Genomic DNA, 57,671 nt, shown 5'->3' on the forward strand with positions numbered 1-57,671 from the left:
TGAGAGTGCCTGCAGCGCGGAGCGGCGAACTTCATAGTGGGAGTGGTGAAGCGCTTTGATGATCGCCGTTCGGCCCTGTGCCGTGTTGAGCGAGGCCAGCGCTTGAATCGCGGCTTGGGCGTCGTCTTCGTCGTCGGAGACCGCCCACTCCTCGGCCAGAGCGAAGACATCGTGGCCCTCGGCCGCGGAGATTACCAGAAGAAGCCGTGCTAGACCGCGCGGTCCCTGGGCCATCAAGGTATCCGCTTGGCCCGGCGGAAGTTCGCGGAAACGCTGCAGTAGCGTCGCATCGTCGGCGCCCAGCGTCCGCGCCAAGGCCAGGTGAACGGCGGCAGCGCCGTCGGGGGGACTTGCTGCGAGCACCCGCTGCGCCAGCGCAGCCTTCTTCTTACCGAATTCCAGGTCCGTGATTTCTGAGGCCAGCAGGGCGGCGCGGGTTGGCGTGAGCGTGGGCAAAAGCGCGAGCAGGATCGCCTGAGCCGACGACTTTCCCGAATTATCAGCACCGTCGCCTTCCAGGAAGGACAGGGCACGAACTGCAGCATCCACGGCCTTGGGGCCACCGCTGCTCAGCGCCGCCAAGACGCGACCGCGTGCGAAGGAAAGACGGCGGTCGGCGATAACGCCCAGACCCTCGGCCTGCAGACGATCATCATCTCCGGCCATCGAGAAAAACGCGTCGAGTTCCGCAGGGGTCACCTTCGGCGAGCTGTGACGCATCGTCTCTGCCCACAGGGGCAGAATAAGGTCCGGGCGCGGATGATTCTGAATCCAGCTGTGGCCCTCCTGCCGGCGGCGCGCCTTAACATAGCCCTTCGCGAAGTGTGCGGCGGAGGGTCCCTCATCCTCGACGCGCTCTTGAATAGCCAGCCCTGCCGCAAAATCGAGCTCACCCTGCCAGGCCTGGCGTCGCTCTTCCCTCGAGGCGGTCAAGGCCGCATCAACCGCCGCGTCCATTTCCAGGATCTGATCCCAGACAATGTCGTGTGGGGGATTCCGGCCCGTCATTGCACCCTCGGAGATCGCGTCGGCGCTCATCACGAAGTCTGCGGCCCCGACCACGTGGCGACCCGCAGTGAGGAACGCGTCCGTGAAATCAACCCCAAATGGCTTCAGCCAAGACAGGAATTTATCGGCGTCATAGTCGGTGGACGTCCACGGAAGCTGGTGAGCGATGAACCCTCTGAGGATACGCAGGCCGGGATCAGCGGCCACAATCGCGTCGCGCATGACCTTCGTGATTTTTGGCGGTTGCCAACCAAATCCCGCCCATCCACTCTCCTTGGGTGCGCCGCGTTCGAGCCAGTCGACCAACCGACCAATTGGCGTCGTCGTGGTGAGCTGGCGACTTGCTGCCCGCCAGGCCTTCCGAAAAGCGCCGGAGTTTCCTACAGCGTTGCTGAGGCCGTCGATCAAGAAGCCCTCGAAGGCAATCACGATGTCTTCGTCCAGAAGCACCCCACTCCCTTCGAGCTCGCGGGCTCCGGCGACAAGCCTCTGCAACGCATCCAGCCAGTCTGGCTCCCTCTCGGCTAACGCGACGGCAGCCCGCGTTGCAGCGTTCAGCCCGGTTTCAGCTGCCCGAGGGTATTCGCGAGCCAGGCTTTCCACAGCCTCGATCACCTTGGCGTGGGCCGTGTAAGCGCCGTCACCGTCTTTGGTTAGCTGCGTCTGGGCGAGATGCAGGGCCAAATCGTCCAGGGCGATGTCGTCGTCCTTCGCGGCACGATCGACTTCGCGCCGCAAACGGGCGAGTGCCCCTGGTTGTAGGTTCTGGGAGTAACGTAGCAGTGACCACAGTACGGCGGCCCCGCGAACACCGCGATCACCGAAGGCACCGATCTGATCTCGTACCACTTGTAGGCGGCTGTCGCTGAGTGCCCGGTCTACAAGCCGATTGACATCGGCCTCATCCGGCTTGGAAATGGCCGTCAGTTCTCGCCCAAATGCGATGAGCTCGAAAGGCGACTTGAGTTCGCGGAGTAGGCGCGGCTCGTGCTGATGCACAAGGTCCTGGCGCCACGACACAGCAGTCGCCAGCCCGCCATGCAGGACAGCGCGTCGGGCGTCGTTGTCATAGGCGGCATCATCGATCACGACAGCTCGGTCCGACCAGGTCGGGGCTGGCACTGCACCTAGGGCCGCCCGATAAATTTCGCTCCTCGAGGTGATCACGAATTGCTTGTCGGGCGCCCTTTGCTGGATGAGGGCGGCGATCCGCTTCGACCAGTCCTCAGCTTCGCTCCTTTTCAGGCCGGATTGTCCCCAAGGATCCTCGAGATGAAACAAGACTCGTCCGGGCGCTGCGAAAGCGGCCTCGATCGCGGCCAGTCCGGCCATCTCCCTCACGACCTGGTAGGGAGGGTCGGCCTGCCGCCGATCGTAAGTCAGCTTGTCGGCGGTAAGACTCTTGCCGTAGCCAGACGGTCCAATGAGCAGTACGGCGCCCAGCTTCGTCAGGCTGTTTTCGGCGTCTGCGAGATTGGCGGGTGGCACGTACCGGGCCAATTGCGGATTGGGATGCGGGATGCCGCCGTACTCCTCGGCGACTTTTTCAACATCACGTCTACGGAGCGGATCGGGGACCTCAAGGAAGCGGTCTTCCACCATCCGCTTGAGCCGATCGACGACGGGGTCGAGGCTCTGGATGGGAACGTGCAGATGGGCAGTCAGGATCTCATCGATCTGACGCCGTGCCTCTTGGAGAGTCATGCCCTCAATCAGGGCGAAGCGACCGGCGAGGCTCTGCTTTTCCTTTGCACTCCCCTTGAGGTTGGTGGGGATGAAGGTGGCATTCGAGCGATCTCCCGGACTTTTCACTCGACCTTTTGCCAAGACGGCGTCGACGCTGGTATTTGTGATAAAGACATAGCGACGGTTGGCGTCGCCCAGTAGCAGAGCCTTCGCGCGGGCGCGGGCCTTTGGCCCTTTGGTCCCCTTGGCGGCTTTGTCCTCCACCACGGCGGCAAAGTCCTTTGCACTCCAGAAGCCCGCTCCCTTGAATTTTACTTGCACGTGGAGCTCGCCCGTCGCCGATATCTTCAGGCTTGCTTCGGCCGCTTCGGCGGGCACGGCGAGGTTAGCCTTGACGTCGTCGTGCGAGGCTGGCTCGACGATTATTTCGTCAGCGCTGGCATCAGGACCGAACATCAGTCGAAGCGCGACCCAGACGGTCACAAGCTTCTGGTAGTCGTAGCCCTGATACGACGGGTTAGCCCCGCCAACATCGCTATCCATTTCCGTCCACTCCCTCGGGACAATGTCGTATCGCCCTCGTTACTCTATTCTCACATAAAGGTTCGAGGCAGCCTGATCGCCGGCGACCGTGATCCCGCCGTCGGACTTGATCCGGGAAATCAAGATGACACTTCTGTCATCTTGCTCGTCTCCATGCGGGAGACGATCCCCGTTCACAAAGGCGATCTGACCGTCAGCGCCTATGTCGGCCCACAAACCGTCCGTTGCGACGAGCAAAGGCCGATCGTCCAGTTCGATGAAGCTAAGGTCTGGCGCCGTGAAGTGCTTCGATCGGAAGCTTCGCGTCAGAACATGACGCGCAGGCTCTTTCGCGAGGATATCGATCGGAACGGATGCAAGAGCGTTTGCCAGAGTGTGAGGTTGCATAGCCACGTTGTCTGTCCATTATCAGCACGGCCGACGAGGCAGTCGCCCGCGTGCAGCACGACCACCGGTCGCGTCGCTTCTGCGTACAGAAGCGCATAGCTCGCCGAGTCGCTTCGAAAGTCCTTTGCCAGCGCAGCATGAGCGACGCGAAGCTGTTCGGCCATAGTCTCCGAAGTCGTCTCGTCGGCACTGGCCACGAACCAGTTGACCATCAGTCGCGCGATTTTCTCAGCAAACTGACCGCTTGTTGGTCCCCGAGTGGATCCGTCGAGAACGATCGCCAGAAGTTTATCGCCACGGACGCCAATGCCGGCGTGGTCGCGGTTGTCGGCTGTTCTGGTTCCCTGCTGAGAGTGCCACTCGATTTCAAAAGTCATCTCATTCGGCACTTAACTGGCTCAAGGCCACAAGGCGATCGTAGACAATGTCAGCACGGCCCGCCGGTCCTCGAATGTTCCCCTGCAGGAAATGGTCGAAGTTCTGATCTGCAAGAAGCTCCGCCATTTGCTCGGCGATGTAGGTTCGGAGCTCGGGCTCTGCCTCCGCGATTTCCTCGATGAGCGCCTCTCGGCCGTCGACGAGCAAGAGAATGTCCTCGGCATCTCGGCTCCCTATGAGGTCGCCTTCGCCGCGACCGCGATAGGCCTCCAGCTTGGTTGCGACAAATAGGGGGGCCGTGAGGCGCCGGATCACAAGCGTTTCCTCCAGCTCTGCCGGGACCGCCGTCTCAATACCCTTGCCATACCAACGATTGGTGAAGCCAAGGATCGCCTCGTCGTCCGGCATGAAGTCGACTTTGAGTTCGCCAAGTTTCATCCGGCAAATGACATTGTCGTCCGGCGACTCGGTGAAGCCCCGCTCGCGCAACTGGGCCATCAGCTCCGCCCATTCGGCATACCCGGCGAGATCGACAATCAGGTCGACATCGTCGGTCGCCCTAACACCTTCGAGAGTAACGGGATCGGTTATGTAGAGAGCCGTTGTGCAGCCCCCGACAAAGACCAGGCGCTCCAGCAACTCGTCGCCGAGCGCAACAGCAACTGTCTTCAGCATTTCCTTGAGCTGCCCTTGGATTGTCATCCCAACCTCTCAGTCAACAGCTTCGCCGCCAGGTTGGCCTCCCGTTGGTTGCCCAGGCGGACGGCGTCGACGAGGGCGAGATACTCATAAAGACGCTCATCCTTTTCCGCGGCTTCCGGCACCGTTTTGAAGAGTGGCTCGACGGATTGACCCATTTCCTGGCCGCGAGCGTATGGCCACACGCTGATGAGACTGCCGGCGCTGTGCAACGATTCTCGAAGGACAGGCGCCGCAAAAGCCGTCGGCAGCCCGCGCTGCATGGCACCTGGCGTCGCGGGAAAGACAAATTTCAGGCCGTGAACGATGAATTCGCGTAGCTGGTGTTTGCTCGGCTTGGGTCGGCCGGACTTTCGGTCCTTGATGGCGATGCCCGATGCAATGCTGCGGTTGAGCGAAGCGCTGACCTCGGTTTTGCTGATGCCAAGCGCCGCTTCGAGGCCGCGTACGGAATATGGGTCCTCACCTCCGGCGAGCCCGCGCGGCTGAGGCGACGAACCGGCATTTCGCTCGTTGTCCTCCAGACTTACCAGCTTTAATAGGATGACCACATCTTGGCTTTTCATTGCGTCCTGTCCTTTGTCCGGGGACAGAGGACAACTATTCACAGGACAAGTCGCGCTGTCAACGGGAACGCAGTTGCTCGGCTCCGGCAAACTGCATCACGATGAACTTGGAGAAATGCGCTGAGCCGTCATTTCTCGCAGGTCCGTGATCGAAACGAGTGTGCGCTTGGACCAGGTGTCGAAGGCTGATCGATCGCGGGCACCATGCTCGAAACCCCGATTGTCTTCGGCGAGCCTGGTCAGTTCGCGCACCAGTTTAGCGAGAGCGGGGTCACTCTCGGCGCTAACCTGCACATACGAAGCCAGAACTTCGAGACCCTCCACGGCAACAGGCACGCCATCTGGATTATAATTCTTGGCCACATCCTCAAGCTCGGTGAGGCAGCGACCCCATCCCTCAAGCGCCGCACGCTCCTTGTCGTTTCGGGCAGCCCTATGAACGAGCACATTAGCAAGGGCATGCAAACGCTCGGGCGCCTGGTCCAGCCAACGATCCACGATGGGCATGGCGACTTGCGTTGGGCTTCGGGAATGCGTGCGAGCATCGGCGGCAATAGTGGTGATCCTGCCTGCATCGAAATTGAGATGGCGGCACACCTCAATCTGCAGCGACCGCAGCTCGGCCACGTTGATCGGCCACCATCGCGCAAACTCCTGGGCTCGGTAGAACGCGATTACTTCTACCGAGCTCCGACCGTTTCCAAGGTTCCTGCGCTTGAATTCTACGAGACTGAACGAGGCAAACTCTTCGCCGCTTCCATCGGCGGTAAAGTCGCGAAACGGATCCACCAGAACGGCGAGTGCGCGCGTGCTGGCCTTTTGCTTGAGAAGCTTCTTGATCCGCTCGATCTGATCGATTTTGCCGCCGTAGCGGCGCAGCCGCGTGCCATGGACAAAAGGCATCCGCTGTTCCAGCTTGGATCGGCCGAGTTGCCACCATCCAACCAGTTCGCGCAGCCATTCCTGACGAGCACCCGGTTCAAGCGGCTCGGCCATCGGGTAGTTGTTGGGCAATGGTAACCGGTCCGTCTGGTGGGACGGCAGGTCCAAATGAACGATCAACGTATTGCCCTCGGCCTCCACCCGAGCGACCTCCACCACCCGCTCGTAAACCTCGTCGATGTCGCTGCCTTGAATCGTTGTCGGTCCGTCGGTGAGGTTTTCCGACGCCCAAAGGCGCTTCGTGATGGCCGTAAAGGCCGGCGCATCGACTCCGCCGCGTTGCAGCGGGATAGGTTCAACGCGAATCGATGGAGTGTAGGGCAACCCTTCGAAAGTGAGCAAGCGCACGGCGTCGGTTTCGCGGCCAGCCTCGAAAGTAGCGCCGGAAACGACCAACACGCGTCGGGCGCCGTCACCACCATGGTCATAGATGTGATCGAATTGTGCCGCGTGTTCATGTTTGTGACCGTGAACGACGACGTCGAACGCGCGGTCTCGGAGGAACCCCCTTACCTGCTCAAGATTGGAGAGATCTGCAAATGCCTTGATCTCCTCTCGAAGGCTTGGCGCCCGCAAATGATGGTGGAGCACCGCGATACGCAGCTGCCGCCCATTGTCCGGCAGCAGAGTTGCGTCAACGAACCGTCTCACTTGCTCCAGTTGCTGTTCCGAGACCCTTGCCATGTCGTAGCGGGCGAGCCCGTCGAGCTGCTTTCGTAGCTCGGATTCCATTTCTTCGTCGTCGCCGGCGGCCAGTTGAGGCAATTGCGACCACACGGTTGCCAGTGGTTCAGGAAGAACGGCTGCGGCATGGCACCAGTTGCTCGAGTTGATCGGGAAGATCGCCCAGCGGCCGTCGGTATCAACAAGCGAATGGGGCGCTGCGGGGCCAACGTCATCGACGCCATCGAGCCACGGCACAACGCATCCACGGTCGCGCCATGTCGCGCAAAAGTCCCTGTAACGCTCGGCGGTCCCCGGATCATAGGCGCGATCGACATCGTGATTGCCGGGCGTCGCGACGATCCGCTCGGCCGTGATGCCGAAGGCGGCAAAGTGGTTGAGCAGCAGATCAAACAACAACGCGTGGCCGCCCTGCCTGCCACGGTCCTGCGCATCGCCCGAGAAGATCACCCCATCGAGGGTGCGGTCTTCGCGCTTTAGTCGTTCCGCCAGGCGCTCGAACACCTGTCGAAGGGCTGCCTCACGTGTTTGTGCCGGCAGGCCAACGACCGCGTTCTTACGGTCATCCCGCTCCAATGCCGTTCCCTCGTAGGCGATGTGGGCATCCGTAACGTGCAGGAACGTCGCTGAAGTCGAATCCATTAAATCCCCTCGTGCGGCCAATCGCGGTTGCAGACTATGCTTGGCCACTTCCCATGTGGGAAGAATTCGCTTTCCGATTCACTTGCGTCAATGGTTTGCCTGCGGCAAGATTCTTGGAGGGGGGAATCAATATGGCTGTAGACGGGCGTGCGCTGCTCAGGAGCCAAGGCTCCCTCTTCGGTGATAGAGACCGCCCCATCGGGCTTGATGAGTTCCAGGCCTTCACCACCCGAACCGATCGGAACGACAAGTCCGGCGTCGATGGACTGGGCTTTGTGCTCCTAGGCTTGTTCGGGGAGGTAGGAAGCCTTCTCAGTGCTCTCAAGAAAAAGCAGCGCGACAAGGATGCCTTCGCCGCCTACCACGACGAGGTTATTGAAGAACTGGGCGACGCTCTCTGGTACTTCGCGAACGCCGCACTCCGCGCTGAGCTGCCGCTAAGCCAGATCGCCCGAAGCGTTCCGGCCAGGCTTGAGGATTGGGACTATAAGGGCCGATCAGGAGCCTCGACATTCGAGGACCTGCAGCAGTCCGAAGTGCCCTTCGTGGAAATCCTGGCAGGCGAGGAGGTAGAGCACCGGCTGCTCGCTTTAGCAGGCAAGGTTGGGGTGCTCCTGGCTGATTGGAGCGAAGGGCAGATCAAGGAGAACCGCGATCGTCTGTCGGCCGACCTAGTTGAGATTTTTCGCGCGCTGCTGATGGCGGCCGACGACGCTCATGTGAGCCTCGAACAGGCGGCCCGTAACAATGTGGCCAAGACGCTCGGTCGCTGGCCGGACCAGCGGCACTGGGGCCCTCTCTTCGATGAAGGCTTCCCCGACTATGAGCAATTACCACGGCAGATGCGGGTCGAGTTCATCGAGAGAACGGTGAACGGTCGGACATTTGTCGTTCAGCGATGGAACGGCGTTAATCTCGGCAGCCCGCTGACCGACAATCGCCACGAACAGGACGACTACCGATACCACGACGTCTTTCACCTGGCCTTCGCCGGTATCCTTGGCTGGTCGCCGACAATGCGGGCGCTGCTGCGTCTGAAACGCAAAAGCCGGCCAGAGGTCGATGAGAACGAGGATGGCGCGCGCGCCAACATCATCGAAGAAGGCATCTCGACGTGGATCTTCAATCATGGTCTACGGCAGGCCGAGTTTCGAAACGCTACCTCTCTCGACTACGGCCTGCTTAAGGCTGTCCATGAGCTGGTACGCGGCTACGAGGTTGAGAAGCGCCCGCTCTGGCAGTGGGAGCGAGCGATCCTGGAAGGGTTTCGGGTGTTTCGAGAACTCAAGAAGCATCGCAATGGCGCGGTCGTCATTGACCTAACCAAGCGTACGATCGATTTTGAAGAGCTGCCATGAGTGACTACCCACGGAACGCCGCAGAATTTGTAGAACTCGTTACCGGCCTAAGGTTCGAAGACGCCTTCAACCCATACTCGGACCTGTGCTCGGACTTCGACCGTCCCGACGCCGCTCAGATTCGCCGCCACAACCTGGAGATGGTGCTGGACGCAGCGATCGACCGAGGCGTTGAATCTATTTGGGTGGCCCGTGACCTGGGTTACCGCGGCGGACGCCGGACCGGTTTGGCCCTGACAGACGAAGCACACCTGGCCGCGCACGCTGACCTGCTGGGCACGCCCCCCTTGTCGCGTTCCACCAATGGTCCCATGGTCGCTGAACGTACTGCGACCGTGATCTGGCAGATGCTTATTGCCATCAGGCAGCCTGTCTTCCTTTGGAACGTCTTTCCGCTCCATCCTCATGTCGCCGGGGACCCTATGTCCAATCGCTGCCATACCCGCAGCGAACGACTGGCCAGTAGGCACGTGATGGTCGGGCTTATCCACCTCCTGGCACCGCGACGCGTTCTCGCGATCGGCCGCGATGCTCAGCTGGCACTTGAGGATCTCGGGGTTACCGCAGAGAAGGTCAGGCATCCCAGTTACGGCGGGCAAACCGAGTTCATCGAGGGCGTCAGCGCACACTACGGCCTGGGTCTCATGGACAAGCACGAAACCCTCCCGCTCTTCGCCTAGCGTCCTCCTCTGTCGCGACCCGGAAAACTTACCGCGACGCTGCCGCGCGAGCGTGAGCCTGCCCCCTCAGGCAGCCGTCCTGAGGAGCCGCGCCGCACAATCGTCTACCAAAGAGAGGACGTCGGCTTTGCCCCAGCCTTCAGTGTCGAGGCGGGCCGATGTGGAATTCACGGTCAGCGTGCCGACCTCGAAGCCGGATTCTCGGGCGATGAATTCCAGGAGACGGCCCAGACCCAGCAGGTTGCCCAAAGTCTTTTGGACGTAATAGTGGTTCCGATAGAGCGCGATCATGTGCAGGGAGCCGTTCCGTTCCGGCTTCAACTCGATCATGCTCAGGCATTGCCTGTTTAGCGCTTTGCGCAAATCTCTCGCCGGGTCTGAGATGATGATCTCATAACGGTTCTCATAGAAGCGTCCCTCGCGGGCGTTTTTCAACATCCGGATATTCTCGGCGACCTGGTCGATATGGCCGCCTTTGCGGTCCTGCCAACTGACCATCCGCTCGAAGTAGCGCCCCCATTCGCCCGGAGTGCACATACGGCGCTTATAGACTTCCATGTAGCGCTCTCGCAGAGCATCGATTCCGTCGCCCCGGTCTAGCGCGGAGGGAAAGATTGTGTTGACCACGGTAGAGACGGGGTATGCACCATGTTGCCTGAGAAAGCGGTCCACCGTCATGATCACAGCGTCATCATCATCATCCGCACCAACGGGGTGCTCGATGTGAAGCATAAGGCCGCCGAGAGTAAGGTTGGGCTCGGCCCGGAGGCGGACTGCTGCCTCAACCCACGCGCGCGTGGGCGTGGATGCCGCCGGCATCGGATTGTAGAACATCGCCGTCTCCTTCGCTGATGCTGAATCCGCCGAACAGACGGCGGGCTACATATGTTTCTCTTACCCAAGCATGCCCATCGGCGCCCCAGGCCGGACCCCACGAATTCCGCACCAGGATGAGGTCCTCACTTCCGATTTGGCCATACCCAACGGCGACCACTGCGTGTCCGCGCTGAGGGTCAATCGGTTCGCTGTCATCGGGGAGGATGATCTCGTTTCCTGTTCGGAGCCAAGTTGTCGCTGCAGTGAAAGCGGCCGAAACAAAGATCGCAAGGACCACCGGCTTGCCGCCATCGAGCGCTTGCCGAACTTGTGCAAGGTTTGTGCCGCAGCCATCTGAGCCGCACCGAAAAAGCGGAGAGACCCCGGAAGGAGGGCGCCATGCGGCGCCGTCAATGGGCCGACCATCATAGGGCCAGGACGCCTCGAGTGGTTGGCCGATGTCCTGCAGGACTTGGCGGGTGTCCAGTAGAGTGGTACCCTGACTAGGCCCGGTGCCGGCGCGCTGTGCGGCATGGTGAAACAACCACTCTACGCAGAGGGGATCTACGTCACCACGCGCCTTCTCATGTGCTGCCGAGGCCGCAAACGACAAGCATGTAGGGCGGCGGCCCTGATCGCGTACAGGTCCGAGAACAGGCCGCAGATCTTGTACGACATCCAGCGTCATGAGGCAGCCAAGAGCTCCTCGCGCTGCGGCTCGAACAAACCAGTCTCGTCACTCGTCGCTGTCTTGCAGTACAGTGTCAGGAGCTGCGGATCATCATCAGGGGCCCACGGCCTCACCTCGCGCAACGTCAGCATTCCCGCCAAGGGCCTCTCCGCATGGGCTAGAACGCGTCGCACGGTGGGCGCGCCGATCTGACCCGCGGGAACGGGTTCCCGTCCGTCTCTCAGAATTGCGAAGCCAGCGTCGCGAAGTTCGTCGAATGTCCAGACGTAACCGCTTCCGCTGTCCTCCTTAAGTCGAAGCAGGAAGAGATCGTCGCGGCTCGCTTCAATCACGGCGCCTTGGTCTTGCTCCGTCAGGTGCCACACGTCGACGCGCTGCGCGTTTTTCAACGTGTAGTCGCCCAAGAGCTGTCGTTTCAGGTCGCGTGGCTCTGCGTTTCGGAGTTGTTGGCCCAGGCTGCGACCGATGACGTGTTCCCGTTCGAGCGCGAAGACCGTGGCACGGTAACTCGTACCGAACCGGAGAGACGCCTGATATACGGTTTCGGGCTGCTCGAAGTTCCGGGGATTCCAGCCGCGGAGCTCCATCTGCTCTTTGATGAGATAGGGAGGAAGCAGGAAATACGAAGCGAATGCATCCGCTTCCCGCTCCTCTGGAGGGACAGCGGGCATTCCCGCAGCGTCATTGGCCCAGGGCGCACGACGCAAGATGCCCTCATCATCGGCATGCGGATCATGGCCGAGAAACAGGTGGCCGAGCTCGTGAGCCGCAGTGAACCGCTGCATGCCGAGCGGGCGCCGCGTACTAAGGATTATCCCCGCAGCGCCATTTTCTCGAATGAACGCCCCGAGGAGCGGCTCGAGAGGCTGGAACATCAGCATCGCGCCCATTCGGGCGATGCACCCAAACACATCGACGCGCTGTGCGCGAGACGCGCCAATGTCGAGCCGGAGATCCCGCTGGAGCCGCTTGGCACCGCGGATGCCGCGAAGGATGGATTCGCGCTCGCTACGACCGACCATCACCAGATACCTTCGACCTGGAACGCAGGAACTCTGCAAATCTCTGGAGTTCTTGACGATCGTTATCCGACAGAGCGCTTGCGGTGCGCGCTAGGAACGCAACATCCGCGGGAACGGCCGGTTCTTTTTCTTCGCCGGTGAACCACGTCACTGGACGCTGATAAAGGCGGGCAAGCTTCTTCAACTCGATGGCGCTGACGCCACGGCGTCCATTTTCGATTTCCGACACCGCCGTGCGGGGCAACTCCATGTGTTGTGCGACCTGGTCCTGCTTGAGCCCCACATATTCCCTCGCCTCGCGCAGCTTTGCGCCGAGGACCAAGCTCTCGTCCTCGGCAACGGCGAGGCCGATCCGTTCAGTGGTCATGACACGTGCTCTCCTTCAGGCTGCTCTTCAGTTCGCTGCTCTTCCAGCAACTCTACAACCCGCTGGGTAAAGACAGCCACGCATGTATCCTCGTCATCGAAGCCACCTGGAGGCATTGCCGCCTCAGGTAGCTTAACGTTGAATTCTTCTTCGATCCGGAGAGCGATCGATATCATGACCAGGGAGTCCACTTGGGGCTCCCACCCTGCCTTCGGGGTTGGTCGATCAGCTTGGGCGCTCCGTATCTCGTCACGGATTACGTCTTCTATTGTTGCAATCGACACAGTCATCGATGACCTCATGTCTAGAAATCCGACACAGATATAGCGCATGTCGGAATTTCCGACAATGGCACTTCAAGCGAATGTGTCATTCGGATAAAAGTCGGGCCTCTGGTGCCCTAATATTCCCGCGCGTGGCGGTCGCTATGGCTCCGTGATGCCATTAAGGCAGTCTATTGAGCGGAGAAGGGTGTCCGAAATATGCGACGAGTTTCGGACTCAGACAGGGGCAATCTGGCATTGGATTCGCATAATAGGCGGAATGGAATTACTGGGCCCTCATAGAGCCACTCCTTCCTTTTTGAGAGATGGCTGCTAAGCATGTGGCGGAACAACGAAGCCCCTTTATCGTTGCTCCGCTTATGAGTGAAAAACACAGTCAAGTACCGCAGGCTTCAGGGTTCGACAGCACCTTGTCCTTTCTGCGCGAGGGCTACGACTTCATCAGCAATCGTTGCGATGACCTCGGAACAGATGGTTTCGAGACAAGGGTGATGCTACGATCTGTTCTGTGCCTGCGGGGCGAAAGCGCTGTTAGTCTCTTTTATGGACAGGACCTGTTCACCCGGAAGGGCGCCATGCCGCCCTCAACGCTGCGACTGCTGCAGGACAAAGGTAGCGTTCAATCTCTTGACGGCGAAGCGCATCGGCACCGTAAGCGGATGTTTTCGCAACTTCTGGTTGGTACCCCGCCTGATCGGATGGTCAGTCTTTTTGAGCGGCATTGGCGGAAAGCTGAGGAAATCTGGATAGCAAATGGAGAAACGGAACTTTTCTCAGCGTCCAATCTGGTCTTGACGCATGCGGCCTGGGAGTGGGGCGGATTACCTGCTGACACCATGGACATAGATGATCTGTGCGATCAACTGGTTGGGATGGTAGAAAATGCTGGCCGCATCGGCCCACGAATGTGGCGGGAACTCGCCCGGCGTGCGGCACTAGAACGAAGGCTTGAACGGCTGATCGTTCAACTCCGCAAAGGAGAAATCAAGGCAGCTGACGATGCCCCAGTCAGCTTTATCACGCGTTGGATTGACAGCGATGGAAACGAGCTGTCCGCAAAGGTCGCTGCGGTGGAGCTGATCAACTTGCTACGCCCTATAGTGGCGATCGGTCGCTGGATACTCTTTTCGGCCATGGCACTCCACCGCTACCCGCAATGGCAGATACGAATTGCCGCGGGAGCAGATGAATGGATTGAGCCCTTCGTTGAGGAAGTGCGTCGAACGTATCCGTTCTTTCCGGTCATTGGAGGGCGGGCGCTTCGTCCGTTCTCTTGGGGCGGGAAAAGGTTTGACAGTGGCCAGTGGGTGATGCTCGACCTCTTCAGCACAAACCGAGATGCCAGAATTTACCCGGACCCACTTGCAATCCACCCGGAGCGGGCCCCGAGCTGGCGAGATCAAGATTTTCGTTTCATGCCACAAGGGGCAGGCGACCTTCGGAAGGATCATCGCTGTCCCGGCGAATGGTTGACTGTGTCGATCATGAGCAGTGCCATCCGCCTGCTTACCCGAGATATGCGGTATCAGGTTGATGATCAGAACCTGGACATGCCGATGAATAGATTGCCCACGCGTCCTAAAGGTGGCCTACGGATCCGACTCGCGGATCATACGATACAGTCCGCTGACTAGGCGCCTCGTCGGGTCGTGATGTCTCCTCAGAGAGTTGCCGCTCCTCCTCAGTGCAACAGCTTGGCCAGAGCCATTCGGCGGCGTGAAAGCGTTCACCTCTGGCAGCTCGCAAAGTGTCGAACCAGAAGAATGGACGCCGGAACTAGCGAGTCAAAATCAAGTACGAAGCTCAGGAGCCGTGTAGATGATGCCGGCACTTGCCGCGATTGGCCAGGTTGTCGATGACCTTGCATGTCTCGACACGACCTTGACTGCAGCCGTCGACCATGCGCTTCATTCTGCCGGCAGGGCAGTCAGGCTGGCCATCTTCTCCTTCACCTCGGTACGCCGAGCCTTTGCGACGAGGTGCGCCTCTTCGCAGGACTAGTCAGGTCAATCCTGCAAGTAGAGCAACAAGGTGCGGATCTGGTCGATTTCGAAGCTCAGTTCTCGCGTGGCGGATGAAGGTCAGTCGATAGATGTTATCGCGATCGTAGGTGCGTCGCCCGCTGTCGGTGCGGGGCGGCGTCGGCGGCAGACCGATCTGTTCGTAGTAACTGACGGTCGTTACCTTGGCGCCGCTCGCCTCCGAAACCTTTCCGATCGCGATCCCGTGACTCACGTCCGCTTTCTCCTACAGTCGCCGGAGCATGTAGGGATTGCAAGGAGTCGCTGCCATGGATGCCGATGTGGAGCCCACTGTGGCCCGAGTTCGGTCAATCAGGACCCGTTTGTCCTACCATCCACGGTAGAATCTGAGCAAGTGCGCGGGCGTCACTGCGGCGCGTTGAGGTCGGGACAAATCAAGGCCGAGCACTGCCGGTTCTGCGCATCGAGCAGGGCCTGATCGCCGGCCGTGACCATGCCGGTTTCGATGGCGTTCCAGAGCCTGTTGGTCTCGACGCCCTCGACCCCGCATTGGCAATAAGTGGTGCAGAGACCCGGCGCCGTGCCCCCCGCCTGACATGTCGACTGGCACGAGCGCAGGAAGTCGGCGCTACGCATGGCCAACTGCGGCTGAAAAACCAGGGAGGCCGGATAGACCAGCCCCAGTAGGATGGGCTGGTGCACCAGATAAAGCAACAGACTCCAGCGCCCGAGCCAAGCCAGTAGGCGCGGCAGTCGTCCGGCTGGTGCGATGGCTTCAAGGCGCGGCGCCCAAGCCGAGGATAGCACCAGCCGAGTAGCGACAACGCCCAGCAGCACAACACCTAATCCGGGAAAGACCGGCACCAGATCGTTGGTGGGCGGCGGCACCTGCCAGAAGCCGATCCAGGACCAGGCCTTCTCGTTGAACATGGCATCGGAGTAAAAGAAGGGCAGCACGATGACCACCGCGGCTACCCCCGCCGCCAGCCAGAGCGGGGTTCGCACAAAGGCCAGCCCCATCAGGCTGAACAGGGCGATAGCATGCAGCACGCCGAAATAGACAAAGCTCTGCGGGAAGGCGAACCATGTCGCCACGCTGATGGCTAGCGCACCACCAACAACAAAGACCCAGCGCCTCCAGAAGCTCCGCCAGTGAATGCCGCCGCGCCCGTGGCCCAACACCAGCCCGACCCCGACCAAGAACAGAAAAACCGCAAGTATGCTGCGCGCAAACAATACCCAGGCCGGGTCGTACCCCACATCGGAGGCGATGAAGCGGAAATAGCTCAGATCCCAGAACAGGTGATAGACCACCATGGCAATGAGGGCGACGCCGCGAGTGATATCGACAAGGGCAAAGCGCCGGCGGGGAGTAGCGGCGTTGTCGGTCATAGAAAGCGCCCTCATCCGTCCTGCGGGCGACTTCTCCCACGCGGGGGTTAAATTGATAGGGTGCTGGCGTCAAGAGTGGAGCCTCTGCCACCTCGTTGGCGGGCTCGGCAAGACGGAGGCGGGTGGTGCGGTGCTTCCTACTCGGTGGCGCATTCGCCGAAGTAGGCTCTATGGCCTCACGTTCCCGGCGTCATCGGCCGTTAATGCTGTTATCCGAGCGGCCTCGCGCAGACGCAACGCAGCAGACCCACTTCCGGCGCCTCGCATTCTAATTCAAAATGCAATAGTATCAGGTCATGAACAGGTTCCTGTTGCTCATTGCTGTACTATTTGGATTGGTGGCCGCGGTTCCGGGGCCAACGATGGCAACTGCCTTGGCGAGTGGTAATTTCGGAACCGCAGGAAGCCAGCAGCTTTGCGTTGACGCGGATGCCCTTCAACGCGGCGCGCCAGCTTTCAAGGCCTGTCCAAAGAACATCAGTGGGCACGTGATATCATGCCAGCAGGCAATTGGCGTCTTGCCGTTCGTGGAGGCGTGCAGTGTCTATGCGCAAGCTGCGGTGTTCACAGCGGCGCAGGATAGCGCCCTCACTTCCCTGAGCGATGATGGACGTTTCCGACCTCCGCGAGCCGTCTAGGAACGCTGGCGACAGAAACCGGTCCGAACACCCCGATCCTGCTTCCTTTGAGAGGCAGCCGCGAAGGCTGCTGGATGATATGCATATGACTATGATTTCGCGCCGGCACATGATGCTGGGTGCCACAAGCCTTGCCGCATTTGCTCTGGCCGGCTGCACGACCACCAAGCCCACAGTACCCGTTACGCCTCCCGCACCGGCGATACCACCCGAATACCTCGCCATGTATGCGGCTATACCCGACGAGCGCTTTCCCGTTCCGGCAGCCCGAATCGATCTGATCGACCCAATATACTGGCGCCAGGAAGTCGCCAATATCACCGGCGAGAAACCAGGCGTGGTGGTCGTCGATACCCCGAACCGCTTCCTTTACTGGACGATGGAGAACGGCCGGGCCATGCGCTACGGCGTGGGCATCGGCCGGGAGGGCTTTGCCTGGGAAGGCCGCGGCCACATCGCCTATGGTCGCGAATGGCCGACCTGGACGCCCCCATCCGACATGATCAAACGACAGCCCGAACTTGAACCGTACCGGAACGGCATGGAGCCAGGCCCGGAAAACCCGCTGGGAGCTCGCGCGCTCTACATTCACCAGGGCAATCGGGACACTCTCTATCGCCTGCACGGAAACATGGACCCCGGTTCAATCGGCAAGGCCGTGTCCAGCGGTTGCGTACGGTTGCTCTTCCAGGATGTCATCGACCTTTATGACCGGGTCCGGTGGGGTGCGCCGATCGTGGTCGTTCAATAGCCGAGGCAATGGAGGCCGGTGTCTCATCGGTCTTTCAACTACTGCTATACTGCCTTCGAGCGCTCTTAACACTCTTGAAAAGTGGCTGTTGAGCCAATGCGAAGTGGCTAAGTCGGTATTCAAAGAGCTGCTCGGTGAGCGGCAATCTGATCACCCTCCGTCATCACGACTTTGAAATGATCCAGCGACAAACAGCGTCTGAGGTGAAGGCCAATGTGTTTGTAGGAACCGTGTTTCTGCGGTACTCAAACCCCTCTGCGGCGCCCGGCGCGTGAAACCACCAGCGAAATCAGCAGCCCCGCAAGCAGCGCGATCAGCAGAGGCCAGTGGCGCACCTGGGAGAACACCGTGCCTGCCAGCCTTTGATGGGGACGTACATCCAGCACCGCCATCTGCAGTGGTGCCATCTGCCCCGTGATGCGTCCCAGGGGGTCAGTGGCGAAGGTCAGTCCGGTATTGGCGGCCCGGACCAGGCTCAGGCCTTCCTCAACCGCCCGCACCCGGGCATGATGGGCATGCTGAGCCGGCCCAATCGAGCCGTCGAACCAGGCATCATTGGTGATGTTGAGGATAAATTGCGCGCCGGCCGTATCGCCCAGATCGCCTGAAAACAGGATCTCGTAGCAGATCAGCGCCAGAAACGCCGGCGTGTTGGGCAGGCTCATCAGCCGGCGCCGCGTATCGCCGTGCGTCCAGCCCTCGGCGCCGGGAACGAACTGCTTGATGCCCAGCTTCGAAAAGAACTGGCTGAACGGCAGGAACTCGCCAAACGGAACGAGATGGGATTTGTCGTAGGACGCAATGACCTCGCCATTGGTGTTGATCGCCATCAGCGCATTAAACGGTGGCCCCGAGCTTTGGCTCTGGTCCAACGCGTATTGTTGCCGCGGAATTCCCGCCAACAATGTGGTGGTTTCCGGTAGCATCCGGGCGATCCGCGCCAGCGCATCTGGATAGCTCGACAGAAAAAACGGGAGGCTCGATTCCGGCCACACTAGATGGGTGATGTCGGCCAGCCCCTGGTCAGCCGGGTACATCCGCATTTCGGACAGCATCAGCAACCGGTCGATCAGCGCCACCGGATCAGCATTGCCCCAATCGGCATGCTCATAAACCAGGGGCTGCACCAACCGCATGGCAATGTCCGTGCGTTCGGTGGAAACGGTACCAGCCAAGCGGTTGTAGCCATAGCCAAATTGCGCCGCAATAACCGCCATTGCGACGAAGAAGGGCAGGAGGCGTCCGCTGAGGCTACGCCCGTCAGCGGGCCAGATCAGCGCGGGCGTCATCGCCAACAACGCCGCCACTAGGGTCAGTCCATAGACGCCGATCACCGAGGTGATCTGCATCATCTCGTCGGTCGGGGTCAGCGCATACCCCAGCAAGTCGAAGGGAAAGCCGGTCAACACATGGCCGCGCGCCCATTCGGCGATGGTTACGAAAGTGGCGAGCGTCACGATGCGCCAGGGACCATGGCTCCAGAACAGATGAGCCAAGGCGCTGCCCAGGCCCCAGAAAAACGCGATCAATGCTGCCAGCGTCAGGATCGCAAACGGCATCAAGACCTGCATGATCCCGCCACTCACTAGAAATGCTGTGCCTATCCAATGGAAAGCAACAGTGAAATAGCCCCATCCAAAGGCAAAACCGATGGCGAAAGCGGGGCCGAACAGGCGCCGCCAGCCGGGGCTAAGCTCCGCTCCATCTAGGCACCAGACCCAAAGCGGGAAGCTCACGAAGAGTGCAGGGACAACGAAAAGCGGTGGGACGGACAGACCGGCGACGGCGCCGGCCACCAGCAGCAGCAGGAAACGGCGCCAACCATGGCTCAGCATAGCGGTCTCAGCCAGCCATGTCATAAAGGCTTTGTCCGGGAGTTAAAATGCATGCGACAAACTCCATGGATGAGCCGAGGGTTCAAGGCCGGACACGATTTCACCTTATCGGCGCTAAGGAACGCATCAGCTGAGCCGCCGTCATTGCCGAACGTCATAGCAAAGGAGAGTTGTAGTGGCGAAGGAAACCCCCGGCCAACAACACGATTATCCAGGCTACAAACCTAGCAATCTCCACACCAGATACTCGGTAGCGGATGGCGAATGCAACGAGCAAGACGGAATAGCCAATGTAGATCGGCGGCGTCCTGGCGACCAGCGGTCCAAAATCGCGACAGCGCAATAGGAATTCCAAACCAACACATCGCGGGGCGGCGAGATGCTTACTTGGCGCAAAGATTGCCTCAGTGAGCGACCGCTTGCGAAACATCAACGGCCACACCGAAAATGACACGGAAGGTGAAAGGGGCGCAGGCCGGTGTCACACGAAAAATCGTGATGCCTTGCACGTCATCGGTCGATGGCTACGACTTCACACTGTGGGGTACCCCGGGCGTTGGCCGCCTAGCTGAAGGAGAACGGGGTCGTTATTGCCAACATGCGCATCGATGTCGCAGTGCATTGAGCTGACGTGAAGTTTATGACGATTTGATAAAGGAGCTTCGATGAGCGGATCAACTCTCAATCAAGCCGGTCTGCGGTCACGCAAGCGGCGTTCATTAATTCTTGGGATATTCCTCGCAGTTCTGGTCATAGGCTTTTACGTCTATTCCATTTTTGTGGTGGGTTCCGCCGCCATCGTAAGAGATTTTTAGGTCGCAGGGACATCAACAAACCACGCGGCATTGTTGCCGATGAGCGATCAACTGTTTCACTTGACGGATCAAATGGTGATTGCCACTACGCCGCAGGACGCCCGATGGAGCTCGGCCAACGTCCATCAACAGTCCCACAACCGCTGACTACGCTCAACCCAGGCCGAATCGTGTGAGCGATGTTGGGGAGTCAAGAAGCCAAGGTGAGACACGGGCTTTGGGCCCCGACAGGTCATCCCGCAAGGTCACACGGCGCGCTTGTGCGCGAGCAATGATGGTCTCAATGGGGTTAGGTAGATTATTCGGGCAGCATGCTCACCCGCCAAACTCCGGTTTGAAGGCACAGAGGCGCGAAAATGCGGGGGAATCGATCGCTCTTGAATAGCTATCGGACCAGGCGCAGAGATAACGGAAGTGCGCGCGTGTCCTACGGGACAGCGAACGATCACAAATGCCCAGAGTGGCACTGGTCATACCGGTGTCGGTCTAGATCTTTACCATCAACCTGGTATCGGATGGCTCGCATACAGCGACTGTGGTCGCTCGGCTCTGATAGTGAGGGCTGGCAGCTACACAGGTCATGCGGACGTCGGGTCAGGCACTCTCCAGCAGACCGAGCCAAATGATAGCTAGGTCGGGCCCCGATTATGCCAATGATTGCCATCCCGCTGTTCACGCCGGGTTGATTAAGGTGCCCACTTGCCCCCACATTTGCTCCGTGTAGTGTCCCCACATCAAAACAGGAGCGTTAGTCGTGAAAATTACCCGCCGTGACGCCGTCATACTGGGCGCTGGTGCGTCGGTGCTCAGCTTGTGCGGGCTTGGCGTTGCAAATGCTGCCGAAGGGGACATGATCGATGTCGCGCGGCTGATGGCACCCGCCGGGGGCGTGGTGGATCATGTCCAGGGCAGCGAGCGCGCGCCGGTCACCGTCATCGAATATGCCTCTCCCACTTGCCCGCACTGTGCCACCTTCTCCAACGAAGTGCTGCCAGCCTTAGTCGAGCAGTATGTGGATACCGGCAAGATCAAGCTGATCGTCCGCCCCTTCGTGCGTAATGTGTTGGATGCCGCCGTATTCATGTTGGCCAAGGCTGCCGGCCCGACCAACTTCCATAACGTGCTGGCGACCTATTTCCGAACCCAGACCGACTGGGCTACATCCGAGACGCCCCGCGACGCCATCTTCGAAATTGCGACGCAGTTGGGGTTTACCCAGGCAACGTTTGACGCCGCATTGACGGATCAGGAGTTGTTCACTGGGATGGAAGCGTTGCGCGAACAGGCACTCAACGAATTTGGCCTGTCAGGCACCCCGACATTCTATGTCAATGGTAAGACGCTCACTGGCAACAAAACGATCGATCAGTTCGCCGCCGAGATCGATCCACTGGTGCCTGCCGATTTTGTCAGTACCAGTGCCGGCGCCGCGCCTGCGGCCGAAACCCCTGATGCTACCGTGGAGCCGACCACAGGAGGCGCCCCGCCGACCGGCGGGACAATGACGCCAACAAGCCCGGATGCTGTGGCACCGACTGAACCTGCCACCACGCCGGTTGCGCCTACGCAGTAAATCCGGAAGCTCGATCATACCTCCTCCTACAGGGCAGTGACCGTCTTGTTTGATCCCTAATGCAGGCTCATGCTGTTGGAATGAGAGCCATTCGCTTGGTTTCCCGGCGATTCTAAGGCGCTGATAAACGCCTTGAGCCTCGGTATGACGGGCGGCGACCAGGGCGCCATTAAAACAGGCGAAGCGGGGTGCATGCGTCCGCCGCGATGAAGCTCTTGCCGCCCCATTGCCTGGGCTGTCCGAGTAAGTTGCCCGAGTTAGATCGGCCTGCGAGGGTCAGCGATCGTATCGCCGATGCGGGGCATGGAGGCAAGCAGATCCCGCTTGTGCCGAGGCTGGGAACCATTGGTGCCGGGTGCGCATAATGCGCCTCCGGTGCACGCTTGGCCGCGCTTTGGGAGCAAATCTAACTTTGTCGCCCGGGTTCTGCTGCTACTTAAGTCTGCTGCAAGGGTTGTCTGCTAGAGGTTCGGCAGGAGGGTAGGCATGCTGAACAAGATAAAAACCGACCTTAGTGAGTTGTTGTTCCTCAGCAGGGATGCTCTGCATATCCACATCGGCTTGGGCATCTACGTTGCGGCCATGCTGCTATTCCGGCGTGGTCCCGCCAGCATCGTTCCATGGTTAGTTGTTCTCGTCGCACAATTAGCGAACGAACTGCTAGACGGCATTCATCATGGCGTGCTCGACGTCGATGTCACTGGCGCCCTCCGGGACATCGGCAACACAATGCTCTGGCCCACCGTGGTGCTCCTCGTTGCCCGGCGCTTTGGCGTTAAAATTCAATCACTCGAACCCGAGCGACCGAGGTCAGTTGCTCGCTCATCCTGACAGCCAGAAGCACCACGATAGGCCACGTTATTCCGCTGCGCTGGTTGTTCACTGGCTTAAGTGTTGGGCGGTCGCCCTGTCCTGCGGTACCAGAGCATACCGTCGGACGAGACGACATCGGTGGGAGGTGCCTTCCCCAACACCATGTACTCAAGGCCGTCAATCTGAATGACAGCCGACGAAGATGTAGTTAAGTGCCGCATAGGGTGCACTTGTGCACACCTTGATGTGCCTTCGGGCTCGTCCCCTGCAAAGAACATTACGGCTGCCTTCCCGGATGCTCCTAGCGACGGGCGCGGCCTCACAAGCTTTCGAAGCCTCACTAAGCTGCCGGCGCTAGCAAAAGCATGCTGGCCGCCCGCGGGAAGTATCCAAGCGGACGTCCGATGATGATCGGGAAGACCAGGATATGGGCCAGCTCGGTGACGCCTATCGCAGAGAAGGATAAACAGGCCAAGTAGGTCTCAAATCGCCCTCTGCCTGTCAAGGACCGCACCACCATCAGGAGCATACGCAGCCGAACTTCAGCGCCCGCATCCTGTCCGGGCCAATGTCCGGCTCAACGCAACAGCTAAATCATCCCTTTCGAGCGGCTGCTTTGGAATGAGAGAAAAAGCCGATGGCGCTCTTCGATGAGCTTTAAGCTGCAGTGCGTGAGTTTTCTGCGTCCAATTCGAACAACCAGCGCGCCGCTATATAGACGCCCCCAGAAACGTAAAACAACGGGCACGCGACAATCATTATCAACCCGGCGAGTTCCTGGTCAGCAAGCGTAATGCCCGCGCCATCGTGTATGCCCATGCCGGTTGCGAACAGCGGTCGTCCCGCAAAAATCATGAGAGCTGCAAGAAGACAAAAGAGCTTGGCAGTGACAAGCAAACTGAAAATACCCGCCCATCGCCGGGACGCTGGCAGTGTCAGGATGGCTGCCCAAAACCATAGCGCAACCGCGAACATCGAGACCTGCATGAGTAGGTGCAGGAGGGGCGATGACATAGCGGCGTTCATCATCACCGGCGAGTGCCACATCCAGAAGACGCCGAGTTGTACCGCGGTTGCCCCATGCCAACTGCGCGACAAGCCGCTGGGCAAGTAGCGGAGGGCGACTAGCACGGCAATGGGCGCGGCAACATTCATCAGCACAACGTGCTGAATCATGTTGGCGCTCAAAGGCCCTATGGACCAATCCATTCGTCGACCTTCCTGTTTCGCTTCAAAGTGTAACGTCAGTCTCAAGCTAACAAACCGGCGCTCAGTCGCGCTCAACCTCGGTATGGGACGCGGACGCCGAATTCCCGTAACCTCCGCGAACCCAGTTCGTCGCCTGATCGAAGTCGTTCGCATCGAACCATTGCATCTCGGCCGAGGTCAAATATTGGGCGAGCGCAGCGCCCCACTTTAGCCAACTGCGGTCTCCAACGATCGCGATGCGGCTGAAGTCATTGCGGTGGGCAAGGTCCATCTTCAGATCCTCCACCATTGCTGACATATCTTGGTACCCGGTCCAATCCTTCATATGGACCAGAAGGCCAAGGTTAGGCTTCCCAGCCAGGCGCTCCTGCAAAAGCTCATGCATTTCTCGCAGATCGCTCGTGCTGAGCTCGCGCTCGCACACCAATCCCACTATGGCGTCATCGTGTTGGAGTATTTCACGAAACATCGTTCGTCTCCCCCTCCTGTTGCCGGCCGTGACCATAGAGTTCCATATGCCGATGTGACTGGTCCTCTCGCTCGAACTCAAGCGTTGAGTGCGTGATGTCAAACCTGTCCTTGATTACCTGCTTAATAGCGCTCTTGATCTTATCTAGGCGGTCCCAGGCCTTCTTTTCGACAATCACATGGGTGTCTAGCGCAGATGCATGTTCTTCCATTTGCCAGAGGTGGACGTGGTGGATGTCGACTACGCCCTCAACATCGCGCACGGCGGCGACAACGGCATCGTTGTCGAGGTTAGGCGGACTGCCCAACATCAAAGTGCGGATGGGGTTTCCGATCTCGGTGAAGGCGAGATAAAGTATATAGAGTGCAATGCCGATGGTGATCGCCGGATCGACCCATCGCATATCGTAAAGGAGAATGAGGCTTCCGCCGATGATGACCGCAACCGAGGCGAGAGCATCGGAAAGATTGTGAAGGAAAAGCGCTCGAATGTTTACGCTCCCCTTCTGCATGGAATAGGTCAGCATTGCCGTCAGCGTGTCGACAACCAAGGCCACGGCCCCCAGAATGACAACAGTCCACCCAGCCACCTGGGGCGGATCTAGCATGCGCATGACGCCCTCATAGATGAGGTATAGCCCAATCAGGATGAGGGAAGTGTAGTTGATGAGCGCCGCTACGATCTCTACACGCCCGTAGCCAAAGGTCATCCGGGCATCAGCGGGGCGCCTGGCGATTTTGCGCGCACCGAAAGCGATGACCAGCGAGGCCATGTCAGAAAAATTGTGCAAGGCATCGGCAATGAGCGCAATGCTCCCTGACAGGATACCGCCAATGATCTGCGCAGCTGTCAGCAATCCGTTCGCCCAAATGGCTATCGCGACGCGCTTGTCCCCACTCTCGGGATCGATATGCGTATGGCCGTGGTCATGATCGTGCGGCATGGGTGGACCCTAACTGTTCTCGGTCTGCTGAACTTGACTGGGGCTGGTCGATGACTGCTCCAGATTCCTTTCGGTTCCCAAGGCCGTCGCCAATCCGGCCGAAACAAGCGCAAAAAGTGTAAACCCAGCTACGAATGCGATGGCAGATGTCCGTGAGTCCGCCTTGGCGTCGTGCGCCTCCTTCAGCATTTCCTCGACGGCGGCGACGGACAAGAGGCCCGCGATGGCGCTCAGTGTTACATACTTTATCTCCTCCGGTGCGTTTTGGAGAAGGAACCAGGCGACGAGCGCCATGCCCAGGCAATAGAGCGGGAAAGATATGGAAACGGCTATGCGGAGCCTTCGCGGCACATTCTTTTCACGCAGATTGGCCACCACCGAATACCCCTCAGGGAAATCGGCCAGAACCTGACCTGCAGCTAGTACAACTGCAAGGGATGTAGCAACGGCGGACCCCGAGCCTATCATCAGACCATCGCCGGAGAGGTCAACAGCGACCGCGACGTAGATCATCCACATGGCACTGCTTCCGCGACCCTTCCCAACCGTCATTCGGTCGATCATGGCTTCAGCGCCTACGTACAGTAACCCTCCCGAAGCAAAGGCGAGGGCAATCCACCAGCCTGCGATATTGTTCAACGCCTCTGGAATGAGCTCGATCGCTACGACACCGATCACGATTCCCGAGGCAGCGTGTAAGGCCAAGTTGAGAAGCCGTGGGGTTGTGCGTCCGAACTCCGCAACCATTCCGCCGGCTAAATTTCCGAAACCGGGAAGCAGCGCAAGCCCGGCGACGATCCAAAATTCATTCATGTATTCACCTCGCCGGCGGTGAGTTCGCAATCGTGGAAACTGTACCCCTAGGAGGGGTCTATGGGACGAACCCACTCAACGGTGGTTCAGTTCCGACAAGTGCGGCGGGTGGACAGTCATCAAGTCCATTTATGCGTCTGACGCCTTCGCGGAAGTCAGTGATCAAGGTCCAGGGTCAAGATCGCCATTTTCCATCGAAGGTTGGTGCCGTTGGTTTCATGCAGCAATCACATCATCACAACGATGCGAGAGGCAGGTAACCGCCTCAGCTACGAGACAAATAGGCGCACTATGGTGGTCTCAATCGCCCAGTTCAGCGCAACTGTTCGCAAGCGGGCAGCAGGACTGCGGCCAGCGTGAAATAGAGCATGGCAAGGGCCGAGAGAGTGCCCAACCCACGCATGGCGCCGAGGATGAAGTCGCGTTGATCGGGCGGCGGTGGCCTGCCGACCAGCAGGTTGAACAGGGGAAGCGGGCTGACGATCGCGACGATGTCGGCCAGGATAAGCACCACGGATGTGGCGATCACTAGCCACCCGACGACACCCTGGGGAAGGGCCTCAAAGGCACAAAGCGAAGATTGTCCGCCGTAGATCGCGGTGAGATCGGCGGCCCACAAGATCGGCCCGGTCAAGATGAACACCAGGGTTCCGATCATCTGCTGGGAAGAGTTTCGGTCGTCCATGCCGATCACCCAAGAAGCCGTGGAAAGCCGTGCACCAGCAACAGTCCGAAGAGGCCCTGCGCTGCGGCGTAGTAGTAAAGCAGCGCGGCATTGTCGAAGGTGACGCGACGCCGGTTGTCGAGTTGTGCAGTCGCCAGCCGGGCGCCAGCGAACAGGCACATGATCAGCACGACGAAGGCGATCTGCCCCTGCAGAACCGAGGCCATGTAGACCATGGCGGCATAGGAGGACGAAGCCGGGTTGAGGCCGGTCTCCTGGTGCCCCCATAGCTCGATGACAATCGAGGCTACCATGGCGAACGCGGCCAATGCGAGCAGGCCGGTGCCGGCCAAACTACGATGACCGGGCCGGGGCAGCCGCTTGCCTGCGACTACCATCAGGACGGTGCCGACGATCAGCAGGGCGGCGGAGGCAGCGGGATAAGCTAGTATGGGCAGGGCAGGCGAGCCCGCCGGAGCCCACACGTCTGGCGAAACCGTCCAGAGATAGAGGTAGGAGAAGATGAAGGACAGGTAGAGCGATCCAGCCACCAGCATCAGCACGATCATGGCCCACCAGCTGTGGGAGAGCGGGCCGGTCATGTAGGTGGGCAGGCGCAGGTTGCGGGCGACCTGGACTTCGCCCTGGTCGGGTCGGTCGAGCTGCCAGGTCCACACCAGGCAGGCGGCAATGGCAAGAACGCCGCAGGCAACGGCGATGTTCACCTGCTTGATGGTGAGCAGCAGGAAAAATGCCGCTGTGCCCGCGGCGGCGATCAGGTGAGTCCAACTGGGACCCGGCATCTGCAGGACATATTGCGGCTTGGCCTCGATCGCGGAAGTGATCAGCGTCTCGCGCCCGCCGGTCGGCGCGTTGGGCAGGTAGTGAAGACCCTGCTCGACCTGCTCGGCCAAGCCGGCCTGGTCCCATAGCGGTTCACGGCTGGTGACGTGCGGAATCGAGCGGGTGGAATAGACGCCGTTGGGCAGGAACTCGAGGGTGCCGGCATTCCACGGATTCTGCGGGCCGCCTTCACCGACCCGGAAATTGCGGATGAGGTCGATGATAAAAACCAGGACGCCCGTGGCCATGATGAAGGCGCCTACAGTGGAAATCGAGTTGAGAATGTCCCAGCTCATGTTGGACGGATACGTCCATACCCGACGCGGCATGCCGGACAGGCCAGTGATGTGCATGGGAAAGAAGGCGGTGTTGAAGCCGATGAACATCAGCCAGAAGGCCCACTTGCCCAGCCGCTCGGATAGCATGCGGCTGCTCACCATAGGAGCCCAGTAGTAGAAGGTAGCAAAGAGCGGAAACACCATGCCGCCCACCAGCACATAGTGCAGATGCGCGACGATGAAGTAGCTGTCATGCGCCTGGAAATCGAAAGGCACGACCGCCACCATGACGCCGGTGAGCCCGCCCAGCACGAAGATGAACAGAAAGCCGAGAATGAACAGCGATGGCACTGTTATGCGGAACTTCTGGCGCCCGGCCGCCATGGTTGCGATCCACGAAAACACCTGGATGCCGGAGGGGATCGACACTGCCATGCTAGCCGCCGAGAAGAAGGCAAGGCTCAACCCCGGTATGCCGGTCGTGAACATGTGGTGGACCCAGAGGCCGAAGCTGAAGAATCCGGTAGCGATCAAAGCGATGACGATCAGCCGGTAGCCGACCAGCGGAGTCTGCGCCATGGTCGGGATCATCATCGAAACCAGCCCGGCAGCGGGCAGGAAGATGATGTAGACCTCGGGGTGGCCGAAGAACCAGAACAGGTGCTGCCAGAGCAAAGCGTCGCCGCCCTGCGCAGCCGTGAAGAAGGGCCAGCCGAAAGTGCGCTCGATTTCAAGGAGCATAGTGGCCAGGATCACCGCTGGGAAGGCGAAGACGATCATCGCCGCAAAGATCAGCATGGCCCAAGCAAAGATGGGCATTCTGGCCAGCGTCATGCCGGGCGGTCGCGTGCGCAGTACGCCCACGATGATCTCGATGGCGCCGGCAATGGCCGAGATTTCGATGAAGCCGATGCCTAGCAGCCAGAAGTCGGCATTGTCCCCCGGCGAATATTCCTTGAGCGTCAGCGGCGGGTACATGAACCAGCCGCCCTTGGGCGCCATGTCGTAGAAAATGGTGGAGAAGAACACCAGCCCGCCGATGATGTAGGCCCAGATTGCGAATGCCGACAGGCGGGGGAAGGGCAGGTCACGCGCTGCCAGCATCTGCGGCAGCAGCAGGACCCCCAACGCTTCCACGGCCGGCACGGCGAAGAGGAACATCATGGTCGTGCCGTGGGTGGTGAAGATCTGATTGTAGAGATCCTGGGAGAGGAACTGGTTGTCGCCCACGGCCAGCTGCGTTCGCATCAACAGTGCCAGGATGCCTGCCAGGATGAAGAACAGGAAGGCAGCGCCGATATAGAGCGTGCCCACCACCGTGTTGTTGACGGCGGTGAACAGGCGGAAGCCCCTGGGTGTCGCCCAGATTCGCTTGAGCTCCTCAAGCTCCGCCTCAGGGCGCGGACCATCATTGGGGAGGTCGGTATTGGTCGGTTCGCTCATGCCTTCACCGCAGGAAGAAGAGGACGACGAGGCCGACCGCATAGCAGATCAGCACCGCCAGGGAATCGAGTCCCATTCGGAACACAGTTTTGTCTCGGCGTTCGGCCATGCCGATGACGAACAGCGTGGTGACCGCAATGCCCAACAAGGCGCCGAACGCACCGAACGTGCCTGCCTGTGACAGCACGGGCTCACCCTGCGCCACCGCGTCGACCACAAAAATCAGTCCGATATTAATGAGGTTTGTGCCCAAAATGTCGGAGACGGCAAGGGTGTAGAGCCCGGCCTTGGCGGCGGTTATCGAGGTGCTGAGTTCGGGAAGCGAAGTGGCGAAAGCCAGCAGCACAAAACCCACGGCACTGCCGCCCAAGCCAGTCTGCTGCGACAGCGCATCGCCTGTGCGGGACAGCAGATAACCGGCAACCAGGATGACCAGGGCCAGCCCGACGGTCCAGGCGATGATGGTGCGCATGGACATGTCGGCATGTTCCTTGTTCGCCTTCTTCTGCGCTACCGCCTGCTGCTCGTCGAGCTTGGTGTCCTGCTTGCCCGCTGTCGCAGCCAGCCATGACTTGCGCCCCTCCGATTGCGAGAGCAAATAGATGCTGAAGCCATAGGCTATCGCACTGGCCCAGGCCCAGGCGCCAATGCCCAGGATGGCGACATCACCGACCGTGATGCCGGCAGTCGCTATGCTGATCAGCAGGATGTTGAGCCCGCCCTGCAGCATCACCATCGGATCGGGAATTTCGGAGGTGAGCGCCCTCTTGCCGATCACGAGATCGACGATCGCGAGGATGACCACCTGCGCCGCTATGGAGCCGAAAAGGTTGTTGACCGCAAGCAACGAAGCGCCGGTGGCCGCACCCGTCACTGTGGCGCCGATTTCGGGCAGGGAGGTGATGCCGCCCAGCAGCAACATGCCGATCGCTGCCTGGCCGATGCCGGTCTTGGCGCTGATCGCGTTGGCATAGCCGGTGATGCGCGATCCGGCCATCCACACCACCACCGCCGCAGCGGCGAAGATGGCGATGTTCATCCAGAGCGGAGCATTGGCAAAATCGAACATGGTTAGCGCAGGCTCTCGAGATAGGCGGAAAGGTCCCGCAACTGCGTTTCGGAGAACATCGCGTAGGTCGGCATCTTGTTCTCCGGCTTGATGTGCTGGTTGTTGGCGATGAAGTCGGCGATGGCTTCGGCTGTGTTGGGCAGAGTGGCTGCCGCTAACGACCGGCGGCTGCCCACATGGGTAAGGTCGGGGCCGATAGAGCCGGTGGCAGCGGTGCCGCGGACGGCGTGGCAACCACCGCAACCGGTGCCAAGAAAAAGGTCCTTGCCACGGGTCAGGACAGCATCGGCTGGCTCGATGGCGGGGGAGGCTTCTTCAGCCAGCCAAGTGGTGAAATCTTCCGGCGACTGAGCGACCACATGGAACGACATGAAGGCATGGGCGCCGCCACAATATTCGGCGCACTGGCCCCGTGTCACGCCGGGCACCTTTGCTGTCACGGTCAGTTCGTTGGTGCGTCCGGGGATCATGTCTAACTTGCCGGCCAGGTTCGGCGCCCAGAAGCTGTGGATCACGTCGGCGGTGGTGAGTTCCAACGTAACCGGCTGGCCCACTGGCAGGTGAATCTCGTTGGCGGTCTCGATGCGGTTCCCGTCTGCGTCGGTATAGGTGACGCGCCACCACCAGAGTTCGCCACTAACGGCAATACGCAGGTTCTCCGCGCCATCCTGCGTGCTCGTGGCGCCGGCGCGCAGTACCAGAAAGCCATAGGTCAGGAGGACGCTGAGGACGACAACGGGAAAGGCGATGCCAAGCCACTTGATCAGGTTTTCGCCAGCCAGCCGCTGGCGCCACTGGCTGCCACCAAAGATCGCGATAGCCGCGAGGATGCAGACGAGGAGCAGGATCAGGCCGCCGCCGATAGTCATCACCCAGAATAGGGTGTTGATCCGTTCCGCCTGTTCGCCAGTGGGCGATAGGGCAGATTGCGAGGTCGAACACGCGCCAAGCGAGATGCCCGTTGCGCCGATCATCGATGTGCGGAGCAACAGGTTCACTGCGGGACACCTCGCACAGGTGGGAGGCTGGCATACCAAGCACTCACGGCCCGAGCGTCGTCTTGGGTCATCCGCTTACCGATATTGGCCATCAGAGAACCATAGGGTAGGGTGTCTCGATAGCTGGTCTCGCGCCAGAGGTTGAGCTGGTTATCCAGGTAGCGGGCCGATTGGTTCTCGAGTCGCGGTATCTGCGGATCGGTACCATTGTGGCAACTGCTACACCTTGGAAGATCCTGCTCCGGAATGCCCTGTTCGGCGATCTCTCGCCCGCGCTCCAGCAACGCTGGCGAGGCTGCTGCAGGCGACTGCACGCTCGGAAGGTCCGCATAGTATCGAGTCAAACGCTCGATTTCAGCGTCCGTCATCTCATAAGCTATCGGCTCCATGATGCCGCTAGATCGCGTGCCGGCTCGGTACTCCTCGAGGGCACGCACGAGGTATGGCAATGACAGGTTTTGCAGTTGGGGGACCAGCGCGCTCACCGTGCCGGTCTTACCGTCTCCGTGACAACGTACACAATTTTCAAGCGGCAACGTGCCTAACCCTGCAATGTCTTTTCCCACCGGCAGGGTTGGTTCCTGACGAGGCTCGTTGTCCGGCCCGAGCTCATGCAGTTTCGCCAGATGGGCAACGACGGACCAGACTTCATCACTGCGGCCCTCGCCCGGCCAGGCCGGCATGCCGGTATATTTGAGACCGTTGTTGACGATCCAAAACAGTTCGCGGGCGCTGTAATCGCTGAATGCGCCGGATAGGTCGGGCGGCTGGGGCAACATGTTCCGATAAACTGGATTGAGCTGCCGGCCCGGTACGCCATGGCAGGTGTTGCACCCGCCATCATAGAGCTGGGCACCCAGGAGATAGAGGTCGGAATCATTAAGGTTGGGCACCTCGACCCCGTTTGATGCCACGGAGATCGAGCGGTCTCGCAAGATGGTGATAATAAAATTGGTAGCCGACCAATGCTCGCGCGCCGCGCCTATATTGTAGATGCCGGACAGAATGAAGACGATGCCGCCTAGGAAAAGCGCACCGGCGACGAAAAGGCTTGCCACTCCAATACGCTGCCAGCGGGTGAGCTGCCGGACCTTGACGACGTCACTTTTCGGCATCGGACCCCTGCACTGCTGCTTTGCGGCGTAGGACCGATCGGCCGGCGGGAATGATATGGGGTTCGATGCCGTTTGTTTGGAATATGGCCGACCTCCGCATGTTTTTCGTCCTCCGGTCTCCGAGGTCTGCAACGGAGGAGATGGCGTGGTTGAAAATGGAGGGCGCTAGCAAAGTTGGCGAACAAGGAGGAAGGAACGACCCACAGAGGAACCGCCAAGCATACGTGATCGAGGGCGACCAGGTTCGTCCGTTCCTCAAAGAGCACACCTCCTCAGAAAATGTGCTGATGCATGTGGTTCAGCCCAGCTCGAAAGTGAGCCAAGGTCGCACTCTAGCAACAACAAGCGGAGAACTCGACAAACGTCCAAGGGTTGCACTCCGACGCGTGGCCTTAACTCTGGCATTCCACCGATGTTCCCGAGAATGGCCGAATGCAGTAGCGGCAACGACAATGACATGACTGACTGCTGATGGCGCTGCCCAATCAGCTGGACGCATCATTGGTACTTGTTGGCTGCTGTTACTTAGGAACTAAGCGGCGGGGGATCGTCCGGGTAAGGGATTATCGTCGGTGCCATCCGCTTCAGTAATCTAAACTGAAGACCAATGGACCATCTCCATCGCTACCGGGCAGAAAAGCCAAGGTGGCAAACAGGTTCACCGAGCGCGAAGTTCAATGGCGCCGAGCTCAGAAGTCGTATCGAGCAAATCAGTCTCAACCCACTGCTGCTTTCCAATGCGTCAGAAGGGATCGGCGTGCCGCACAAAAGCGTTCAGAGTGGTAAAACAGGAGTCAGCAAATGGATGAGAGAGAGGTCGTCATCGTCACCGGCAGCGCCGGTTTCATCGGCAGTTCGGTCGTAGAGATGCTGGCGAAGTCATACCGAGTTATCGGCTTTGACCGTGACATGCCTCCCCACCCACCCGCACAGGCAGAGTGTATCTGCATCGATTTGACCTCCAACGCCAGCGTGCATGCTGCCTTCGAGAGAGTGAAGCTCGCTTACGGAACAAAGATCGCATCGGTGGTCCACCTTGCTGCCTATTTTGACTTGAGTGGCGAAACCGACCCGAAATATGACACCGTCACCGTGGAAGGCACCGAGCGACTGCTGAAGGCATTCAAGGATTTCCAGCTCGAGCAGTTCATTTTTGTCAGCACAATGCTGGTGCACGAGCCGGGGCGCCGTGGTGAGCCCATCACCGAAAACTGGCCGCTCGACCCCAAATTGCCTTATCGGGCCTCAAAGGTGCGCACCGAAGCCGCCATCGCGGAGCAACGCGGCTCGATACCCGCCGTGATGCTCCGACCCGCCGGTGTCTATGACGATATGTGTCATTCGGCCTTCCTGTCGCGGCAGATCGCGCGCATCTACGAGCGGCAACTTGTGGGCCATGTCTATCCCGGTGATCCCGATACGGGACAGCCCTATCTTCATCTCAAGGACCTCACCCGCGCCATTGCTGCTACAATCGAGCGTCGGGCCACTCTGCCGCCAGAGGCGCCTATCCTGTTGGGCGAAACCACAACATTTACGTTTGCTCAATTGCAGGAACAGATTGCCCGTCTCGTTCATGGTGATGATTGGAACACCGTGTCGCTGCCCAAGCCGCTGGTGCAAACCGGGCTTTGGATAGAAAACAACATCTTGGAGGAAGACGACTTCATCCAGCCCTGGATGGTTGACACCTCCGATGATCACTACGAGCTCGATATCTCGCGCGCCAAGGATTTGCTGGGGTGGCGTCCAAGGCAACGTGTGGACAAGACGCTGCCGAAGATGGTTGAGGCGCTCAAGCGCGATCCGGTGGGCTGGTACCATGCGAATGGTCTGAACGCCGCTCGCATCACCGAAAAGGCAATCGAAGCCAAACCCGAAGAACCATCGCAAGAACCGGCTGCCCAGCATGAAATGATGCATGCGCACCAGGTCAGCATGGCGAACATTCATTTCGACATGCTTTGGGTGCACTTCCTCAATATGCTGCTCGGACTGTGGCTTTTGACCAGTCCCTTTGTCTTCGGTGGATTTGGTCAGTCCGATTTCTCTGAAGCGGTGCTCGCTGTTACGCGGGAACGGAACTTGTGGGATCCGGCATTGCGCAGTTCCATGATGGCTTGGAGCGATCTTGCCAGCGGCGCGCTGATCATGCTGTTCGCAGGGCTTTCACTATCCCGACAGTTTCGCTGGGCACCATGGGCGACAACCGCGGTGGGCATTTGGCTGTTGTTCGCGCCGTTGTTGTTCTGGGCGCCGAGTGCCGCAAGCTACGCCAATGACACCTTGATCGGTGCTCTGGCAATTACGTTTGCCATTCTGGTGCCGATGATGCCTGGCATGAGCATGGCTGCAATGATGGACGACAGCGACATGCCCGCTGGTTGGAGCTATTCTCCTTCGACCTACCTTCAGCGGTTACCGATTATTGCGCTGGGAGCGATCGGTTTTGTCTTGTCCAGAATTCTGGCTGCCTACCAGATGGGGCATATCGAAGCCGTATGGGAGCCGTTCTTCAGCGGAATGAATGATCTGAATGGCACCGAGCAGATCATCACTTCCGATGTCTCCAAGGCATGGCCGGTCGCTGATGGCGGTTTGGGGGCGACAACCTACATGTTCGAGGTCTTGATGCGGTTGAGATGTTCAATGCGACGCTCTGCCGCTTCTTTCGCACCCTACTCCAGCGGCTGCGACCAAATTGCCACTATGTCGGCATGGGTGTTTTTCGGGTAGCATCGCCGCCGCCACGCACTACATGATATTGCAGGCAGTTGTAGCGGCAAAGTAGCGACCCATGAAGCCTAAGACTGTTGGAACGCTGGGAACGCGCGTTGAAGAGCGCACCGCGGTGCAACCGCTTCCTAGTGGGTCGGACAATGGTCCACCAGCGGCCCTCTGCACCCAGCTAAAAAGAAGAAAGTTCAACCGATTGTATCCAAAGCCCCCAGCTCTCATGGCCCAGCGCGACGCGATCACGGAGCCAGCGGATGACTTTGATGAACTGGAAAGAGAAGGATCATGGCAGGGATCACGGCCATGCCGATGATTAGAAGAATTGCGATGGTGACGTTCTGCCAAGTCAACACGATGAACTCCCCTTCCTCCCAAACTTTCAGTTAGGCCGAAAGAGCCCTGTTAGAAGACAAAATGGGAGGCAATGGGGCTAACCGCCGATGTTCACTAAAACGTGGAGTACTATCACATCCCGATCTCATTGGAGCGGGACCTGAGATCCACCGATAGGCAGTAGCAGAATACCAATTCGGGCTGTATTTCGAATTGTCCTCAATTCGCTTGTACCACCGGCTAAACGAACGTCGCTCGTGTTTCTGAAGGAAGGTTTTCAGCAATGGCAAATAGCAGATTCCCAACGCCGTTTCTTGCCGCGGCGGTCGTCGTGCTGTGCATGGCTGGCGCAGCGATCGCTTGGTTTGTGCTCGATCCTGGATTTCGGACGACCGAAGTTGAAGCCGCTGTTGTAAGCACCAAGCCATCAGATGATTTTGAATCCAGAGTCCGCGATTACCTTCTGGCAAATCCCGAAGTGATTATGGAAGCCGCGCAGCGTTTCGAGGAGAAACAGCGTCTGGCCCAACTGGCTGAGAACAAAGATACCTTGTCCAGTCGCGGGGAGGAGCTTTTCCGCGATCCACAGACTCCGGTTGGCGGCAACCGCTTGGGCGATGTCACACTGGTAGAGTTCTTTGATTACAACTGCCCCTATTGTCGGGACGTCGCGTCCGTTATGGCGGAGGCGGAGGCCGCCGATCCCGGTCTCAGGATCGTCTATAAGGAGTTCCCTATTCTAGGACCAAACTCCGTCTTTGCTGCCAAAGCGGCCTTGGCTTCAGAGCGACAGGGTAAGTACAGCGAATTTCATCAGCTCATGATGCAGAGCAGCGGGCCGGCCGATGAAGCCTCTGTCATTGCGGCTGCTGAGACTGCGGGACTAGATATCGAGCAACTGCGGATTGACATGAAGGGTGCTGATATTCAGGCACAAATCAGTCGCAATATCGATCTGGCGCTTGCGCTCCGCATCAACGGCACTCCGGGGTTTGTCATCGGTGAAGAAATACTCCGAGGCGCGGCCGATCTAGCAACGATTCAAAGCCTGATCGACAAAGCCCGGAATACAGCCATCGAGTGACGACAACATTTCACGGCTGTGCCACACCGACCGTGGTGTCGGCGCTTCCGGCGACTAGGATGGGACGCTCGTCTAGTAGATTAACCCACTTGCCGGCGTCTGCCTGGGACTGACGCTTCAAATATTGATATGGCGTCTTTGACCAAAGCAGGATTTCGCCGGCGAGATTGTCAAGCACAAGGTCGCCACGATCTGTCCGAGCCATCAACACGGCATGTCCTGCCCCGTTGGTCTGCTTGACCACGGCAATCAACAAGGTGCTGGCGGGCCATCCAGCGTCCAAAAGTGCGCGGCGTTTGACTAGAACATAATCCTCGCAGTCACCAGCACCGTTCGGATAAGTCCAATACTCCGGGACGCGGTAAAGGTCATCGTCGGAGACGGGTTGAACCTCGGCGTTGAACCGGGCGTTGATCGTCAACAGTTCAGTCCACAGAGCCTGATCTAGGGCAACGGCGGGTACAAGCGCCTCGTTACGTCCACACTCGAGCGGACGAGACCGACAAAATTCCACGTGCCCGACTGGAATGCTGGTCGTCGCGCCAGAGGGAGCAAACGCCGCGTTGGATAGATCGATGGAGAGCGCGGCGACCGAAGACACCACAAAGATAATCGGGACCAAAAAAAAGGCGATTGCTTGGCGGGCCATTGTCTCGTTTCCTGTACAGAAGCGAGGCTAAGCGGTCCAAATTGGCGGGACACGAAAAACGGCGACGAGTTTTGAATCGAATTTGCGCTAAGTTCTTAAGCTACCGTTAGGCACTCAAATGGCGGAGTTTCGCGGATTGGAGCGCCAACTGTGGGCGACAACTGCAGGGGAGCAGCATCAACAGATCCAACAGCAACCAGCGCCTGCTTCCCGCCCCGCATTTCAGAGAAAGCGTCCATTAAAGGTGGCTCGAGCATTGCAAGAACGGACTACGATACGCATGACCCCGGAAATGATCTCACGTATCGATACGTGGATATCAACCCAGCCTGGCTATGTCAGTCGTCAGGACGCAATCCGGCGATGTGTCGATTTGGTGCTCGGTTGCAACGAGCATGATTGCGCCTATTCTCGGCGTGTCGGGTCAAACAGCGCTTCATCGGTCGCAGAGAACTCCGCCGCCGCGGCCGTGGATCGTGCCCCTTGGCGTGGTGTAACTGAGGCGAGGCCTCCACGCATATCCCGGTTTGGCCGGGCTGGTCAGCGCGCGGGAACTGCCGGCAGGCTGACGAGGGGATCATCGCTTAATGGCGCAACAGATTCTAGTGTCATGTATCTGGCGCGCTGAACCGCCCACTCATCATTTTGCTCGAGCAGGATCGCGCCCACGAGCCGGGTGATGGCGTCCTCGTTGGGGAAGATGCCGACGACCTCGGTCCGGCGCTTCACCTCGCCATTGACCCGTTCTATCGGGTTGTTCGAGTGAAGCTTGGCCCGATGCTCCTTGGGGAAGCTCATGTAGGCGAGGACGTCGTGCTCGGCCTCATCCATGATGGTGGCGAGCTTGGGCACCCGGGGGCGGATCTGATCGGCGACGGCCCGCCACTGGGTGCTGGCGGCCTCCGGAGTCTCCTGAGCGAAGGCCGTGGCGATGAAGGCGCTGGCCACCCGGCGGCCGCTTTTGCCGGCATGAGCAAGCACATTGCGCATGAAGTGGACTCGGCAGCGCTGCCAGGTGGCGCACAGCACCTTTGTGACGGCGGCCTTGATGCCCTCATGGGCATCGGAGATGACCAACTTCACGCCTCGTAAGCCACGGCGCGTCAGCTTGCGCAGGAACTCGGTCCAGATTGCCTCTGCTTCGGACGTGCCGATCTGCATGCCCAGAACCTCGCGCCGGCCGTCGGCATTGACCCCGACAGCCATGATGGCGGCCACCGATACGATCCGACCACCCTGGCGCACCTTGAGGTAAGTGGCGTCGATCCACAGATAGGGCCAATCGCCCTCGATTGGGCGATCGAGGAAGGCTTTTACCTTGCCGTCGATCTCCTCGCACAGGCGGCTCACCTAGCTTTTGGAGATGCCGCTCATGCCCATGGCCTTGACCAGGTCGTCCACCGACCGGGTGGAGATGCCCTGGATGTAAGCCTCCTGGATCACCGCGGTCAGAGCCTTCTCGGCCAGTCGCCGCGGCTCAAGGAACCCGGGGAAGTAGCTGCCTTTGCGCAGCTTGGGAATGCGCAGCTCGACGGTGCCGGCCCGGGTCTCCCAGTCCCGATCACGGTAGCCATTGCGCTGCGCCAGGCGCTCGGCGCTCTTCTCGCCATAGCCGGCGCCGGTGGCCGCGCCGACTTCCAGCTCCATCAGGCGTTCCGCGGCAAAGCCGATCATCTCACGCAGAATATCGGCGTCAGGGGTCTTCTCTACCAGCGTGCGCAGGTTCATCATCGAGTCGGTCATCGGTGGTCCTTCCAGTATCAGGTTGTGTGTGCAACCCGACCTTACCGGAAATCCGTCGATGACCACCCAGCCGCTCGCTCACTACGGCGCTCGTGATGGCGCGCTCGCGAGCGGCTTGACCACCTCAGTTACACCACGTCCCGGGACACGACCGCCGTGACCGACGCGCCAGACAGTTGACCCTTGGGCGCAACCCCCGCGCCCGCAGAGTTCGCAATCGTGGGATTGTGACTGCACCAGCGATGGTAAAAGCTTGAAACGTCGTCTGTCGCTCACCCATCGAACGGCTGTAATCGCTTCCCCGCCGCAAGATAGGGTGCGGGATCGATAGCGCCGTTTTGATCGCGCAGCTCAAAATGCAAATGTGGCCCCGTGGATCTCCCGGTCGAGCCCACTAGCGCAATCTCCATATCGGCTTCTACCCGATCACCCTCTTTGACCAATGCTTTTGACAGATGCGGATACCGCGAAATGAGACCTGACAGATGCGTGATCTCGACCACGTTGCCATAATCCCCCCTCCACCCCACGAATGTGACAACACCCCTGCCAGCGCTCCTCACCTGCGTCCCGCTGGGTGCGGGAAAGTCGATCCCCGAGTGAAAGGCCGACTGGCCAGTAAAGGGGTCTTTCCGGGGCCCAAAGTTTGAGCTGATCCGAGAAGTATCGAGTGGTAGGTGAATGGGCACATCGTCCATCGCCCGGCGGGCTTCTCGAAGGCGATCCAGGGCAGCGACGGCCTCACGAACCGCGAGGGACTCGGCACCGACGCCAACCTCCGGCCAAGGCATCAACGGGCCGCCGCGGGCCAGTTCGGCATCCTCCGGCGACTGGCCAACACGGTCCAACTCGGCAATTATCATATTGGTGGAACTGTCGGCGACCGCAGAGAGCATCGCGACCGCTGCTACGATTTCTTGTTCCATTGCCCGCAGCTCGGCCTCAATGACGTCGAGTTGCCCCGCCGGCCCGGTGCCCCGGGCCACAGTCGACACTGCCTGATCTCCCACTGTTGGAAGTTGCACAACACCTAAATTGGCGGCCGTCGTCACCAGACTTTGCAAGGTAACAAGCCGCTCCGAAACTTGCATTTGCAACTCAACAACCTCCTGGAGCTTAAGCGTTGCGGCGCTCCGATTGGTGAAATCTCTGAGCCGAAGCAGATCGACACTGCCGCTAAGCTGGGCGATCCTCAGCTCATAGGCCGCCAAGATATCGGAACGCTTTTGCCAAATCCCAACGATGTCGCTATTGAACAGCAATCCCGCCAATGTCAGGACATTCGTAACGAGCAGGCAACCCAGCAGATACCAACGATTGAACTTGAATTGGCGGAAAAAGCTGAGCACTCGACCCCTCCAGATGGGACGTCCCACTATTGACAGTTATGGTTAAGGAACTCGAAAAGCGGAAATGCAATTCCGCCCTTCATCCATTGAGGCAGGTGGAAACTTGAGTGCACGGGCGGGCGGTCCCCGCCGGCATTGATGCAAGATCGAAAAGGCAGCCGAACACGTGACAAAAACAATGGAGACTGTCACCGACTATCGTCAGCGGAAAACCTTGTGGATCGTACTGCTTTTGAACGTGGCAATTTCGGCGGCGTTCTTTGCGAGCGGCGCCGTCGGCGATTCAAGCGCTCTAATGGCAAACGGCTTGGATAACGCCTCTGACAGCCTGGTTTATGCCATTAGCCTGTTTGCCCTGTCACGCACGAGCAAGTGGAAGCGAATAGCTGCCAACGTGTCGGGAGGTCTGCTGTTGATTTTTGCCATTGGCATTTTATTGGATGCGCTACGCCGGTACTATGTAGGCTCCGAGCCACTGGGCCCACTTATGACTGTTATGGCTCTCGTCGCAGCGCTCGTGAATGGCGCCTGCATATGGCTGCTTGCGCGCCTCGAGGCGCCTGACGTGAATGTCCGGGCGGCGAATACCTTCAGCTTGAACGACTTCATTTCGAATGGTGGGATATTGGTCGCGGGCGGCCTTGTCTGGTGGTTGGGAAGTAGCTGGCCGGATCTTCTTGTTGGTGTTGCCGTTGCGGGTCTAGCTGCTTGGGGCGGAATTAGCATTCTGCGCGATGCACATAATGAGCATCACAAAGCGGTGCATGGAGGCGACCAGAACGAATAGGAATGATCCGGCAGGATCATCCAGTCGATCACGTGGCGGATCCTCGGGCTTCCGCCTCTCTGGCTTAAAAAAGCGCGTGCAGTACGACGGGCGGTTGGTGGTGTGGATCGATGTCACAGTGCTCTTCGCGAGCATCCGGTTTATAGGTGTTCGCATTCGACTGCTCGATGGCTTCCGCGCAACGTATTTTCATCAAGCAAGACGCTGCGCCAGGCCGATAGGCCCATGGGGCATCGTGACCTGAACTACAGGAAATTGGCTGATGTCTATCGAACTGGGGCATTTCGCGTTGATCCTCGCCTTCGCGATCGCAGTCGTTTCGACCATTGGTGGCTATGTGTATTGGCGCAGCGGAGAACGACTCGCGTCCTTCCTCCGGCATGGAGCTGTACTGCAGTTCGTCCTGGTAGCTGTGGCCTTCACTGCACTCGTCCAGGCTTTCGTCAGTTCCGATTTTTCTCTGAAATTGGCAGTGGAGAACTCCCATTCGCTAAAACCCCTATTATTCAAAATTTCAGGCGTTTGGGGAAACCACGAGGGCTCAATGCTCCTTTGGATACTCATTCTTGTGGCCTTTGGCGCCATGGTGGCGGCGTTCGGGCGCAAGCTGCCGACTGACCTTCTTGCGCTCGTGCTGGCCACGCAGAGTCTTCTAGTCGCAGGGTTTTGCGGCTTTACCATCTTTACCTCCAACCCATTCCTGCGGATGTTCCCGCCCCCGCTGGAAGGCAATGACCTCAACCCGGTTTTGCAGGATATCGGCCTCGCCATTCACCCCCCGCTGCTCTACACCGGCTATGTCGGCTTCTCTATTTGCTTCTCGTTTGCCGTAGCGGCACTGATTTCCGGCCGCATCGACCAGGCTTGGGCCCGCTGGGTACGCCCATGGACCATGCTGAGTTGGACCTTCCTGACTCTGGGCGTCACAATGGGCTCCTATTGGGCGTATTATGAGCTGGGATGGGGCGGCTGGTGGTTCTGGGACCCCGTGGAAAACGCCAGTTTCATGCCTTGGCTGGCGGGCACCGCGCTGCTCCATTCTGCGCTCGTCATGGAAAAGCGCAACGCGCTCAAGGTCTGGACTATTTTTCTCTCCATCATCACTTTTAGTTTGTCGCTCCTGGGCACTTTTTTGGTCCGATCAGGCATCCTGACATCGGTCCACACTTTTGCCAGCGATCCTGCGCGCGGCATGGTCATCCTAGGGCTGATGGCACTGATTGTCGGCGGGGCGTTCGCGCTGTTTGTTATGCGCGCTTCTTCACTGCGCAGCGGAGGACTGTTTGCACCCGTCAGCCGCGAGGGCGCGCTCATCTTGAATAATCTATTTCTTGCGACCGCAACCGGGGCGGTGCTAGTCGGCACCCTTTATCCTTTGGCGCTGGATGCCCTGACAGGCACAACAATCTCGGTTGGCGCACCCTTTTTCAATCTAACTTTTGGGGCGCTAATGGCGCCACTGTTGCTGGTGCTTCCATTTGGGCCACTGCTCGCCTGGAAGCGCGCAGATGTGGTGGGGGCCGCACAACGGCTGTTGGGCGCCGCAGCCCTGGCAGTCTTCCTTACCATCCTGATTTCTTCGCTGGGTGGCGTTTCAATTTCGTTGGCACCGCTTGGGTTGCTGCTTGGTTTTTGGGTGTCATTTGGCGCTGTTGCTGATTTGATCGACCGCAGCAGGATCGGGCGCATTCCGTTGCGCGAAAGCTGGCGCCGCCTCGTGGGCCTGCCGCGTTCCGCGTGGTCGACAGCCCTTGCTCATTTCGGCATCGGCGTTACGGTGCTGGGGATCGTGTCGACCTCTGCCTGGGAAACTGAGCTCGTGACAACGCTCAATCCAGGCGAAAGCACTGAACTCTCCGGTTATGTCATTGCCTTCGATAGGTTCGGTCAAATGGCAGGGCCGAACTATGTTGCGGACGAGGGCCATTTTACCATCACTGCGCCAAACGGCAGCGTTCGGCAGCCTGTTGCCGAACGGCGAACATACGTTGCCAGCGGCATGCCGACAACAGAAGCGGCAATTGAAACCTTTGGTTTCTCGCAGCTCTACCTGCAGCTCGGCGAACGCCTGGATACAAATCACGTCATCCGCGTTTGGCACAAGCCCTACATCACGCTGATCTGGCTTGGCGCCATTCTAATGTCGATTGCCGGCGTCCTGTCGCTCACGGATCGCCGCCTGCGCATCGGTGTACCAACGCGGAGGGTGCACCGGGTCATTCCGGACGCCGCGGAGTAACACTGTGAGCGCACGTTTCAGCGTGGATTGTTATGCACAAGATATTCCGGCATCAAACTGCTCGCGGCGATTAGGATTCAGGCCTCTTGGCAGGCTCGTTGCTCGACTTCACCACCTCTAACCAATCTGCCTGAAAATAGGGAAGTTCTGTAGAAGCCAGAACGCGAACAACGACAGTTGCCCGGTAACCATGGCCACGCCCATTGCTATCATGACACCCCCCGCAATGACCTGCAGCCATCGCCCTGCACCGCGCATCACCTTTAGCCGCTCGGCCAGGCCCTGCATGAACAGGGCGGAGAGCACGAAAGGTAGTCCAAGCCCAGCTGAGTATACCGCTAGTAGCAAAACGCCGCTCGACGCAGTGGTGGATACCGCGCTAACTGTCAGTATGGCTCCCAGCACAGGGCCAATACAGGGGGTCCATCCGAATCCGAATGCCAGTCCTAGGAGGTATGCGCCAGCGGGGCGCCCACCCTGGATTGCACCGTGAAAGCGTATGTCCCGGTCCATCCAGGCAAACCTGATCAACCCGGTCGTAAATATCCCAAACGCAATGACCAAAGTACCGCCGATCAGATTGGCTTCGGATCGGTAGGATAGCAAAAGCTGACTGACAAGCGTGGCGCTTGCGCCAAGCGCGATAAAGATCGTCGAAAAACCCAAGACAAAGCATAGACTTAGCAAAAGAGCGACAATACCGCTCCGGTCGATGGCCGAAGACCGGTCTGCCGCTGAATTTCCGGCAATGTAGGAGACGTAGCCGGGAACCAGGGGCAGCACGCATGGGGACAAAAATGACACCGCCCCTGCGAGGAAGGCCGTCAGAACACCGATATTGGAAATTTCCACTAGTTGACCGTAGGTGATTGAAACTGAGAGGTACTTCCGTTCTCCAGATAGAGACGGATCGCATTTGCGGTGCGCGGCAGGTCCCATTCCACAGGACCGACCCAGCGATAGACTTCAATTCCCTCCCTGCTGATGAGAAGAGTCGTTGGAAGACCAACCACACCGGCGGCCTCCATGACGTTCATGGAGGGATCGAGATAGATACCCAAGCTCTTCACGTTGATCTCATCGAAGAATGGCTGAACGGCCTCGTTCCCCGTGCGATCGATGGAGAGGGCCACGACCTTGATCTGGTCACTACCGACTGCCTGTTGCAAACGGTCGAGTGCCGGCATCTCCTCGCGACAAGGGGCACACCATGTCGCCCAGACGTTTAGCAGTGTCACCCTGCCGCGGAACTCCGCTAAGCTTATCGCTTCGCCCTGCGCGTTGGTGAAGGCGAGGTCCGAGAGGGACGTGGCGCGCATCGATGCAGGGATAGACTTTTCATCTGGCGCTTGCAGAACGAACATTCCGATTGCAAGCGACAAGAGCGCAAGCAGCCCAATCGGCACACACCACCACAGTACCCTCATCAACGGAATCTTGGCGTGAGTTGCCTGCCGAGGTATAGAAGCCCTGAACAAATCATCATCCGTACCGGCCGTACCTCGCCAACGCCTGTTCGATACCAACGGGTGACTTCGACGCTCGATCGATAAGCCATAGGGGCACCTTGCATCCCTGGGTCAACAGCCTGTGACATGAACAGCTTTGTCCTGAGCATTATGCGGTTCCTAGTTGATCGCCAGATTGCCCTCTCCTTCGTATTCGCGCCATCCACGTAGCTGTGACTAAACCGCGCGCTCGCTTGATCCGCGAAGCGCTCCCGCCCCGTTGCGGGCAACTGAACGCTGTGGTCTTGCCGTGGATCCGAGCGCGGACACACGCGTCGTTATAAAGCAGGGACCGTAGCTTGTCTTCGAGCTTGCCAGAAGTTCATTCTCATGCTTATTGCAAATGACTTGCAAATGCACCAAGGCTGGTAATGGACGCGCGTGTACCAAAAACATTTTCAGGTTGGAAGCAAGGCAACCGCGATGCGTCGCTCTCCGACGTCCACCGCTCAATCCCGGTAAAATCCCAATCCTCGGTTTGGCGTCGCGCGGCGGCGTTCGTCGGTCCGGGCTATTTGGTGGCGGTCGGCTACATGGACCCAGGCAACTGGGCAACCTCGCTGGCGGGCGGCTCCAAGTTCGGTTACGCGCTCCTCGTCGTCGCTCTGGTTTCGAACATCATGGCGATCGTGCTGCAGTCGCTGTGCGCCCGGCTCGCCATCGCGTCTGGCCGAGACCTGGCGCAGGCATGCCGGGACGCGTTTCCAAAGCCTGTCGCTTACCTGCTGTGGTTCCTGGCCGAGATCGCAATTATTGCGACCGATATCGCCGAGGTCATCGGCACGGCTATCGGCCTCAACCTTATCTTCGGCATCCCGCTCGAGATCGGCGTACTTATCACCGCGCTCGACGTCTTCCTCATCCTCTACCTGCAGAAACTAGGGTTCCGGTGGGTGGAGGCGCTGATAGTTGCCTTGCTTGCCGTGGTCGCCGCCTGTTTTGTGGTCCAGATCGCATTGGCCGACCCGAATTGGGGCGACGTGATCCGCGGCTTCGCGCCAACGACGGAAATCGTGACCAATCCCGAAATGCTCTACCTCGCCCTCGGAATCCTCGGGGCGACGGTGATGCCCCACAACCTTTATCTCCATTCGGGCATCGTTCAGACCCGCGATTACGGCGACAGCGTGCCAGAGAGAAAGGAGGCGCTGAAATTCGCCACCATCGACTCTACCGTCGCGCTCATGTTCGCTCTGTGCATCAACGCATCGATCCTGATCCTTGCTGCAGCCACCTTCAACGTCGCCGGACAAACCGAAGTCGCGGAGCTTGGGGAGGTCCACAACCTTCTCGCGCCGATGCTGGGGCTGGCGATCGCGCCCACGCTATTCGGCATCGCCCTACTGTGCTGCGGCATCAACTCCACCGTCACCGCTACCCTTGCGGGTCAGATCGTCATGGAGGGGTTCCTCAACATCCAACTCCCCCCATGGCTCCGTCGACTGATCACCCGGGCGATCGCCATCATCCCGGCGGCGAGCGTGACCATATGGTTCGGCCAGTCGGGGACCGCTCAGCTTCTTATCCTCACTCAAGTGGTGCTGAGCCTTCAACTGTCCTTTGCCGTCTTCCCGCTGGTCATGTTCACAGCGGACAAAACCAAGATGGGTGAACTCGTCGCGCCCAATTGGCTCATCGCCTTCGCGGTGTTCATAGCGGTAGTTATCGCCGGGCTGAACGCTAAGCTCTTGGTAGATTTCGTGTTCTGAGATGGCGGACACAACCGACATTGACACGCTCCTACAGGAATGCCGCGCTCATGGGCTGAAAGCCACGGAAAATCTTAGAGCCGTCCTGGCCGCCTTGGCTGAAGGCGTGCGAGCTGAAGGGATGCGGCATCCGGACGTCGAAGAACTGCGCCGGGCGGTAGAGGCGAGAGGGCACCGCATCGCCTTGGCCAGCGTGTACCGTATCGTCGCCCAACTCACCCGGGTCGGCATTGTTGAGACCCACCATTTCGAGACTGGCAAGTCGAGGTACGAGCTCGCAAAGGGCCAAACGCACGACCACCTGGTCGATATCGATACCGGTGACATCCTGGATTTCCATGATGCGGCAATGGATGAGATCGAGGAGCGTGTGGCCGCCAGACTTGGGTATCGGATCGTTCGACGACGCGTCGAACTCTATGCGGTACGAATGGAACCGCGCGCGACGCTTCCGATCACCGTCGACGGTGGGGAAGGTGAGGCGAATTGAGCGCGCAAGCCGACATTTACTTGCCTTGTTTGCTACGAGGTTTGCTTAGTGGTTCGCCAGACCTGCGCACTCCCGGTAAGGGGGCGAGGAGACCCAGGAAGCCCAGTCGGCTCATCACAACAATTGCAAACGGCCAGATGAGGGCGGACAGGAAGCTGTTCAGTGCCAAGCGGCCCTGGCTCACCTCCCCGGTCAGCCCGGACCATAGCAGGACTATCTCGGCCGCGATGACGCAGAAAAGCGGCAACGCGGTAGATCCGAAACCCCGGAACGCGACCAAGGTGGTGAAGAACACGAGAAGGCCGGCATGCATGTGATTGGCAAGATTTTCAAAGGCCCAGCCTACAACAAGCAGGCATACCTCGAACTGCTCGGCATGCAGTTCGCCATGTACAAGCTCGTGCAGGCCAAGGGCATCCTTGCCCTTGAGCAACACGTGGAAAACCCCAAAGAGTCCACGCTGTTCAACGCCTTTCCCACCTTTGCGAAGAACCACCATGCCGTTGAATTCGTGTGCGACTACATGCGCATGGTAACCCTCGGATCGAACAACGTGCACGAGATGGAAGCTCTCATGGACGAGGAGCTCGAGACCCATCACCAGGAACAGGAACGTATGGTGGGCGCGCTGCAGTCGCTCGCCGACGGCACCCCCGCCTTGGGCATCGTGGCCGCCGTTTTGGGCGTCATCAAGACGATGGGGTCGATTAGCGAGCCACCGGAAGTCCTGGGTCACATGATCGGCGGCGCTCTGGTCGGCACGTTCTTCGGTGTGTTCATCGCCTACGGGCTGTTCGGACCCATGGCGCAATCGCTGCGCGGAACCTACGAATCGGAGTCCAAGTACTTTCTATCCCTCAAGACCGGCCTTCTTGCACACATCTCCGGTCAAGTGCCGGTGATGGCCGTCGAGTTCGCCCGTAAGGCGCTGATGTCCGAAGTGAGGCCGACCTTTGAGGAAGTCGATCTGGCAACACAGAATTTGCCCGCCACAACCTGATCGTAGGTGTTCCCAATCCTGGCACACAGCTGGTCGGGCTTGCCAGCTTGCCTGCGGGGTATCTGCAATTAGCGGCTAGGTTTCGAAGGTAACCTTGCCGGCCATATCGAATTCGTAGACGTCGTCGCGGAAACTAACGACACCTTGGCGGTTAGCCCATGCCGATATGTAGGTGGTGTGGATTTCGACAGGATTTCGGACATCGACGTCCTTCCGCTCGCCCGTAGAGAACACGTTCGCGATTTCCCCAGAGCCCCAGTCGCCGTTGTCGCGCAGAACCCAGCCGACAAAATCTTGTACCTGGTCAACCCGCACGCAGCCCGACGAATAGAACCGAGCGTTCTCGCCGAAAAGCCCCTTTGTCGGCGTGTCGTGCAGGTAGACGGCATGAGGGTTGTGGAAGTTGATCTTCACGTTACCCATGGAGTTCTGCGGCCCAGGGTCTTGCCGGAAGCTATAGTTGACCGCCTCCTCGGTCTGCCAGTTGATGTCGGTGGGCTGCAACTCGGCGCCGCTGCTATCGTAGATCCGGATCTGCTGCTCGGTCAGGTAGTTTGGGTTCTCGTTCATGTATTTGATAAGATCCCGCCGGATGATCGACACCGGCACGTTCCAAAACGGATTGAAATTGATCTGGTGAATGCGGCTCTTCAGGATCGGCGTTTGCCGGTCAATGCGACCGACCACGGCTGTGTGCCTGCGCACGACCGTGCCACCCTCCACAGTCTCAACAAACGCCGCGGGAATGTTGACCACGACATAGCGGTCGGCCAATGACGATGCCATGGCCTGGACGCGGAGGAGGTTGAGGCGCAGCTGATGGAGGCGAGTCTCTGCCGGAACGTTCAACGCGTACCAAGTTGCCTCGTCAACTTGACCGCTGACCTGTAGACCGTGTCGCGCCTGGAACCGCCTCAGGGCGGCGTCGGTGGTGGCATCGGCAACATTGTCGATATTTTCGGCCATTGGCATGTCGGCGGACGACAGCAGTCGACGTTTTAGCTGGATAACACCTTCTCGTGCCACTCCAAGTGTCACGCCATAGGTCTCCTGCGGCACCTGCTCCCAGCCACCACGCGCCACGAACGGCTCGTATTGAGCAATGGCCATTAAAAGATTGTTGGCAGTATCGTAGGAAAGGATTGGCTCGATTGTATCGATCGCCTGCAGCGCTGCGGCGCTATTGGCCTCGCGTTCGGCGTCCGTCAATGTGCGGCTCTGGTTCATCATGTCCCAAAGCGACTGAGCCCGGGCTGGGCCGGGGGCAAACACGGCGGCACCGGCCGCTGCCGAAACCAACCCTACGAAATCACGCCTTCTCATTGATCTCTGCCTATCCTGAATGTGTGGGCCTAGCATATCGGCAAAGCCCTACCTCGAAAATGCAACCAGACGGCCGATCACAGCGGTTTGAACATTTCGACTTAACGGGTCGATTGTGAGTCATGAACCGCAATCGGGTGCTCGGGAACCGCCAACTGAGCGTATAGTATCGCCCCGATGACCAAAATCACTGCGGCAGCGACAACTATCAGCACAAGAGTTCGACGTCGAAACAAAGCCGAGGACCTCTTACAAGCATTGTGTTTCCTTAGCTCTCTCATGAAGCGAATTTGTGGTCGCAGAATGCAAGAGAAGTCCTAGGGCGCCTGCTTCAAGCGAGCGCTTCGGCCTGCTGCGATTTCATCTGCATGTTCGATCATAACGCCGAGAGCCCTTTCGACGTGCTTGTCATTAAGTTGGTAAAATACATGCTTTCCTGACCGACGGCCGCTCACTATCCGCCCCGCCCGCAGCAGCCTCAAATGTTGACTGACCAGCGATGGATCTAGCTTCAGTTCGGCGGCGAGCCCGCCGACCGCCACGCGTCCGTTTCCGCAGTGCAGCAGAATTCGTAGCCGCGTGGGATCGCCAAGAAGCCTGAAGGTCGCGGCCAACGCCATTGTCACCCGATGATTGTCAGGCCCTACGCTCAGAGCATCACACCCTTTCCAAAGCCGCTGGTGATGAGGTCTTGGCCGCCAGCGGCGCTAGCCACTTCATAAGTGGACGCTCGATACCGATATGCAGAAGCCAGCCTGCAAGCGTGGCACACCCGATGCCCAGGACTGCTATGGGTAGATACATACCCGAGTAGCCAAAGCTGGCGTATGCCACTGCCGATAGCGCCCCAATGACATAGATGTGGGACAGATACGTCGAATAGGATGCGTCGCCTATCTGCTCGAGAAGCCGAATTGGACGAATGCGTTCATTCAGCTCAATCGCCAAGAAAACCGTGCAACTCGCAAAGGCCAGGGCGCACAGAAATGCCGCCCAGTCCTCGACCACGGTCGACGGCCAAAGCATCCCGAGCACCAGCCCGCCCAAGGCGACCAGTCCGGCGCCCCACAGAGCGACTGGCGGCGCGGAGGTTGTCTTGCGGTTGGCCATCACCCCAAGCACCATGCCTGCACAAAAAGCGAGCGGCATATAGCCGGTATAGAAGATAGCAAGATCGCCTTCTGGACGCCCCACCAATCCTGATAGCGCAAGGCCACTGAACCATATCGTCAAGATTACCACTCGTGGGATGGACCGGAGAAAGCAGAGTAAGGCGAAGCAAAGGTAGAAATAGACCTCGTAGTTGAGGGTCCAGCCTAGCTTGTAGATCGGATGGATGCCCCCGCTGGTCTCGTTGTAGAACGGGATGAACAGCAGCGATCGCCAGAGCTGCGACCAGTCGAAGGTCATGCTTTTGAACAGTTGTGGGGCCAACAAAGACAGCCCTGCGGTAAACAGGGTGGCGGCCCAATACATGGGGATGACACGCACAGCCCTGCGGCGGAGGAACAACCACCCTTCGAACGCTTCCTCGCCGGTGACGACCACCATGATAAAACCGGAGATGACGAAGAACAGGATGACACCTAACCAACCCCACCGACCGTAAAGCATCGGCTCGTCGATCAGGGGATAGAGGAAGGCATGCGACGCGACGACGAGAGCGGCCGCCAATCCGCGCAGATATTGAATGGAGCCAAATCGCCTCGTCATGAGCCCCCCTGCTCCGCTCGGATCGCTGAGACGAGGTCATCGAGTGAGGTACGGTCGAGTGGACCGACATGTCGTAGCAGCACCACGCCGTCCCCATTGACGAGGAAGGTCTCGGGCACGCCGTAGACACCCCAATCGATGGACGCTCGTCCGTTTCGATCCGCTCCGATTGCGTCGTACGGATTGCCGAGCTCATCGAGGAAAGCGATGGCATTCGCCTGCTCATCCTTGAGGTTGATGCCGAGGAGCTTGACGCCGGTCCGGGTCTTAAGTTCGACGAGTAATGGATGCTCGTCCCGACATGGGATGCACCAGCTCGCGAAGACGTTGACCACGCTGACCTGTCCGATCAGATCGGTCCGCCCCAGACCCGGGACGCCTGATTGCTCAAGAGGAGGTAGTAAAAATTCCGGCGCAGGCTTGTTGACCAGTACCGAAGGTAGATCGGTCGACGGGTTTCTAAGGGTGACAGCGAAAACTCCGACCAGACCGAGCAACGCAACGAGTGGCAGTGCAGCGAGCAGCATCCTGCGCGACAACCTGAGCGGTGCTTTTTCGGGGCTCAAGGGATCACCAGCGGTGGGGCTGGCTCTTGGACCGGCACTAAGGATTCTGCCGGCGTGCTCGTTGATGAATTTTGGACTGTTTGATTTGGCGCCCCCGTGGGTTGGGGCGCGGTGAACCTGAGGAAGATCGGAATAAGGAAAAACCATGCCACGACGAAGAGCATGGTCGTCCACAGTGCATAGTGGAATAACCGCATAGGAAGCGGCGCCTTATAGGCCACGGTCTGTCTCCGCTATTCGAGTGCCACATTTTGTCATGATGGGTGATTCCCGCGCACGGGCACAGTTTTACGAAGTTCCAGAAGTGCTCCGCCAAACAGGATCACCACACCCACGGTGATCCAAATGTCGGCCAGGTTGTTGGTGAACAGTGGCGCGTCTAGGCCACCGAAGGACAGAAAGTCTGTGACTGCCCCGTTGATCAACCTGTCGATCAGATTCGAACTCGCCCCGGCTAGTATGCTGCCGATAGCGACATATTCCCTTTCCAACCGGGAGCGGGCGAACCAGACCATGAGTGCGATGGTCATAGCGGCCGTTACTAGAGTGACAGGCCATGGCGACCCGGCGAAAAGCCCGAAGGACACGCCCGGATTGGAGACGAGACGCAAGGATAGGCCGGGCGCGAGCGGCACTGCCTCAGCAATTCCGCCGAGATTCTGTATAGCCCAGAACTTCGCCCCCAGATCGACTGCAATGAGGATTGGGACCAGGTAGAGACCTGCCGTGAACTTCCTCACGTCTTGCCCCCCAGCCCCTTCCAACCGAGGAGACGCATGGCGTTGGCCGTGACCAGCACAGTCGCGCCGGTATCCGCGAGAATGGCGGGCCAGAGGCCGGTGACACCGATGACGGTCGTCACCAGGAAGAATGCCTTGAGCCCGAGTGAGATCGTGATGTTTTGGGTTATGTTAGACATGGTGGCCCGCGACAGCAGGATCATGTTGGCGACGTCGACGACCCGCCCGTGCAGCACCGCGGCATCGGCGGTTTCGAGCGCAACGTCGGTACCGCCACCCATGGCAATGCCGATGTCGGCTGCTGCCAGTGCAGGAGCGTCGTTGATTCCGTCGCCGACTTTAGCAACGATCTTGCCGCTGGCCTTGAGCTCGCCGACGATGCGCTGCTTGTCCTCCGGCAACAGTTCGGCGCGCGGTTCGATGCCCAGCGTCTTTCCGATTGCAGCGGCGGTGCGCTTGTTGTCGCCTGTTAGCATGACGATGTCGGCGCCGAGATTCTTGAGTGCCTTAAGTCCCTCGACCGCGTCCGGACGGGGCTCGTCGCGCATAGCGATCAGACCCGCGACCACGCCGTTCGCCAAGAGGACCGACACCGTCTTTCCCTGGTCGTTCAAGGCGACGATATGGGCATCAAGGTCGGCGCCGAGGGCGACCTTCTCGGCGGCTGCCTTGGGCGAACCGAGGAACAACTCAACTCCATTGACCGTGCCAACAACACCCTTGCCGCCGACCGCGCCTGCCTTGGTAGCCTGTGCAGGCTCGATGCCATCGGCCTTCGCCTTGGCCAGGATCGCGCTGGCGAGCGGATGGCTGGAACCGACCTCGAGTGCCGCCGCCAGTTCCAGCGTTTCGCGCTCCGACTTCGACCCGGCCATGATATCGGTGACTTGAGGCTTGCCGGCTGTCAGCGTGCCGGTCTTGTCGAGGGCAACCATGTTGATCTTGCCAAGGGACTCGAGCACGGCTCCGCCCTTCATCAGCAGGCCGCGGCGAGCGCCGGCGGACAGTGCTGCAGCGATAGCGGCTGGGGTGGAGATAACCAAGGCGCACGGGCATCCGATAAGCAAAACGGCGAGGCCCTTATAGATCCACTCGTCCCATGGCTCACCGGTCAAGAGCGGCGGCAGGATGGCGATCAACGCGGCAACCACCATCACGCCGGGGGTGTAATAGCGCGAGAACCGATCGATGAAGCGCTCGGTCGGCGCCTTGGATTCTTGTGCCTCCTCGACCAGTGCAATGATGCGGGAAATCGTATTGTCGGCTGCGGCAGCGGTCACCCGGATGCGCAGTGCGCCTTCCTGATTGATGGTGCCGGCGAACACCTGGTCATCGACTTGTTTGCGCTTCGGCACGGATTCCCCGGTAACAGGCGCCTCGTCGATCGCGCTTTCGCCTGAGACGATGACGCCGTCAGCCGGGACGCGGTCACCAGGACGCACCAGGATGATGTCGTCGATGGCTAGAGACTCGGCCGGGACTTCCTCGGTCTTTCCGCCGACCTCACGGAATGCTGTCTTCGGTACCAGGGTAGCGAGAGCCTTGATACTGGCCCTGGCACGTCCAGTCGCAACGCCCTCCAGCAGTTCGCCGACCAGGAACAGCAGAACCACGATCGCGGCCTCTTCGGCGGCATTGATGAAAACGGCGCCGACAGCGGCAACCGTCATCAGGGTTTCAATGGAGAAAGGACTGCCGTTGACGGCGCCGACATAGGCGCGACGGGCGATAGGCAGCAGGCCAACGAACATGGCTGCGACGAAAACCCACTGCTCGATCTGCGGGAAGATTTGTCCGGCCGCGAATGCCACTGCGACAGCGATGCCGGCGACAATGGTCAGCCGAGCCTTCGTTGTCTTCCACCATGGCCCCTCTTCCAAGGAGTGGTCGTGACCGTGCAGTCCCTCGAGTTTATCGTCGTCGCGTTTTTTCGCAGCGCTCGACCTGTCGGATTTGCGATCCGAGCCATGCAGTTGTGCGTGCACGCTATGGTCGTGCGCGGCATGCCGGTGTCCATCGTGGTCGTGATCCGAGGGATCGTGCCCCTCGTGATCGTGGTCGTCGATATCGTTCACAGAACCTTGCACTGCGGCCTCGGACGCCTGGCGCGTTGGGAGTTCGATAGCCTTGTAGCCGAGGCTCGTGACCTTCTTCGCTACCGCGCTCACATCCGTGCTGGCGTCGTGCCGTACGGTCATGGTCCCGGAAACAACAGAGACTGAGACGTCCTCAACGCCACCGATCCTCCTGACTGCGGTGTCGATCTTGGACGCACAACTGGCGCAATCCATGCCCTCCACACGAAACCGTGTGGTATCCAGTTCAGCGGTCATCGCTCAAGCTCCTTGCAATCCATGCGGTCCCCATACATCCTCTAGCCACTATAGGAGCAAGCGTAAAATGCATCACGGTATCGCTATCGGGAAGGTTTCAGAAGCAGCTGGCGTTAAAATCCCCACCATCCGCTACTATGAGCAAATCGGGCTTTTGGCTCCGGATAGAACGGACGGAAATCGGCGCACCTATGCGAACGAGGACATCGAGCGTCTAACCTTCATCAGGCATTCGCGCGAATTAGGCTTCGATATCGACGAGATCCGCACCTTGCTGTCACTGCAGGACCATCCGCACCAATCTTGCCACGAGGCGGACACGATCGCCAAGGTCCGATTGGTCGAGGTGAAGCGCAAGATCGCCAGCCTGATTGCACTCAAGGCCGAATTGGAGCGCATGGTCGAGGGCTGCTCTCATGGTCGCGTTGAAACCTGCAGGGTCATCGAGATTCTCGCGGATCACGGCAAGTGCGTGTTCCACGATTCGGTGGCAGCCGCGTGAGTCCGATGTGCCTCGATCTTTGGGCTCGGTAGCGACGATTTGTCCCGGGGACCCCGAAATCGTAACAAATCCTGCGCGGGGCGTGCTTGCTGATCTTGCCGCTCACGACCACGTGATCGTATCTGGTCTGGCAAGCCTTAAAATTGCCCATGTAAACCTTCTGTCCGATGCCGACGATCAGGCATTCGTAGAGGGAATATGGGCGAGCGGGGAGCACTTCGGTTAGGGCAACGTCCGAGCCACCGCTACATGCATCTGCAGGGCTTCGTGGACGAGCCGGCACTGACAGTTCTGTCGGCTGAAGGAGCCGAGCCTGGTGGAAGGGAGGTCAGCATGGGATGGCTGGCGGGCACCGTCCTGACCGGCCTGACCTCGGTCCTGCTGATGGGTGCCGCCCTCTACGTATCGTTCGCCGGCGTCGACAGCTTCTCCACCGCCTACAAGGCACTCGATCTCGCCCCTTCGGAAACCATGAGCGCGGCAGTCGCCGAAGGCAAGACGGACCGGATGCGCCCGATCCTGACCACCAAATCAACGCGGGACGAGATCGAGGCCAGCGTGATGGAGGCAGCCGGTGGTAGCAACGTCATCCGCAACGCCACGTTCGTTCGGGTGAACGCTACCTTGGCGACGTCTGAAACGGTACTGACCGACGACGTCGCTGCCTACCGGCCGCAGGATTATATTGACGCAGTGGAAGACGAGATCGCCTCAACCTCGCTGGTGAGCCTCGACGTCATAGGGGAGCCCGTGGATGCCGAGGTCGCCGTCACAACATCAATATTGCCACTCGAGTTCGTGCCAGGCCGTTATATCGACGATGCAGCTGCCGCATCCTTCGCCGCCATCGGAATTTCCGAGGGCGCGCAGGACTACGCGATGGCCTACGCCGCTATGCCAGGCGCTTCGTACAACGTGGCGTCCCAGTCGATGGGCGTTGCCGAGAATGTCACGGTCGTGCCCAAAAACACAGTGGTTGGCGACGGCCTGCGGGTCACCGAGCGGATCGTGAAGCTGGAGGAGACGGCGTACCTCGCCGATGCCTTGCTTAAGCATGGATTCACCACGGCAGCCGCTGAATTGGTCATGGCGACCGTGCGCAACGTCGTCCCGGTGACGACGCTGGCCGCGCGGTCGCGGCTTCGCATTTTGCTCGGCCCTTCGCGGTCGGGCCCTGGGCTGATCCCGTATCGGCTCAGCATTTATAGTCATGACGACGCTACCAATTCCGATGCCCACGTTGCGACCGTCGCCCTTACAGATGCCGGCCAATACGTCTTGGGCCTCGCGCCATCCGAGATGGCCTTCGCCGAAGACAGCACCGAGCGCATCAGCGTGGCGAACCTGCCCACAATCTACAAGGCGATCTGGGAGACCGGGAGACGGAACGAACTGGACGACACCACCATCTCGAGGGTCATCGCCCTAGTGGCCTATGACGTCGACTTGACCAGAAAGGTCCAACCTGGCGACTCGATCGAGCTGCTGCAGGCGGCAGCAGCGGACGCGCTGCCCGCCCAACTGCTGTATGTCAGTCTGACGCTTGGCGGCTCTGAACGGAGTTTCTATCGCTTCCGCACCGACGATGGCGCCGTCGCCTATTTCGACGAGAGCGGCGAGAGCGGTAAGCGCTTCCTGCTGCGCCGACCGCTCGATGGCGGCGGTCGCCTGACCTCGGCAATGGGATCCCGCGTTGACCCGTTCAATGGCGGCAACGCCAATCACGAAGGCACCGACTTTGCGGCGCCGCGCGGAACGCCGATATTCGCCGCGGCCGACGGCACCGTGGAGATGGCACAGTGGTACTCGGGCTATGGCCGCTATGTGCGGCTATCACACGCTAATGGCTACCAGACCGCCTATGCACACATGAACCAGATCGCCGATGGCCTTGCGCCTGGGGATACAGTCCGACAGGGCCAGGTCATCGGCTATGTCGGTTCCACCGGCCGTTCGACGGGCAACCACCTGCACTTCGAACTGGAGATCAACGGGCGCATCGCGGATCCGTTGGAGGTGAAGCTGCCAAGGGCACGCACGCTACCGCCTCAATACGAGCGTGACCTGCAGCAAACAATTGAACAGGTGCGCTCCATCATGGAGACTGCGGACGGAGAAAGTGACGCAACGGCATGATCGGTGCCCAACAAGCTCGAGGTGGAAAGACGCCATGTCGGTGTGATCGCGCTCCTGCTCTATCAAAGGCCTGTGCACATTCGGGAATTAACCAACCGACTTGGCGAGCCGACCCGGTCGTAGCAACAGCAACCTTCCATTAATCTTTGGGGACGGAAATGGCATCATGACCTATCGCCGTCTCAGATCTTGGTACCGAGCCATTGCGCTGATTCCGCTGCTTCTGGCAACGATGGTGCTCCTGGGATTGCCGACATCCAATGCGTCCCCCTACTCCACTGCGAACCGAGTCAAAATCCTTCAGTCAGTGGACGGGCATGGCCACCCCCGGGGGG

General features: G+C 59.4%; 48 protein-coding genes and 1 pseudogene. 16 read left to right on the forward strand and 33 right to left on the reverse strand.

Going from position 1 to position 57,671, the window contains the following annotated elements; translation table 11 throughout:
* The 5 genes from IE127_RS18985 to IE127_RS19005 form a co-directional block, all read right to left on the reverse strand.
* The coding region (locus IE127_RS18985) for an nSTAND3 domain-containing NTPase (protein WP_189427378.1) at positions 1–3,072 on the reverse strand (3,072 nt) is incomplete at its 3' end.
* A 470-nt stretch (positions 3,073–3,542) separates the two neighbouring features.
* Entirely contained in the window at positions 3,543–4,001 is a 459-nt protein-coding gene (locus tag IE127_RS18990) for a hypothetical protein (RefSeq protein WP_189427379.1), read from the reverse strand.
* Between the two features lies 1 nt (position 4,002).
* Positions 4,003–4,704, reverse strand: a complete 702-nt coding sequence (locus tag IE127_RS18995; RefSeq protein WP_189427380.1) for a hypothetical protein — start codon at positions 4,702–4,704, stop codon at positions 4,003–4,005.
* Positions 4,701–5,267: a hypothetical protein gene (locus tag IE127_RS19000; RefSeq protein WP_189427381.1), complete on the reverse strand. Its 567-nt coding sequence runs from the start codon at positions 5,265–5,267 to the stop codon at positions 4,701–4,703. The genes IE127_RS18995 and IE127_RS19000 overlap by 4 nt, the downstream gene beginning before the upstream one ends.
* A 96-nt stretch (positions 5,268–5,363) precedes the next feature.
* Positions 5,364–7,535 carry a metallophosphoesterase gene (locus tag IE127_RS19005; protein ID WP_189427382.1) on the reverse strand — a complete coding sequence of 724 codons (2,172 nt, stop codon included), beginning with the start codon at positions 7,533–7,535 and terminating at the stop codon, positions 5,364–5,366.
* Between the two features lie 131 nt (positions 7,536–7,666).
* Between IE127_RS19005 and IE127_RS19010 the strand changes: the two genes are divergently transcribed.
* Together IE127_RS19010 and IE127_RS19015 are read left to right on the forward strand one after the other, a co-directional pair.
* Positions 7,667–8,893, forward strand: a complete 1,227-nt coding sequence (locus IE127_RS19010) for a nucleoside triphosphate pyrophosphohydrolase family protein (protein ID WP_189427383.1) — start codon at positions 7,667–7,669, stop codon at positions 8,891–8,893.
* Complete coding sequence (locus IE127_RS19015; protein ID WP_189427384.1) at positions 8,890–9,573, forward strand: uracil-DNA glycosylase; 684 nt, start codon at positions 8,890–8,892, stop codon at positions 9,571–9,573. Before IE127_RS19010 ends, IE127_RS19015 begins: the two co-directional genes overlap by 4 nt.
* 66 nt (positions 9,574–9,639) lie before the next feature.
* Here IE127_RS19015 and IE127_RS19020 read toward each other — a convergent pair whose 3' ends face one another.
* Genes IE127_RS19020 through IE127_RS19040 form a run of 5 tightly spaced genes read right to left on the reverse strand, consistent with a single transcriptional unit; the run spans position 9,640 to position 12,759 of the window.
* Positions 9,640–10,407 carry a thymidylate synthase family protein gene (locus IE127_RS19020; protein ID WP_189427385.1) on the reverse strand — a complete coding sequence of 256 codons (768 nt, stop codon included), beginning with the start codon at positions 10,405–10,407 and terminating at the stop codon, positions 9,640–9,642.
* Positions 10,355–11,077, reverse strand: a complete 723-nt coding sequence (locus IE127_RS19940; RefSeq protein ID WP_373297341.1) for a C1 family peptidase — start codon at positions 11,075–11,077, stop codon at positions 10,355–10,357. The genes IE127_RS19020 and IE127_RS19940 overlap by 53 nt, the downstream gene beginning before the upstream one ends.
* Positions 11,074–12,102, reverse strand: a complete 1,029-nt coding sequence (locus tag IE127_RS19030; protein WP_189427387.1) for an ImmA/IrrE family metallo-endopeptidase — start codon at positions 12,100–12,102, stop codon at positions 11,074–11,076. Before IE127_RS19030 ends, IE127_RS19940 begins: the two co-directional genes overlap by 4 nt.
* Complete coding sequence (locus IE127_RS19035) at positions 12,089–12,469, reverse strand: helix-turn-helix domain-containing protein (protein ID WP_189427388.1); 381 nt, start codon at positions 12,467–12,469, stop codon at positions 12,089–12,091. The genes IE127_RS19030 and IE127_RS19035 overlap by 14 nt, the downstream gene beginning before the upstream one ends.
* On the reverse strand, positions 12,466–12,759 hold the full coding sequence (locus tag IE127_RS19040) for a hypothetical protein (protein ID WP_189427389.1): 294 nt from the start codon (positions 12,757–12,759) through the stop codon (positions 12,466–12,468). Before IE127_RS19040 ends, IE127_RS19035 begins: the two co-directional genes overlap by 4 nt.
* 299 nt (positions 12,760–13,058) lie before the next feature.
* On the opposite strand from IE127_RS19040, the gene IE127_RS19045 reads away from it, so the two are divergent.
* Together IE127_RS19045 and IE127_RS19945 are read left to right on the forward strand one after the other, a co-directional pair.
* A complete protein-coding gene (locus IE127_RS19045; protein ID WP_210310556.1) occupies positions 13,059–14,387 on the forward strand; it encodes a cytochrome P450 family protein in 1,329 nt (442 codons plus the stop codon).
* Between the two features lie 184 nt (positions 14,388–14,571).
* A complete protein-coding gene (locus IE127_RS19945; RefSeq protein WP_373297342.1) occupies positions 14,572–14,754 on the forward strand; it encodes a hypothetical protein in 183 nt (60 codons plus the stop codon).
* Here the strand turns inward: IE127_RS19945 and IE127_RS19950 are convergent, their stop codons facing one another.
* The gene (locus tag IE127_RS19950; RefSeq protein ID WP_373297343.1) at positions 14,755–14,988 is read right to left on the reverse strand and encodes a MerR family transcriptional regulator; all 234 of its coding nucleotides are present in this window, start codon (positions 14,986–14,988) and stop codon (positions 14,755–14,757) included.
* A 152-nt stretch (positions 14,989–15,140) separates the two neighbouring features.
* Entirely contained in the window at positions 15,141–16,127 is a 987-nt protein-coding gene (locus IE127_RS19055) for a heparan-alpha-glucosaminide N-acetyltransferase (RefSeq protein WP_189427391.1), read from the reverse strand.
* Positions 16,128–16,844: 717 nt separating this feature from the next.
* Here IE127_RS19055 and IE127_RS19060 point away from each other — a divergent pair.
* Positions 16,845–17,516 (forward strand): L,D-transpeptidase, encoded by a 672-nt coding sequence (locus IE127_RS19060; RefSeq protein ID WP_189427392.1) that lies wholly within the window; start codon positions 16,845–16,847, stop codon positions 17,514–17,516.
* A 245-nt stretch (positions 17,517–17,761) separates the two neighbouring features.
* Here the strand turns inward: IE127_RS19060 and lnt are convergent, their stop codons facing one another.
* Complete coding sequence (gene lnt, locus IE127_RS19065) at positions 17,762–19,375, reverse strand: apolipoprotein N-acyltransferase (protein WP_189427393.1); 1,614 nt, start codon at positions 19,373–19,375, stop codon at positions 17,762–17,764.
* 1,641 nt (positions 19,376–21,016) lie between these two features.
* On the opposite strand from lnt, the gene IE127_RS19070 reads away from it, so the two are divergent.
* Together IE127_RS19070 and IE127_RS19075 are read left to right on the forward strand one after the other, a co-directional pair.
* Positions 21,017–21,739, forward strand: coding sequence for a DsbA family protein (locus tag IE127_RS19070; RefSeq protein ID WP_189427394.1), 723 nt, complete (start codon positions 21,017–21,019; stop codon positions 21,737–21,739).
* 486 nt (positions 21,740–22,225) lie between these two features.
* Positions 22,226–22,570, forward strand: coding sequence for a hypothetical protein (locus IE127_RS19075; protein ID WP_189427395.1), 345 nt, complete (start codon positions 22,226–22,228; stop codon positions 22,568–22,570).
* 639 nt (positions 22,571–23,209) lie between these two features.
* Here the strand turns inward: IE127_RS19075 and IE127_RS19080 are convergent.
* From IE127_RS19080 to IE127_RS19120, 9 genes are all read right to left on the reverse strand, one after another.
* Positions 23,210–23,740 (reverse strand): cytochrome c oxidase assembly protein, encoded by a 531-nt coding sequence (locus IE127_RS19080; RefSeq protein ID WP_189427396.1) that lies wholly within the window; start codon positions 23,738–23,740, stop codon positions 23,210–23,212.
* 82 nt (positions 23,741–23,822) lie between these two features.
* Positions 23,823–24,230, reverse strand: a complete 408-nt coding sequence (locus tag IE127_RS19085; RefSeq protein ID WP_189427397.1) for a SpoIIAA family protein — start codon at positions 24,228–24,230, stop codon at positions 23,823–23,825.
* Complete coding sequence (locus IE127_RS19090) at positions 24,220–25,173, reverse strand: cation diffusion facilitator family transporter (RefSeq protein WP_189427398.1); 954 nt, start codon at positions 25,171–25,173, stop codon at positions 24,220–24,222. Before IE127_RS19090 ends, IE127_RS19085 begins: the two co-directional genes overlap by 11 nt.
* A 9-nt stretch (positions 25,174–25,182) precedes the next feature.
* Entirely contained in the window at positions 25,183–25,986 is an 804-nt protein-coding gene (locus IE127_RS19095) for a ZIP family metal transporter (RefSeq protein WP_210310557.1), read from the reverse strand.
* A 313-nt stretch (positions 25,987–26,299) separates the two neighbouring features.
* Positions 26,300–26,671, reverse strand: coding sequence for a hypothetical protein (locus tag IE127_RS19100; RefSeq protein WP_189427399.1), 372 nt, complete (start codon positions 26,669–26,671; stop codon positions 26,300–26,302).
* Between the two features lie 5 nt (positions 26,672–26,676).
* Positions 26,677–29,214 carry a cytochrome c oxidase subunit I gene (gene ctaD / locus IE127_RS19105; RefSeq protein WP_189427400.1) on the reverse strand — a complete coding sequence of 846 codons (2,538 nt, stop codon included), beginning with the start codon at positions 29,212–29,214 and terminating at the stop codon, positions 26,677–26,679.
* A gap of 4 nt (positions 29,215–29,218) precedes the next feature.
* Positions 29,219–30,283: a sodium:calcium antiporter gene (locus IE127_RS19110; protein ID WP_189427401.1), complete on the reverse strand. Its 1,065-nt coding sequence runs from the start codon at positions 30,281–30,283 to the stop codon at positions 29,219–29,221.
* Positions 30,284–30,285: 2 nt separating this feature from the next.
* The gene (coxB, locus tag IE127_RS19115; RefSeq protein ID WP_189427440.1) at positions 30,286–31,257 is read right to left on the reverse strand and encodes a cytochrome c oxidase subunit II; all 972 of its coding nucleotides are present in this window, start codon (positions 31,255–31,257) and stop codon (positions 30,286–30,288) included.
* 20 nt (positions 31,258–31,277) lie between these two features.
* Positions 31,278–32,396 carry a c-type cytochrome gene (locus tag IE127_RS19120; RefSeq protein ID WP_189427402.1) on the reverse strand — a complete coding sequence of 373 codons (1,119 nt, stop codon included), beginning with the start codon at positions 32,394–32,396 and terminating at the stop codon, positions 31,278–31,280.
* Positions 32,397–33,197: 801 nt separating this feature from the next.
* Here IE127_RS19120 and IE127_RS19125 point away from each other — a divergent pair.
* On the forward strand, positions 33,198–35,132 hold the full coding sequence (locus IE127_RS19125; RefSeq protein WP_189427403.1) for an NAD-dependent epimerase/dehydratase family protein: 1,935 nt from the start codon (positions 33,198–33,200) through the stop codon (positions 35,130–35,132).
* Positions 35,133–35,748: 616 nt separating this feature from the next.
* Positions 35,749–36,549, forward strand: a complete 801-nt coding sequence (locus IE127_RS19130; RefSeq protein WP_244640366.1) for a DsbA family protein — start codon at positions 35,749–35,751, stop codon at positions 36,547–36,549.
* Positions 36,550–36,559: 10 nt separating this feature from the next.
* On the opposite strand, the gene IE127_RS19135 is transcribed toward IE127_RS19130, so the two are convergent.
* The 3 genes and pseudogenes from IE127_RS19135 to IE127_RS19145 form a co-directional block, all read right to left on the reverse strand.
* On the reverse strand, positions 36,560–37,198 hold the full coding sequence (locus IE127_RS19135) for a transglutaminase-like cysteine peptidase (RefSeq protein WP_189427404.1): 639 nt from the start codon (positions 37,196–37,198) through the stop codon (positions 36,560–36,562).
* A 540-nt stretch (positions 37,199–37,738) separates the two neighbouring features.
* Positions 37,739–38,941 (reverse strand): annotated as a pseudogene (locus IE127_RS19140) (IS256 family transposase).
* A 272-nt stretch (positions 38,942–39,213) separates the two neighbouring features.
* Entirely contained in the window at positions 39,214–40,290 is a 1,077-nt protein-coding gene (locus IE127_RS19145; RefSeq protein WP_189427405.1) for a M23 family metallopeptidase, read from the reverse strand.
* Between the two features lie 178 nt (positions 40,291–40,468).
* Between IE127_RS19145 and IE127_RS19150 the strand changes: the two genes are divergently transcribed.
* Together IE127_RS19150 and IE127_RS19155 are read left to right on the forward strand one after the other, a co-directional pair.
* A complete protein-coding gene (locus IE127_RS19150; protein WP_189427406.1) occupies positions 40,469–41,077 on the forward strand; it encodes a cation efflux transmembrane domain-containing protein in 609 nt (202 codons plus the stop codon).
* 262 nt (positions 41,078–41,339) lie between these two features.
* Positions 41,340–43,316, forward strand: a complete 1,977-nt coding sequence (locus IE127_RS19155) for a heme lyase CcmF/NrfE family subunit (protein WP_189427407.1) — start codon at positions 41,340–41,342, stop codon at positions 43,314–43,316.
* A 117-nt stretch (positions 43,317–43,433) separates the two neighbouring features.
* Here the strand turns inward: IE127_RS19155 and IE127_RS19160 are convergent, their stop codons facing one another.
* Together IE127_RS19160 and IE127_RS19165 are read right to left on the reverse strand one after the other, a co-directional pair.
* Positions 43,434–44,168 carry a cytochrome c biogenesis CcdA family protein gene (locus IE127_RS19160; protein WP_244640367.1) on the reverse strand — a complete coding sequence of 245 codons (735 nt, stop codon included), beginning with the start codon at positions 44,166–44,168 and terminating at the stop codon, positions 43,434–43,436.
* Positions 44,168–44,743 carry a TlpA family protein disulfide reductase gene (locus IE127_RS19165; RefSeq protein WP_189427409.1) on the reverse strand — a complete coding sequence of 192 codons (576 nt, stop codon included), beginning with the start codon at positions 44,741–44,743 and terminating at the stop codon, positions 44,168–44,170. Before IE127_RS19165 ends, IE127_RS19160 begins: the two co-directional genes overlap by 1 nt.
* Before the next feature lie 452 nt (positions 44,744–45,195).
* Between IE127_RS19165 and IE127_RS19170 the strand changes: the two genes are divergently transcribed.
* The 3 genes from IE127_RS19170 (at position 45,196) to IE127_RS19180 (ending at position 48,023) form a co-directional block, all read left to right on the forward strand.
* Positions 45,196–46,533, forward strand: a complete 1,338-nt coding sequence (locus tag IE127_RS19170; protein WP_189427410.1) for an Nramp family divalent metal transporter — start codon at positions 45,196–45,198, stop codon at positions 46,531–46,533.
* A gap of 1 nt (position 46,534) precedes the next feature.
* On the forward strand, positions 46,535–47,023 hold the full coding sequence (locus tag IE127_RS19175; protein WP_189427411.1) for a Fur family transcriptional regulator: 489 nt from the start codon (positions 46,535–46,537) through the stop codon (positions 47,021–47,023).
* A 307-nt stretch (positions 47,024–47,330) separates the two neighbouring features.
* A complete protein-coding gene (locus IE127_RS19180; protein ID WP_189427412.1) occupies positions 47,331–48,023 on the forward strand; it encodes a MotA/TolQ/ExbB proton channel family protein in 693 nt (230 codons plus the stop codon).
* A 75-nt stretch (positions 48,024–48,098) separates the two neighbouring features.
* On the opposite strand, the gene IE127_RS19185 is transcribed toward IE127_RS19180, so the two are convergent.
* From IE127_RS19185 to IE127_RS19210, 6 genes are all read right to left on the reverse strand, one after another.
* Positions 48,099–49,346 (reverse strand): L,D-transpeptidase family protein, encoded by a 1,248-nt coding sequence (locus IE127_RS19185; RefSeq protein WP_189427413.1) that lies wholly within the window; start codon positions 49,344–49,346, stop codon positions 48,099–48,101.
* 317 nt (positions 49,347–49,663) lie between these two features.
* The gene (locus IE127_RS19190; RefSeq protein ID WP_189427414.1) at positions 49,664–49,966 is read right to left on the reverse strand and encodes an ArsR/SmtB family transcription factor; all 303 of its coding nucleotides are present in this window, start codon (positions 49,964–49,966) and stop codon (positions 49,664–49,666) included.
* Positions 49,967–50,003: 37 nt separating this feature from the next.
* Complete coding sequence (locus tag IE127_RS19195; protein WP_189427415.1) at positions 50,004–51,059, reverse strand: acyltransferase family protein; 1,056 nt, start codon at positions 51,057–51,059, stop codon at positions 50,004–50,006.
* Positions 51,056–51,625, reverse strand: a complete 570-nt coding sequence (locus tag IE127_RS19200; RefSeq protein ID WP_244640369.1) for a DsbE family thiol:disulfide interchange protein — start codon at positions 51,623–51,625, stop codon at positions 51,056–51,058. Before IE127_RS19200 ends, IE127_RS19195 begins: the two co-directional genes overlap by 4 nt.
* A gap of 254 nt (positions 51,626–51,879) precedes the next feature.
* Positions 51,880–52,365: a signal peptidase II gene (lspA, locus tag IE127_RS19205; RefSeq protein WP_189427416.1), complete on the reverse strand. Its 486-nt coding sequence runs from the start codon at positions 52,363–52,365 to the stop codon at positions 51,880–51,882.
* Positions 52,362–54,698, reverse strand: coding sequence for a heavy metal translocating P-type ATPase (locus IE127_RS19210; protein WP_189427417.1), 2,337 nt, complete (start codon positions 54,696–54,698; stop codon positions 52,362–52,364). The genes lspA and IE127_RS19210 overlap by 4 nt, the downstream gene beginning before the upstream one ends.
* A gap of 67 nt (positions 54,699–54,765) precedes the next feature.
* Between IE127_RS19210 and IE127_RS19215 the strand changes: the two genes are divergently transcribed.
* Both IE127_RS19215 and IE127_RS19220 read left to right on the forward strand, forming a co-directional pair.
* Positions 54,766–55,200, forward strand: coding sequence for a MerR family transcriptional regulator (locus IE127_RS19215; RefSeq protein ID WP_189427418.1), 435 nt, complete (start codon positions 54,766–54,768; stop codon positions 55,198–55,200).
* A 198-nt stretch (positions 55,201–55,398) separates the two neighbouring features.
* A complete protein-coding gene (locus IE127_RS19220; RefSeq protein ID WP_189427419.1) occupies positions 55,399–57,336 on the forward strand; it encodes a M23 family metallopeptidase in 1,938 nt (645 codons plus the stop codon).
* Positions 57,337–57,671: the final 335 nt, after the last annotated feature.

The sequence above is a fragment of the Devosia pacifica genome (assembly GCF_014652635.1).
In the GTDB taxonomy this organism is placed as follows: domain Bacteria; phylum Pseudomonadota; class Alphaproteobacteria; order Rhizobiales; family Devosiaceae; genus Devosia; species Devosia pacifica.

What these genes read in the sequence shown, in the direction of transcription:
- IE127_RS19090 (WP_189427398.1), bottom strand. Translation starts at nt 25,173, where the DNA reads ATGCCGCACGATCATGACCACGGCCATACGCATATCGATCCCGAGAGT.
- IE127_RS19055 (WP_189427391.1), bottom strand. Translation starts at nt 16,127, where the DNA reads ATGACCGACAACGCCGCTACTCCCCGCCGGCGCTTTGCCCTTGTCGAT.
- IE127_RS19100 (WP_189427399.1), bottom strand. Translation starts at nt 26,671, where the DNA reads ATGGACGACCGAAACTCTTCCCAGCAGATGATCGGAACCCTGGTGTTC.
- IE127_RS19075 (WP_189427395.1), top strand. Translation starts at nt 22,226, where the DNA reads ATGCTGAACAAGATAAAAACCGACCTTAGTGAGTTGTTGTTCCTCAGC.
- IE127_RS19185 (WP_189427413.1), bottom strand. Translation starts at nt 49,346, where the DNA reads ATGAGAAGGCGTGATTTCGTAGGGTTGGTTTCGGCAGCGGCCGGTGCC.
- IE127_RS19120 (WP_189427402.1), bottom strand. Translation starts at nt 32,396, where the DNA reads ATGCCGAAAAGTGACGTCGTCAAGGTCCGGCAGCTCACCCGCTGGCAG.
- IE127_RS19220 (WP_189427419.1), top strand. Translation starts at nt 55,399, where the DNA reads ATGGGCGAGCGGGGAGCACTTCGGTTAGGGCAACGTCCGAGCCACCGC.
- IE127_RS19070 (WP_189427394.1), top strand. Translation starts at nt 21,017, where the DNA reads ATGATCGATGTCGCGCGGCTGATGGCACCCGCCGGGGGCGTGGTGGAT.
- IE127_RS19095 (WP_210310557.1), bottom strand. Translation starts at nt 25,986, where the DNA reads ATGAATGAATTTTGGATCGTCGCCGGGCTTGCGCTGCTTCCCGGTTTC.
- IE127_RS19175 (WP_189427411.1), top strand. Translation starts at nt 46,535, where the DNA reads ATGGCGGACACAACCGACATTGACACGCTCCTACAGGAATGCCGCGCT.
- IE127_RS19130 (WP_244640366.1), top strand. Translation starts at nt 35,749, where the DNA reads ATGGCAAATAGCAGATTCCCAACGCCGTTTCTTGCCGCGGCGGTCGTC.
- IE127_RS18990 (WP_189427379.1), bottom strand. Translation starts at nt 4,001, where the DNA reads ATGACTTTTGAAATCGAGTGGCACTCTCAGCAGGGAACCAGAACAGCC.
- IE127_RS19110 (WP_189427401.1), bottom strand. Translation starts at nt 30,283, where the DNA reads ATGTTCGATTTTGCCAATGCTCCGCTCTGGATGAACATCGCCATCTTC.
- IE127_RS19040 (WP_189427389.1), bottom strand. Translation starts at nt 12,759, where the DNA reads ATGACTGTGTCGATTGCAACAATAGAAGACGTAATCCGTGACGAGATA.
- IE127_RS19190 (WP_189427414.1), bottom strand. Translation starts at nt 49,966, where the DNA reads ATGGCGTTGGCCGCGACCTTCAGGCTTCTTGGCGATCCCACGCGGCTA.
- IE127_RS19015 (WP_189427384.1), top strand. Translation starts at nt 8,890, where the DNA reads ATGAGTGACTACCCACGGAACGCCGCAGAATTTGTAGAACTCGTTACC.
- IE127_RS19000 (WP_189427381.1), bottom strand. Translation starts at nt 5,267, where the DNA reads ATGAAAAGCCAAGATGTGGTCATCCTATTAAAGCTGGTAAGTCTGGAG.
- IE127_RS19945 (WP_373297342.1), top strand. Translation starts at nt 14,572, where the DNA reads ATGATGCCGGCACTTGCCGCGATTGGCCAGGTTGTCGATGACCTTGCA.
- IE127_RS18995 (WP_189427380.1), bottom strand. Translation starts at nt 4,704, where the DNA reads ATGACAATCCAAGGGCAGCTCAAGGAAATGCTGAAGACAGTTGCTGTT.
- coxB (WP_189427440.1), bottom strand. Translation starts at nt 31,257, where the DNA reads ATGATCGGCGCAACGGGCATCTCGCTTGGCGCGTGTTCGACCTCGCAA.
- IE127_RS19125 (WP_189427403.1), top strand. Translation starts at nt 33,198, where the DNA reads ATGGATGAGAGAGAGGTCGTCATCGTCACCGGCAGCGCCGGTTTCATC.
- IE127_RS19135 (WP_189427404.1), bottom strand. Translation starts at nt 37,198, where the DNA reads ATGGCCCGCCAAGCAATCGCCTTTTTTTTGGTCCCGATTATCTTTGTG.
- IE127_RS19035 (WP_189427388.1), bottom strand. Translation starts at nt 12,469, where the DNA reads ATGACCACTGAACGGATCGGCCTCGCCGTTGCCGAGGACGAGAGCTTG.
- IE127_RS19020 (WP_189427385.1), bottom strand. Translation starts at nt 10,407, where the DNA reads ATGTTCTACAATCCGATGCCGGCGGCATCCACGCCCACGCGCGCGTGG.
- IE127_RS19210 (WP_189427417.1), bottom strand. Translation starts at nt 54,698, where the DNA reads ATGACCGCTGAACTGGATACCACACGGTTTCGTGTGGAGGGCATGGAT.
- lnt (WP_189427393.1), bottom strand. Translation starts at nt 19,375, where the DNA reads ATGACATGGCTGGCTGAGACCGCTATGCTGAGCCATGGTTGGCGCCGT.
- IE127_RS19060 (WP_189427392.1), top strand. Translation starts at nt 16,845, where the DNA reads ATGCATATGACTATGATTTCGCGCCGGCACATGATGCTGGGTGCCACA.
- IE127_RS19195 (WP_189427415.1), bottom strand. Translation starts at nt 51,059, where the DNA reads ATGACGAGGCGATTTGGCTCCATTCAATATCTGCGCGGATTGGCGGCC.
- IE127_RS19155 (WP_189427407.1), top strand. Translation starts at nt 41,340, where the DNA reads ATGTCTATCGAACTGGGGCATTTCGCGTTGATCCTCGCCTTCGCGATC.
- IE127_RS19940 (WP_373297341.1), bottom strand. Translation starts at nt 11,077, where the DNA reads ATGACGCTGGATGTCGTACAAGATCTGCGGCCTGTTCTCGGACCTGTA.
- IE127_RS19010 (WP_189427383.1), top strand. Translation starts at nt 7,667, where the DNA reads ATGGCTGTAGACGGGCGTGCGCTGCTCAGGAGCCAAGGCTCCCTCTTC.
- IE127_RS19215 (WP_189427418.1), top strand. Translation starts at nt 54,766, where the DNA reads ATGCATCACGGTATCGCTATCGGGAAGGTTTCAGAAGCAGCTGGCGTT.
- IE127_RS19180 (WP_189427412.1), top strand. Translation starts at nt 47,331, where the DNA reads ATGCATGTGATTGGCAAGATTTTCAAAGGCCCAGCCTACAACAAGCAG.
- IE127_RS19165 (WP_189427409.1), bottom strand. Translation starts at nt 44,743, where the DNA reads ATGAGGGTACTGTGGTGGTGTGTGCCGATTGGGCTGCTTGCGCTCTTG.
- IE127_RS19005 (WP_189427382.1), bottom strand. Translation starts at nt 7,535, where the DNA reads ATGGATTCGACTTCAGCGACGTTCCTGCACGTTACGGATGCCCACATC.
- IE127_RS19030 (WP_189427387.1), bottom strand. Translation starts at nt 12,102, where the DNA reads ATGGTCGGTCGTAGCGAGCGCGAATCCATCCTTCGCGGCATCCGCGGT.
- ctaD (WP_189427400.1), bottom strand. Translation starts at nt 29,214, where the DNA reads ATGAGCGAACCGACCAATACCGACCTCCCCAATGATGGTCCGCGCCCT.
- IE127_RS19150 (WP_189427406.1), top strand. Translation starts at nt 40,469, where the DNA reads ATGGAGACTGTCACCGACTATCGTCAGCGGAAAACCTTGTGGATCGTA.
- IE127_RS19085 (WP_189427397.1), bottom strand. Translation starts at nt 24,230, where the DNA reads ATGTTTCGTGAAATACTCCAACACGATGACGCCATAGTGGGATTGGTG.
- IE127_RS19170 (WP_189427410.1), top strand. Translation starts at nt 45,196, where the DNA reads ATGGACGCGCGTGTACCAAAAACATTTTCAGGTTGGAAGCAAGGCAAC.
- IE127_RS19045 (WP_210310556.1), top strand. Translation starts at nt 13,059, where the DNA reads ATGGCTGCTAAGCATGTGGCGGAACAACGAAGCCCCTTTATCGTTGCT.